The sequence below is a fragment of the Auritidibacter sp. NML120636 genome, assembly GCF_003185945.1.
Lineage (GTDB): Bacteria > Actinomycetota > Actinomycetes > Actinomycetales > Micrococcaceae > Auritidibacter > Auritidibacter ignavus.
The window spans coordinates 1-57,457 of sequence record NZ_QHLO01000009.1 but is presented as its reverse complement, the minus strand read 5'-3'; the positions used below and the strand labels follow the sequence as shown (position 1 = coordinate 57,457).

Genomic DNA, 57,457 nt, shown 5'->3' with positions numbered 1-57,457 from the left:
CTTTGGCAACCTGTTCTGCCAAAAAGTCATCCAGGGCACGGGCCGACATGAAGGTGGCATCCACGATCTCGCCCTTGAGGACTTTGAGCTCGTCTTTCAGGATGGTGACATTGCCGTCAGCGTCGGTATGCCGAATGGTGAGCACATCGTCGGAATCCATGGTCACCGATTGCTCATTGGAGACGAAGTCATGGTCGTGCATGGTGGCCACGTTGGTCTGGGAGTCCGCAGACCACTCCCCCATGGAATGCGGATGCTTCTTGGCGAAGTTTTTGACCGCCCGCGGGGCGCGACGGTCCGAATTTCCTTCGCGCAGCACCGGGTTAACCGCCGACCCTTTGACCGAGTCATAGCGGGCCCGAGCATCCTTCTGTTCCTCGGTGGCAGGCTCGTCAGGGTAGTCCGGCAACTCGTAGCCGGCTTGTTGCAGTTCTTTGATGGTGGCCACCAGCTGCGGGACGGAGGCGGAGATATTAGGAAGCTTGATGACGTTTGCTTCGGGTTCTTTGACCAATTCACCCAGTTCGCCCAACGCATCATTGGTGCGCTGTTCCTCGGGCAGGACGTCGTTGAAAGCAGCCAGCACACGTCCGGCCAGGGAGATATCGCGCGTCTCCAGCTCAACACCGGCGGTGGATGCAAAAGCTCTCACGATCGGCAACAGCGATGCTGTGGCGAGCATGGGGGCCTCATCGGTGTGAGTATAGATAATCTTGGACATGGGTGTACCAATCTCCTCGTGGATGCTCATCCGTCTCGGATTTCTCATGGGTGCGCCCTAAGGCACACCGACCAACGGTGCGAACACCGTCGACCAACACAGGTTCTTTCTTAATCTACCGGAGTCATGGGTCGATAGGTAAAGGCAGTTGCCGGCAGATCTGGCGCAGAGCTTAGAGCCCCAGAACGGACTGGGCGACCATGAAGTAGATGATCAGCCCCAGAGCGTCCACCACCGTGGAGATAAATGGGTTGGAGAACACCGCCGGGTCCACACCGATCTTGGACGCGATGAGCGGCATCATCGAGCCCACCGTAGCAGCCACCGTGCAGATCGCCAGCAGTGTCAGTCCGATCACTGTGCCAATATCCCACCCGAAGATCAGTCCGGTAATCACAAACCCGAGGACACCTAAACAGGCGCCCAGGGTGCAACCCACCAGTGCTTCCCGCCCGATGACCCGCCAGACGTCTCGGGGCGTCACTTGGCCCAGGGCGATGGCACGGGTAACGGTGGTGGCCGCCTGGTTACCGGTATTTCCACCGGTACCGGTCAGCAACGGAATGAACAAGGTCAGCACCACCATGACCGCAAGCATCTCTTCAAAGACCTGCAATACCTGCACGGTCAGTGTTGCCCCGATCGCCAGCACCAGCAGCCAGACGATGCGGGACTTGACCAATTGCATGATCGAAGTGGTCAGATACGGCTGGCCCAGGGGTTCGGCACCACCGGAACGATAGGTATCTTCGGACTCTTCTTCTTCCAGAATACGCTGGGCATCATCAACCAGCAGCATACCGATGAGCCGTTCGGCGTCGTCGACCACAGGCACCGCTTGAACTCGGTGGTGCACGGCCATCCGCGCGGCCACTTCGGCTTCTTCGGTCGCATTGACCGTATCGGTGTCGTGCATGATGTCGCGGACCAAGGTATCCGGCTCAGCCCGCACGAGGCGGGTCAGGTCGACCAAGCCCAGGACCTTGTGCGTGGAGGAGGCGACCGGCAGGGTGGCGAGCTCATTTTCATCGTCGGCGTCGACGTCAGCGGCTCGCACGGCTTGCAGGGCTTCGGTGGCAGTCATGTGGGCACTGAGCTCGACCGTGATGGGGGTCAGGCGTCGACCCACCGCGTCTTCGGGGTACCCGAGCACGCGCCCGGCTTGATTACGATCGGCAGCCGAGAGTCCGGACAGCAACCGTTGGGCGACCTCGGCGGGCACCTCATCGAGTAGCCGAGCCTGGGAGGTCGATTCCAGTTCGCCGAAAATTTCCTGCACCCGGCTGGTTTGCAACCCGTCAATGAGATCCGACTGCAACTGCGGTTCCATGGTCTCAAACACGGTCACGGCCGCGTCTTTATCCAGCAGGCGGAAGGCCACCGGCAACATCGTGCGAGAGGTCCGGTCCAGGAACCGCTCCAGATCAGAGGGGCGTAACCGTCGTAGCTCGACGGTGGCTTCAGCCAGCCGATCTTCTTTGAGGTGGTCTTGGATGGACTCTTCCAGTGCCTCCACGTCGTAGATCGTGGTCTGCTGTTTCGACATGATCCCGCCTCCAGTTCCCCAGATCAGGCCACGACCGGCCACCGTCCGGACCGGGAGTGCGGCCCAGGGTGGAGTCGTTGCAAACGCGCCGGCACCGTAGGGACACAGCAACACCTGAGCTCAACGTCGGTCAACACCGTGAAGGAGTCACGGTGACCCCGGAGACGCCGGTGGCTACGCGGGATTATCTGAAAGAGCTGAGTGATGAGGCTGTGTCGCTCAGGCGCTGGCTGAACGGTCACTAACACTAGCCGACCGCAGAGACCAACTTCAAACTTTGCCAGCCTGCGGTCAGTTGGCACCACCTGAATGATTACAGCCGTGCTTAGCCGTGGTAGAAGTGTCGGGAATGGGTCAGGTACATCGTGATCCCCGCCTGGCGCGCTGTGGCGATAACGTCCTCGTCTCGGATGGAGCCACCGGGTTGTACCACGGCACGCACCCCAGCATCGATGAGGATTTGGAGCCCGTCGGGGAAGGGAAAGAACGCATCCGAGGCTGCTACCGAACCGCGAGCGCGCACCGGGGCCTGCTCGGTCGAGGTCGGGTTGCTAGCGCCTCCGACCGATCTCACCTGATCGTTGGTGCCGGTCTGTTGAGCACCGGTGGTTGCCATACCGAGGGTGTTGGCACGTTCGATGGCTAACCGGCAGGAGTCCAGGCGGTTAACCTGGCCCATCCCGATACCCACGGCTGCCTGCTGATGGGCCAACAAAATGGCGTTGGATTTAGCCGCGCGCACGGCTTTCCAAGCAAAAGCCAGATCTGCCAGGGTGGTTTCATCGGCGGGCTCGCCCGAAACCAGTTCCCAGTCGGCAGGGTTGTCGCCCTGAGACTGGAAGGTGTCGGCGACCTGTAACAACATGCCCCCGGAGACCTGCTTATACTCCACGCAGTCGCGGTGAAAGCCTGCGGGCAATTCGAGCAGGCGCAGGTTCTTCTTCGCCGAGAGGATCTCAACCGCCTCGGCCGAGAAACTGGGGGCCACCATCACTTCGGTAAAAATGTCCTTGACCTGGGTGGCGAACGTCGCGGTGATCTCACGGTTCGCCGCGATCACTCCCCCGAAAGCAGAAACCGGGTCCGTGGCGTGAGCTTTAGCGTGAGCATCAGCGATCGGGTCGGTGGCATGTGCATCCCCGACGGCCAGACCGCAGGGGTTGGCGTGCTTAATGATGGCCACGGCCGGATCGCTGAAGTCGAACGCGGCGCGCACCGCGGCGTCGGCATCCACATAGTTGTTGTAGCTCATCGGCTTGCCATGCAGCAGCTGCGCTTGGGCGATACCGGTACTGGCCCCATCCTCGACATACAGGGCAGCGGGCTGGTGGGGATTTTCACCATAGCGCAACGATTCGGCACGGCTCAGCGATACCCCTACGTAGGGCGGAAGCTGGCTGACGGTGGATTCCTGCTCGGGAGCTTCACCGAATTGCGCGGCAGTCCAGGCCGCCACCGCGTTGTCGTAAGCGGCAGTATGCGCAAAAGCCAACGAGGCCAGTCGCTTGCGAGTGGCCAAGTCGAAACCACCCTGCTGGGCTGCGGTGACAACGTCTTGATAGGAGCGCGGGTCGACGACCACCGCGATAGAGGGGTGGTTCTTCGCTGCCGCCCGAACCATGGAGGGCCCACCGATGTCGATCTTTTCAATCACGTCGTCTTCCCCCGCGCCAGAAGCAACGGTTTCGACGAAGGGATAGAGGTTGACGATGACCAGGTCAAAAGGTTCGATGTGGTGTTCGTCCAGCTGGGCCCGGTGCGATTCCAGGCGGCGATCAGCCAGAATGCCGGCGTGAATTCGCGGGTGCAGAGTTTTCACCCGCCCGTCAAGCACTTCGGGGAACCCGGTAATATCTGCGACCTCGGTAACATCCACCCCAGTGGACGCAATGGTTTTGGCAGTCGACCCGGTCGAGACAATCTGCACACCGGCATCAGCTAGACCGCGAGCTAGATCCTGAAGACCGGTTTTGTCGTAAACCGAAATCAGTGCACGTTTGAACGGGATTTTATCTGTGGATTCTGCCACGCCAGCTACTCCTACCATCGGTTCGCGGTCACTCGAAAATACATTGGGCGTGAACGGGCCAGCGCTCCATTCACAGTTCAAGTCTAGTCTGGACTCGAGTGTTCTTTTGATGCCTCAGTAGCGTCCGCACCGGCGCGTCCCCGTCGCTTCTGGGCAAATTGTTCGGCCAGTTCCAGCGCCGTGTGCCCCGCAGCCACGGCGGCCAGGGTGTCAATCAGCATGTCTCGTTCGACGACTTTGATGCGTTCGTGCAGACTGTCCTGGTCATCATCTGCGGTGACCTCGACCTCAGTCTGAGCAATGATCGGGCCGGTGTCCACCCCGGCATCCACCAGGTGCACGGTGGCACCGGTGGTGGTGACCCCGGCCTGTAGAGCGTCCCGGACCGCGTGGGCTCCGGGAAAGCTCGGTAGTAACGCCGGATGAGTGTTGATAAATCGACCGTGGTAGGCCCGGACAAATTCTTCACCGACCACCCGCATCAGACCAGAAGAGACAACCAGGTCGGGTGCATAGCTATCCACCACAGTCAGTAGCGCCTTCGTCCACTCGGTGCGGTTGTGATAATTGGCCCAGTCCACCACGAAGGTCTCCAACTTGGCCGCATCTGCACGATGCAGACCGTAGGCCTCGGCGGTATCGGACCCCACCGCAACGATCTCGATCGCCAGGCGCCCGGCCTGAACCGCGTCGAGCACGGCTTGAAAGTTGGAACCGGAGCCAGATAGCAATACAACAACGCGCATAGTATGGGGGATCCTTCCGCCAGAGGTGAGCTAGATGCGAGCCAGACGATCATGACCGGCCTTAACTCTAACGCGAGGCCCGACGCAAAGAGTGGCTACCTCTGGCTAGGATGGTGTTCTGGACATCACCCCAACGACGGAATAGAGGACCACCACGATCGTGTCGAATAAGACCTCGGCCTCATCGACCAGTTCTCGCACCGGATCGCTGAGTCAGCTGGTGCTCTGGTTGTTGGCCGCGTTGATCGCCACCTACGCCGGGTCGGCGTTACCTCTGCCGTATAAAGTCGTCACCCCGATCTTTGGGATTGCTGGTGTCGTGGTTGCGGTCGTGTTATTCCGAGGTGCCACTCAGGTCAAAACCACCATGCTGACCTGGTTAGCAGGCACTGCCGGAGCACTGGGTTGTGTCCTGTTTACCGCCATTGCGGTTGCGCAGATGATCTTGTGGGCCCCCACCCAGGACTATGAACAATGCTTGCACTCGGCGATCACCCACACTGCGGTCAGTGAGTGCGATCAGCAATACTCCGATGTCCTCCATCAGCTCAGACTGACTGAGTAGTAGCACTCAGTCGGGGTCAGCCGATCCTGACGTGACCGTTGGCTGGGTCTGGTCCTTCGTACTGGAGTACAGCGGAGCGTCAACCAGCGGAGCCAGCACATAGCCCAGCATGGCCCCGACCCCAACTTCGCCGCCCAGGGTCAACCCGCTGAGCCATGCGGTGGGGCCGACCTCGTCAAATTTGCCGAAGCCCCAGGACCCTGAGGACAGCCACCATACCAACATCATGACCACCGCAACGATCGCAGCCAAGATGACCCCAGTCGTCAGGGTGGCCAGCGCGGGCGCGACGATGGGGTGGCCAACCCGTTGAGTGATCCAATCTTCTACGTGATTTTCCCCGTCACGGAAGAGCCACACACCGGCGACGATGCCGCAGGCCACCGGGATCAACAGCACCCACCACGTATCGGCCAAGGAAGACTCCGGTGGAATGGCAGCCAGTAACGGTATCGCCGGTTGAGGGCCCAGAATCGTTCCGGCTGGGGCGATCAGTGAGCCGGTGCCCAAGCTGAATCCAATACCGGTCATCCACGACAACACCCACAGCACCAGGTTCGGTAACAGCGCCGCCTGCAACAGGGTCAGCGCCAGGCCACCCCATATTCCGGTACCTAAACGTTGATAGACCTCGGTAATCGGCGCCCACTGCACTCCGATGAGCACGACGGTCAGTACTGCCGCGCTGGCCACTGCGGCCAGGATTCCCACGGTGGCAGCTTTGACCATCGAGGCCAGGAAGCTCAACATCCAGCGCACCTGCTGGGAACGGGCACTCATCCAGGTGCCGATCGCCTCGGTACCCAGAAAACGCCAGCTACCGTAGCGTCGGCGCAACCCGAGCACAATACCGAGTCCAAAGATCCCAAGGGGTGCCAGCACGCCCGCCGGGGGAACGTGGATGCGCTCAACAGAAATCAGTGAGGAAAGCCCAAAAGCGAACAGCCCGTAGGCCAGTACCGCGGGGATCAGTGCCTGCCAGAGTTTGCGAGCCTCGCTGGCTCGAGCCAGTCGGTGCCCGACGCGCGTGGTGAGATACAGCAGGATCGCGGTCAGGCCCAGGGGGAGGAACCACAGAGTTCCCGACATGATCTCTTCGGTCCCAGGTTGGGGAACCGTCAGTGCTACCGGGGTTCCTTGACCGGCCAGCCACAACACGCCGGCAAGCTGTCCCACCGCCAGTAGATCCATATTGGCCCAGGCTCCAAAGAGCCACATCCCAATCAGGAGCACGGCAAGCCCGGCAATACCCATCAGAGCTGCAGCACAGGATTCGATCACGCCTTGAAGCCACAACGGCATCGGCAGGGGACGAACCCCACGGGAAGGCTGGGGGGAAGTTTTGTCTGGCACATTCCCTATGGTGCCATTATCGACGCTCGATCTGGGGATTTACTGTCTCGGAGCGAAAGACTTCCGAACCCGCTGAAGGTAAATGTTGCGAGATAATGGCAACTGGTATTTTCCTTTGTCGCCTCAAGGTGTTATGGTGATACGTGGTAGACAACGGCTGTCTCCCCGAGAGGGTGCAGCCGTACCCTACTTTCGGAGGCAGCCTCACCGAATGATCTATGACTCCAAAGATAAAAGAGGTTGCCTGATATGGATGCAGCATTAGAGAAAGTCCACGAAGAAGTTCTCCGTCGCAATCCCGGCGAATCGGAATTCCACCAGGCGGTCACCGAGATCTTCGAGACGCTGTCCCCGGTAATGAAGCGCCATCCCGAATACGCCGAACAATCCATTTTGCAGCGGATGTGTGAGCCTGAGCGCCAGATTATTTTCCGGGTACCGTGGCTCGACGATGAAGGCAACGTCCACATCAACCGTGGCTTTCGGGTGGAATTCAACTCCGCACTCGGCCCTTATAAAGGCGGTCTGCGTTTCCACCCCTCGCTGTATCTAGGAATCGTGAAATTCCTCGGCTTTGAGCAAATCTTCAAGAACGCATTGACCGGTATGCCGATCGGCGGCGGTAAGGGCGGATCTGACTTCAATCCGGCCGGACGTAGCGAGGATGAAATCATGCGCTTCTGCCAATCGTTCATGACCGAGCTGTACCGACACATCGGTGAGTACACCGACGTTCCTGCCGGAGACATCGGTGTCGGTGGCCGTGAGATCGGCTATCTGTTCGGCCAATACAAGCGCATCACCAATAAGTGGGAGGCCGGCACGTTGACCGGTAAGGGCATCTCCTGGGGTGGTTCTTTGGCCCGTACCGAGGCTACCGGGTACGGCGCGGTGATGTTCACCGATTCGATGTTGCACACCAAGAACCAGTCCATGGATGGCCAAACCGTTGCGGTTTCCGGTTCGGGCAACGTGGCCATTTACGCCATCCAGAAGGCCACCCAGTTGGGAGCCACCGTGGTGACTGCCTCGGATTCTTCCGGCTACGTTCATGACCCTGACGGCATTGACCTGGATCTGTTGCGCCAGATCAAGGAAGTTGAGCGTGGCCGGATTTCAGACTACGCCGACCGCCGCGGTGGCAAGGCCACCTATCAATCCTCTGGCTCGGTGTGGGATGTTCCGGTCACCGTCGCTCTACCGTGCGCTACCCAGAATGAGCTAACCGAAGAGAATGCCAAGACCCTGATTAAAAACGGCGTGGTGGCTCTGGCTGAGGGGGCGAATATGCCATGTACTCACGACGCCGCCGCAGCTTTCAAAGAAGCTGGAGTATTGTTCGGGCCGGGAAAGGCTGCCAATGCCGGCGGTGTGGCTACTTCGGCTTTGGAAATGCAACAGAACGCGGTGCGCGACAGCTGGAGCTTCAGCTACACTCACGACCGTCTCGAGCAGATCATGACAGATATTCACGATCGTTGCGTGGCTACTGCCGAGGATTTCGGCGTCCCCGGTGACTATGTGATGGGCGCTAATATCGCTGGCTTCACCAAGGTCGCCGACGCGATGCTGGCCCAAGGTGTTGTTTAAACTCGGCGAGCCCGTCCCATCCGGTCATGACCGGTACCACCGTCTCGGCGTCCCAGAGGCACCGGCGCGCTAACCGTGCAACCGCGCTTTCTGTTCATCATTGAGCCGCACTGGTCGTCCTGACTCGGCATCAACGAAGACCATGGTGGAGCTGGCGGTCACTGCCACCTCGGCAGTCACCGGGTCGATGAATTCATAGCCAACCTCGATCGCGGCGGCCTTCACCTTCGTGATTTGCAGACGGACCGGGACCGGTTGGCGCCGGTAGGGCAGTTGTCGCCGATATCTTACGGTGTGCTCGGAAATCAGGGTCAGCACGCCTTCGGGGACGGAACTAATCAAGTCAATCGGGGCCGCCACCTCCGGCTGGTCTTCGGATTCGGGAGCTCCAGTGCCCGAGGGAGTCCCGAAAGCCAGCACGCGGGCTTCTTCCATCAGACGCACGATTTGGACGTTATTGACGTGCCCATAGGCGTCCATATCGCCCCAGCGCAGGTGGATCTGCACGGTGGTGTTGACACCGTGGGAGCTGTTGGTTGATACCGGACTCATGGTGGTGGCCTCCTCGAATGTGTCTGCTGACCTAGCCCGCCCCTGGCTCATTAGTCTTCCCGTGGAATATCTTGGGTAAATCGCGGATAGTCTTGTTGTAGCTCAGCGACAGCCTTGGACTCATTTTGCTGAATGGATGCCGGCCAGGCCAACGGCGAGGCAGTTTCGGACTGGGGATCCAGGATACCTAAACGCTCTAGTTGCAATTCCAATGTGGCCCCATCAGGGCCGTATACCCACGGGATGCCCGGCGTCGAGTAACGGGTTTCTTCAGCCCGACCGCCAGCCAAGAGCGCTTCCGAAGGCGTCAGCTGACGGATCGCAATCGCGCGTACCTGGTGCGGATAGTCTCGGGCGAAATCGGCATAGATTTCGGGGTCGTGCTGCCCATCGTCACCGATCAAAATCCACGTAATATGCGGGAAGTCCTCGGCCAGTCGGCGCAACGCCGTAACCTTATGTTCCACACCGGAGCGGAACCAGCGGTGTTCGGTGGGCCCCCAGCTAGTCAGTAACAGTGGGCCGAACGGGTAGAGGTTACGCGCTAAGAACCGCGTGAGAGTTTGGGCGACGTTCCATGCCCCGGTAGAGACATAGAACACCGGGGACTTCGCTTCGGCTTCGACGATCCGGTTGAGTAGCACCGACATCCCCGGAGTGGGCGTTCTAGCGTGCTCGTCGAGAACGAAGGAGTTCCAGGCTGCCAACAACGGACGTGGTAGGGCGGTGACCACCACGGTGTCGTCGACGTCGCACATCACTCCGGAGCGGGCCTGATCGGAGATCACGAAAATATCGGCATTAGCGGAGTCACCGTCAGCTACATGAAGGGTGATCGACTGCCATCCCTCGCCGAGCGAGGCCGGTAACACTGTGTCCACCACGCCACTACGATCAGCACGCACCGTGTGGGTGACACCGTCGATATCGACGTGGACTTCTGCATACGGCAGCGGTGGGGAGACGAAGTTACGCCACCCGCGGACTCCATCTTGAACGACTTTAGTCAACCGGTGCCCAGCTTCGAAGGCGTCCTCACGGGCGAGCAGCACTCGTGCAAAGACTCGGACCCAGCTGGTGGAACCGTAACCGATGAACGGTAGCAGAGTCGGCACATCTCCGCGGTCGAGAGCTTGTTTCTTGCGCATGCCTTGGTACCGGTAATAAGCCCAGGTCACCAAGCGTTCTGGCACCGGGTCCTGACGATCGTGTTGCGCGGCAGCACGGATAGAGTTTCGCCCCTGAACCAACTTCCGCTGAGCATGCGCCGAGGTGTCCCGCCGTGATGATGTGGTCGATGTGGCCCTCTGACGTCCGGCGCGGCGAAAGATTTTTCCCATGCTCTCTAGTATCCCCCATTATTAATGCTGCTGTGACCACACGGGCGTGGCCGTTGCCTGAACCGTTGGATGGTGTAAAACTGGCTAGGATACACACCGTGGCCACTGCATCCCGTCATAGCACAACGATCTCTGGACCATCAGCCTTGCGCCAACTGGCGCTCGCGGCTGCACGCTCTGCCACGAGAGTTTTAGACCTACCAAACAAACATCAGGTTAACGATGAGACAGTTCGGTGGGGAACTACCCATAAAACCAACCACCACGATGTGGTCACCGACCTCGATCGTGCTGTGGAGATCCACCTCAGGGAGTTTTTGCACGGGCGGTTACCGACCTCACAAATCTTTGGCGAAGAATTCGGTCAGCACTCCCCAACTGGATCCCCGGCGCTGGAACCCCGACCAGATCATGCCGTGGTGTGGCTCATCGATCCGATTGACGGGACCTCAAACCTGGCCCACGGTCTCGACACCTATTCCATCTCCATCGCCGCGGTGATCGACGACCAGGTGCTCGCCGGAGTAGTCGTTGCCCCGGCGATGGGCCTCGAGTTCTCTGCCGATACCGAGTCAGGCACCGCCTGGGTGAACGACTCCAAACTCCGCGTCCGACGTCCGTGCCCGCAACGGCTCCAGGACTATAATCTGGTGACTTCGTTTCCGGCAGCCGAAATCTTGCAGGCTCGCCCACCGACTCCTCAGACCGCGTTGGAGATTTTTGGACAGGCGGTCTGCCAGTTTTCCACCGTACGCCGAATGGTCTCTGGAGCACTCGAGTTGTGTTTAGCCGCCCAAGGGGTTTTCGACCTTGTCATCGGGGTGGACACCAAACCCTGGGATATCGCGGCCGCACAGCTGATTCTGCAGTGTGCCGGTGGCCATTACCGCCCCGGTTGGTTCTCCCCTGCCGATTCCGGTCCGGCGCACAGGGCGCCGTGCTACCTCGGGCTCTCACCGGGCAGAGACCCGGCTGCGGCCAGCGAGGTCTTCGAGCGGATTCTGCGCCTACCTCGATGATCAGCAGGGCATCACCGGATCCTCGGCGCGTCATCGATTCCCCTCACGACCTAAATGGGAGACAATAGTGAGATGAACCACCTGATGTTTGAGCACCCCGAAAACAAACCGGTCCTGACCCTGACCGAGGAACAGTGCCGGAAGTTGCTGGACAACACTCGCCACGGTCGTTTCGCCTTTGCCGATGGTCCCAAGATCGAGATCTTCCCCATCAATTATGTCCGCGACGGTGACTTGCTCTATTTCCGCACCGCACCCGGGAGTAAATTAGCAGCCGCCGAACACGGACTCGATGTGGCCTTTGAAACCGACGGGATTCTCCCCGAGCAGGCCTGGTCGGTGGTGGTTCGTGGCGTCGCGCGGATGGTCACCGATACAGCGGAGCTTGACCACGTGCGCCAACTCGGTATTGCTCCCTGGGTTCCGACACTGAAAGACTTCTTCGCCTCAATCTCAATCGAGGAATTATCCGGTCGCCATTTCATTTTTGGCCGGCAACCAGAGCGCGACGAGGACGGTGGGTTCCGCTACGATCCGGACCTGAAAACCTCCGAGCCACCCCGCCACCCCGATACCTCTCGGTTGTCTCGCCACGACGGTTCAGCCAATTAGAGCCACAACGCCATCAGCCCCAAGCCGGCCACCGCGACCACCAAAGCGGTCATCAGTCCCACCGCGATGAGGTTGGCTTCAACCTGGCCACGGACGATTCCGCGCGACTGGAGCGCGTAACGGTGGCGTTGGGTTAGCTGGATGACCAACCCCGCCACCACGCATCCCACCGCAGGGGCCAGAGAGATCAGCCCGACGTCGGGATACCAGCGGAGAAACAGGCTCGAGACCACACACAATACCAGTATGGTGCGGGACCAGGACAGGATGGTGCGTTCCGGTTGTAACGCAGGATCTTCGTGGAGACGGTAAGTGGTGGCCATCACACTACCCCGTCACCACAGCGAGCATCACCAGCACCGCCGTCACTGCGCAGACCACAGCCACCAGTGGCCCCCACAGTGGCAACGGTAGCGGACGTCCGGTGCGCATGGACCGCTCGACGCGCACCCACCGAATCGCCGCTGAAATGGCCATGAAGGCTCCCAATACCAGCAGGATCGAGGCCAGGATCTGACGAATTGGCGTCTCAAACACGTGCGTGGTAAAGGCTTCAATCCCGATCCCCGCTGCGAGCAGTGCCAACGCGGTTCTGATCCAGGCTAAGAAGGTGCGTTCGTTGGCCAATGAAAAGCGGGCATCTGGTTCCTCCCCCTCGGCGAGGAGTTTCGTACGCAACGATGACGCTTTCGATGAATCGTGTGGATCAGTGCCCATACCTCTCACAGTACTCTGGGCGTGCCCGCTTTCAGTAGACTTGACCAGGTTACAAGCCGAAGCTGCACACTCGTACACGAATCGGGGCTTGCAGTACTAAGGGAGTCGTGAGACACGAATGAGTGCACCCACTAAAGCGCAGATACGCCGGTGGCGACGCTACTTAGCAGACGAGATCGCCGAGGGGGCCATTTACGAACAGCTCGCCGAGCGAAAAACCGGCGAAGAACGCGAAATCTTGTTGGATCTGGCCACAGCGGAAAAACGTCACGAAGAGCACTGGCGCGATCTGTTGGGAGAACACGCCAACAATCCGCCCCGACCATCACTGAGACGCTCGCTATTACGTTTCTTGGCTCGCATCTTTGGTTCGGTGTTTGTCTTGGCACTGATGCAACGTGCCGAGACGGATAACCCGTATGCCCGTGACGCCGATGCCACCCCGAGCATGGCCGCCGATGAGGCCATCCACAGTGAAGTCGTCCGTGGACTGGCGGCCCGAGGCCGTCAAAAACTAGCCGGGAACTTCCGTGCGGCTGTCTTTGGCGCCAACGACGGCCTGGTGTCGAATTTGGCCCTGGTGATGGGTGTCGCAGCCACCTCAGCGACCAATGAATTCATCCTCGTAGCCGGCATCGCCGGACTGCTGGCCGGGGCGATGTCCATGGGCGCCGGTGAATTCATTTCAGTGCGGTCCCAACGCGAGCTGATCGAGGCCTCCTCACCAACCCAAGTAACCCTGGAAGCTGCCCCGCATCTGGATTTGAATTCCAATGAGCTCGAGCTCGTCTATCGGGCCCGTGGCATGTCTCAAGAGGACGCCCGACATCGCGCCATGGAGCGCATGGGCTATTTCAACTGCGACTGTAACCCCAGCCTGTCGGCCCGCCCTGATGGCTCCCAGGGGCCGGTGGAGCGCTCTCCGAAGCACGAAGAACTCGGTAGCGCGTGGGGCGCTGCCTTTTCGTCGTTCGGTTTCTTCTCCTCCGGAGCGATCATTCCCGTCCTCCCGTTCCTTTTCGGAGTGACCGGTACTGCCGGAATCCTCTGGTCGGCAGGGTTGGTCTCGGTAGCCCTGTTGTTTACCGGTGGTGTCACCGGTCTGCTGTCAGGAACCTCCCCGGTCACGCGAGGACTGCGCCAACTGGCGATTGGTTTAGGTGCCGCGATGATCACCTACCTGGTGGGATTGATCTTCGGGGTTTAGGCGCCTTCGTAGTAGCTATCAGCAACGTCGAGGGCTGAATCCAGGATCTCCAGGCCACGACGGGCATCCGCGTCGCTGATGTTCAATGGCGGGGCCAGGTGAATGCGGTTGGCGTTGGAGAACGGCAACAGGCCGAGCTTCTTGCACTCTGCTACCACGGCGTTCATGGCCGGCGACGAGCCACCATAGGGTGCCAAGGGTTCTTTGGTCTCCCGGTTCGTCACCAATTCCAGAGCCCAGAAGGCCCCGAGGCCACGGGCGTCTCCCACAGAGGGGTGCTTTTCGGCCAACTCGACGACTCCCGGTCCCAGGATCTCCCGACCCAGCCGATCGGCGTTGGTCACCATACCTTCTTCGTCCATCGCCCGAATACAGGCCACCGCGGCAGCACAGGCCAACGGGTGACCGGAGTAGGTCAGCCCCCCGGGGTAGGCCCGGTCAGCAAAGCTGGTGTAGATTTCATCGGAGATGATCACACCGCCTAACGGCACGTACCCGGAATTCACACCCTTGGCAAAGGTCACCAAATCCGGTGTCAGGTCCCAGTGCTGGAAACCAAACCACGCACCGGTTCGACCGAAACCAACCATGACCTCATCGGTGATGAACATGATCCCGTAGCGACGAGCCAGGTGTTGTACCCCCGCCATGTAGCCGGGAGGTGGCACGTAAATCCCGGCGGTTCCCGGAACAGTCTCGAGGATAATGCAGGCGATGGTGTCGGGACCTTCAAAAATGATGGTTTGTTCCAGATGGTCCAGAGCTCGCTGGGTTTCCTCTTCCAGGGTGGTGGACCCGAACAAGGAGCGGTAGAAGTAAGCGGGCATGAAGTGCACCACCGACTGACTGGCGGTATCGACCGGGAACCGACGGGTGTCGCCGGTGATGTTGATGGCTCGTTCGGTGCCTCCGTGGTAGGAACGGTAGGCCGAAAGGATCTTGGGCCGTCCGGTATGCAAACGCGCCATGCGGGTGGCGTGCTCGACCGCTTCAGCACCAGCGTTGGTAAAGAACACGTGGTTCAAATGGTCCGGAACGAGGTCACTGATCAACCGAGCAGCCTCCGAGCGAGCGTCATTGACGTGTGCCGGAGCGATGGTGGCAATCCGCGCTGCCTGCTGCTGGATAGCGGCCACCACGGCGGGGTGACTGTGCCCGATATTGGTGTTGACCATCTGGGAGGAGAAGTCCAGCAGTTTATGTCCTTGACCGTCCCAGACGTAACTGCCCTCAGCTTTGATGACGGTCATCGGGTCTAGTTGCGCCTGCGCCGCCCAGGAGTGGAAGACATGTTCACGATCGAGACGATAGGCCTGCTGACCTTGTTCGATCTGCTCCGGGGTGATTGTCGGGTCAGCTTCTACGTACTCGGTGCTCACCGTGACGATCCTCCTGTGGGGTGTCTGAACAACGTTCTGGCGTTGGGCTTTCTCTGTGAGTCTAAACGTTATCTAAATCATAATCAGCATCACAGGCACGGTGAACAGAGAAGCCACCGTCGTGATGGACAAGATGGAAGCGGCCAAGGGCCCTTGTCTGTCGTATTGGGTGCCCAGAATAAACACGGTCGTCGATGAGGGTGTGGCTGCCATCAGCACCAGGACGCCGAGCCAGTCTTCGGGCACCCAGAACGACAACACCACCGCCACCAGGAAGGTCATCGCCGGCACCACAAAAGCCTTCGTCGCCACACCAATCAGCACCAGCACGTAGTTCAACGAACCGGATGTGAAAGCCTGCAGGGCCGGGTGGATGGCCAGCCCCACCGCGCAGAGGGACAAAGGCACCGCAGTTGCACCCAACAGCGCCACGGACTCGCTGATGACCTGTGGTAGCTCAAAGGGCGTGAGCATCACGGTCAACCCCAGGGCGGCGGCGATGAATAAGGGGTTGAAAAAGAGCCCATCGACCACCACACGAATGAGCACAGAAGTCAGCGAACCGTGGGTTTTTCGTTGCTGTGCTGGGACGGGATCAGCTGATCCACCAGCCTGAGCCAGGGTTCGGTAGTTCTGTCGCATATTCACGGTGGTGCGCACCAAGGGGAATCCCAGCAGGAAGACCATATTGTGCACCATGCCGATCACCACGGCAGGAATGATGGACTCCTCGCCGAAGAATGCGATCGATAACGGGATGCCCAGATATCCCACGTTGCCGAAGACCGCTGAGACCGACAGCGTGGAAGCTTGTGTCTCCTGTGAGCCTAACAGCCAGCGGGCCCCGAAGTAGAGCACAATGGCTAACACGATGGGCACCAGTCCTGCGATCGCCAGTGTTCCCCAGGGAACGACGTCGGGTATGGGCGCGGTCACCATGGAGGAGAACACGAAAGTCGGCAACGAGATGTGGAAGACAAACCCGTTCAGGGCTGGTTGCCATCCCAGAATCTTATCCGAGAATCCGATGGCAAAGCCCAGCCCCAAAATCAGAAAGAGCGGGACCATGGTCGCCAGCATCTCTGCCATGTGCTTTCCTTCCCCGGTGGTCTGTGTTGGCCACGGTCAAACGCTATCTAGGGTACCGCCGTTGTCACTCACCGGGTGGGGTGCATGCCGTATTAAGACACCAGTCGTTAAACCCCGGTGCCCCGAACCAGAACGGTTCGGGGCACCGGTCACTACATAGTTCACACTGCGCGCACTTAGCCGTTGTTAAGAATCTCGCGCATCAGCTCCGCGGTTTCGGTCGGAGTCTTACCGACCTTGACGCCGGCTGCTTCGAGAGCGTCCTTCTTCGCTGTCGCGGTTCCGGAGGAGCCGGAGACAATCGCGCCGGCATGGCCCATGGTCTTACCCTCGGGCGCGGTGAAACCGGCCACATAGCCGACAACGGGCTTGGTGACGTTTGCCTTGATGTACTCGGCGGCACGTTCCTCGGCGTCACCACCAATTTCACCGATCATCACGATGGCCTTGGTGTCGGGGTCATTTTCGAAGGCCTCCAGCGCATCGATGTGGGTGGTGCCGATCACCGGGTCACCACCGATACCGATACCGGTGGAGATACCGAAGTCCGAGAGTTCGAACATCATCTGGTAGGTCAAGGTTCCGGACTTGGAGACCAGACCGATCGGACCGGAACCAGTGACCGAGTTCGGGGTAATACCCGCCAGGGATTCGCCGGGGGTAATAATACCCGGGCAGTTCGGGCCGATGATGCGTGTCTTGGCCTGACCCTGCTCGTCAGTTATCGACTGAGACAGTGCGAAGAACTCGGCGGTGTCCTGAACCGGGATGCCCTCCGTGATGACCACCAGCAACGGAATTTCAGCCTTGATGGCCTCGATCGCGGCGTCCTTCGCGAACTTCGGAGGCACGAACATCACCGACGCATTGGCACCGGTTTCGGTCATGGCTTCTTCGACGGAACCAAAGACCGGTAGTTCAACGGTGTTACCGTCTTTGTCCTCATGAGTCACGGTGGTGCCAGCCTTGCGAGCGTTGACACCGCCGACAATATTAGTACCGGCCTTGAGCATTAGCGCGGTGTGCTTGGTACCTTCACCACCGGTAATACCCTGGACGATGACCTTGGAGTCTTTATTGAGATAAATCGACATTGTTGTTCAATCCGTCCTTAACTTACTTGGCGGCGTGGGCCAGCTCAGCGGCCTGGTCAGCACCGGCGTCCATGGTCTTGGCAATGTGCACCAGCGGGTGGTTGGCATCGGCCAGGATCTGGCGGCCGGCTTCCACGTTGTTGCCGTCCAGACGCACGACCAGCGGCTTAGTGGCTTTGTCACCCAGGATGTCTAGGGCCTGAACAATACCGTTGGCCACGGCATCGCAGGAGGTAATACCACCGAAGACGTTGACGAACACGGACTTGACCTGATCGTCGTTGAGGATCACATCCAGACCATCGGCCATCACCTGCGCCGAGGCGCCGCCACCGATGTCCAGGAAGTTGGCGGGCTTGACGTTGCCGTGGTTCTCACCGGCGTAAGCAACCACGTCGAGGGTGGACATCACCAAACCGGCCCCGTTGCCGATAATGCCCACATCACCGTCAAGCTTGACGTAGTTCAGTCCCTTAGCCTTGGCCTTGGCCTCCAACGGATTCTCGGTGCGCTCATCGACCAGCTTGGTGTGGTCTTCGTGGCGGAAATCCGCGTTGTCGTCCAGAGTGACCTTGCCGTCCAGGGCCAAGATGGTGCCGTCACCGGTCTTGACCAGCGGATTGACCTCAACCAGGGTGGCGTCTTCTTCGTCGAAAACCTCCCAGAGCTTGACCAGTACCTCGGCCACAGCATCAACCTGCTCAGCGGGGAATTTCGCCTGAGTGGCGATGTCCTTGGCCACCTCGAAGGTGATTCCCTCCAGAGCGGAGACCGGAACGCGTGCCAGATCGTCGGGACGTTCAGCGGCCAGTTGCTCAATTTCCACGCCACCTTCGACGGAGCACATGGCCAAGTAGGTGCGGTTTGCGCGGTCCAGCAACACCGAGAAGTAGTATTCTTCAGCGATATCTGCACCGGCAGCGATCATCACGCGGTGGACAGTGTGGCCCTTGATGTCCATGCCCAGAATCTGCTGGGCGTATTCGTAGGCCTCGTCCGGGGTCTTGGCGACTTTGACGCCACCGGCCTTACCACGCCCACCGACTTTGACCTGGGCTTTGACGGCGGTCACGCCACCGAGTTTTTCAGCGGCTGCTTTGGCATCTTGTGGGGTTTCGGCCACGATTCCGGCGAGCACGGGAACACCGTGTGCTTCGAAGAGATCGCGCGCCTGGTATTCGTACAGGTCCACGGGTTGGAGTCCTTTAACGTCGACAATAGTTCGATTTTTCGAGTCTCACCGGCGATGTTTGCGCGGTAGCACTCGACGACCCGCCACTGCGGGCTCCAGTAAATAACCTTAGTGCACTGCCTGGGGTTTTGTAGACAGTTGAAAATTAGCCACTGACCCAGAAATGACGGGCTTTTGTGCCCACCAGGACCGTCAGCACATCCCCGGGCCGGTACAGGTCAAAGGCGTGCATTAGAAGGAGATTTTTTCGACTGGGGCGTAGCGTAGCAACAGCCGTTTCTCCGAACCGGAGAACGCCACCGTGGCAACGGTCTTGTCTCCACTGCCAGAGATGGCTGTGACCACCCCAGTACCGAAGCTTTTGTGTTTGACGTGGTCGCCGGGGCTGAGGCTGATGACCTCGTGGTCGGGCACCACTCGGGTCGGTTTTTCGCCTCGAACCACCTCGGCGCGTTCTTGCGCCTCGGTGATCCCGGTAGCCCCAGCTCGGGACCCAGAACTCTGGCCGGGCTTGCCGTAGTGGCTGCGTGAGGTTGAAGCGCCCCAATGGGAGCCAGTGAACCGTTTTGGATACCGAGATCCGGGGGCGCCAAATCCTAGCCCCGCACCGATATCGTTCCAGGACCCACGCGTGTCGACGCCGTTCAAGCGCCCTTCTCGTTCCCATTCGATGAGGGCGTCGGGAATCTCGGTGAGGAATTGGCTGGGCGGGTTGAACTGATGCTGACCCCATAGCGAACGGGATTCGGACCGGGACAGGTACAGTCGCTTTTCGGCCCGGGTCAGCCCCACATAGGCCAGTCGGCGCTCTTCGGCCAGCTCTTGAGTGTCCCCCATCGACCGGGCGTGTGGGAAGACGCCGTGTTCCATTCCGGTCAAAAATACCACCGGGAACTCCAAACCTTTAGCGGTATGCAAGGTCATCAAGGTTACTTGGCCCCACTGCTCAGCCAAGTCCTGACCCTCAGTGTCGGTTTCGACAGGGGTGGGCAGTTGATCGGTATCGGCCACCAGGGCGACTTGTTCCAAGAACTGGCTCAGATCTCCGTCGGGGTGAGTTTTCTCGAAGTCCCGCACCACCGCCACCAACTCTCCGAGGTTATCGGCCCGGGATTCGTCCTGCAGGTCTTCTGAGGAGCGTAGCGCGTGTAACATCCCAGTTTGTTCCAATACAGCTTCGAGCACCCTGGCCGGGGATTCGGTCGTGGCCAGCTGTTGCAGGTCGTCCAATAACTGGGCAAACTCCTGGACTTTCTTCACGGCTCGAGACCCAATCCCGGGTGCTTGATCGGCGCGGTGGAGTGCGTCAAAGAAACTGATGCGTTCTCGGTCTTGTAGTACCGCCAAGGCCGCTTCGGAGCGGTCACCAATACCGCGTTTGGGCTCGTTGAGAATCCGGCGAAGGTTCACGTCGTCATCGGGATTATCGATCACGCGCAAATACGCCAGGGCATCTTTGATTTCTTTGCGATCATAGAATCGGGTTCCTCCGATCACCCGGTAAGGGATCCCCGCGGAGATGAGGCGTTCTTCCAGCGCACGGGACTGGGCGTTCGTGCGGTAGAAGACCGCTATGTCTTCGGGGATCGCCTCATCATTGTCGATCAGCTCATCGATCTTATCGGCCACCCAGCCGGCTTCATCCGATTCGTTCTCGCCCGCGTAACCGATCAGTGCTGCCCCGGTCCCAGCATCGGTCCACAACCGTTTGGCCTCTCGGGAGGGATTATGCGAGATCACCGCGTTAGCGGCGTCGAGAATGTTCTGGGTGGAACGGTAGTTCTGCTCCAGATTGATCACGGTGGCATCAGGGTAATCCCGCTCAAACTCGATAATGTTGCTGATATCGGCACCGCGGAAGGCATAAATCGACTGGTCGGAGTCCCCGACGACAGTCAGTTGTCCCCCACTGGTCTCACACCCGGAGGGGTCTCCGGGTTCCCCGGTGAGCAATCGGACCAGCTGATACTGGGCATGGTTGGTGTCTTGGTACTCATCGACCAGCACGTAACGGAACCGGCGACGGTAGTTATCGAGCACAGCGGGGAAAGCGCGGAACATATTGACAGTGGTAGAGATCAGGTCGTCGAAATCCATCGCATTCGCCTGACGCAAGCGCGCGGTGTATTCGGTGTAGACCTCGGCCACCGCTTGCTGGAAAGGGTCCCCGCTGTTGTTCGAGGCGAACTCGTCGGCATCCACCAAATCATTCTTCAGCGAGGAAATCTTGTGCTGAATCGATTTAGGTTTCACCCGTTTGGGATCCAGGTCCGCCACCTTGACAAGCTGGCTTATCAACCGCAAGGAATCAGCAGCATCATAGATGGAGAAATTGGATTTCAATCCCACGGTGCTAGCTTCAGCTCTTAGGATGCGTAGCGCTGAGGAGTGAAAGGTCGAGATCCGCATTTTGTGGGCATCAGGACCGATCAGCCCTTCGATGCGTTCGCGCATTTCTCGGGCGGCCTTATTGGTGAAGGTAATGGCCAAGAACTCCCAGGGACGAGCTTCCCCGGTGGCCAGTAAATGAGCAATGCGGTGGGTGAGCACCTTGGTTTTACCCGAGCCTGCTCCGGCGACGATCAGCAATGGTCCCCCGCGGTGAGTGACTGCGGCCCGCTGTTGGTCGTTCAGGTCAGCGATCAGCGTGTCAGGATCCGAAGACGAGGGGGTGATCATCGATGCCATAGTCCCCCAGTCTAGTCAGCTCCACTGACACAGCAGACTAGGATGGGTGGGCGTGGGGATAACACTTATCACCGCGCATCCCCACCGCACTGCAATGCACCCCGTGACGGTGAGTCACTGTACGAGGAGGAAAACGTTTCGTGGGCAACACCCAGAACCGACCCACTGCCACCGCGCAACAGGTTGCTGAGCAACCGCAGTCCTCCCCGGGGATGTTGGTGCTGGCCCTGGCGGGCACGGTGATCTTCATGGGCTTTTATTATCACGTCTTGGCGCTGAACCAGATGCGCCAGCTCGCCGGTGGGATGCCGATGTTGGACCACCGCCCTTTTGGCTACCGTCTCGACGAGGTTGACGCCGTCGCGACGGCAATGGATGATCCGGCACTGGGGCAACTAAACTGGACCCACAAGACCGCCGGGGTGATTTTCCCGGTCTTGGTGGCTCTGTTGGCCGTGGTGGTTGCTTTCTGGGCCCTGCGGTCGTGGGTGCCACGGTCGATGATGATCGCCACCGGTGTGGTCTTTGCTGTGGTCGATATGTGGGAAAATATCGCCATCGAACAGGCTCTGCGCGAGGTCACGCAACAGACAGTCTCATTGGCCTCCGCGTTGACCATCGGCCGGTGGGTGCTGTTGGTATTGCTCGCGGTGGGTGTGATCATGGCAATTTTCCGCAAAATCGTGACCTCCACCCGCGCTTCAGAGCCGGTAGCGGTACATTAGAGTAGTACCGCATCCCCCCCCGTAGCTCAGCAGGATAGAGCAACCCTCTCCTAAAGGGTAGGTCGCTGGTTCGACTCCAGTCGGGGGGACTTGTCGTTTTATTCGGCCCGTTGCAGGGCCTTCTCGATCTGTTCTAGGGCCCGTTGCAGAATCGGGTGTGGCATGGCCATCACCAAGCGAGTGTGGTCGATGCCGACCTCACCGCAGTGAGCACCGTCGGTGAGCTGTACCCCGGCGGTTTTCACCAGCTGTCGGGCCACCGAGGTGGGCTGGCCGGCCAGCACGGTCTGGCTAAAGTCCAACCAGGCGATATAGGTCCCGGAAATCTCGGTAACCCGCACACCATGACGTGCCAGTCGTTCGTCCACGAATCGAATCAACTCATCTCGATTGCGCTGTAAGTAGGCCACAATATCGTCGAGCCAGGCGGCAGCCGCCGGGTCGGTCAGTGCGGTAACGGTTGCCGCCGCACCGAGATTGGCTGCCCCGTGCCGGTCAAAGTAACCGGTGGCGTTGAAGTGGTTGCGGTCGGTGAGATTCGCGGTGATCAACTGACCGCATTTCAGGCCGGGGAGATTGAAGGCTTTGGAGGCAGCAGAACCGGTGATGGTGTGTTGGGCAGCAGCCGGTGACACCGAGGCATAAGGGATGTGTGGTGACTGATCGTAGATCAACGGAGCCCAGATTTCATCGGCAAAAACCCGCCCATTCGCTGCGGTGACTACCGCTGCGAGATCGGTGAGCTCCTCGTGGGTCAAGATCCGACCGGTGGGGTTATGAGGGTTGCACACCACGAGGATCTCGCCACCGGCACCAAAGGCCTGGCGGATGCCGTCCAGATCGTGGGTATAGACCAGATGGCCTTGTTCGTTCACCTCGGTCAGCATCGGTACTTCAATGATGGGCCGGTCCAAGCTCCGCGCCATGCGGAGGAAAGGCATATAAGCCGGTGTCGGGATAATCACTGGGGAACCCGGGGTGGTGAAGCGTTCGATAGCGGCCCGGAAGGCGGTAATCACATCGGCGACCGGGTGGACATCGGCCGGATCGACCTGCCAGCCATAACGCTTAGCTTGCCACTGAGCCACGGCCTCCCCTAACGACTCGGCAAGGTCCTGTGGCAGGTATCCGAAGCGACCGCGTTGTACCTCGCGAACCAACGAAGCGGTAATTTCGGGGGCGGTGCCGAAGTCCATTTCTGCCATAAAGGCACCAATGGCGCGATCAGGGTGCACCCATTTGGTGGCGCCGGTAGCGCGTAGTTGTTCTTCGGTAATGGCATCGAGATCGGCGAAACGTGGCATCTATCTCACCGCTTTCTGTGACTAGTCGTCGGTGGCAAATTGAGTTCGATATAACTCAGCGTATCGTCCGTGGGCTGACACTAGCTGGGAATGGGTTCCGCGCTCAATAATGTGGCCATCTTCGACCACCAGAATGTGGTGAGCCGAAACCACGGTGGACAGCCGGTGGGCGATCACCACCGCGCTCCGACCGGTCAGCACTTCATCCAAGGCAGCGTGGACAGCTTGTTCGGACGTGGAATCCAGCGAGGCGGTGGCTTCATCCAACACCACCAGATCGGGTTGGGCCAGTAGTACCCGTGCGATGGCCAGGCGTTGCCGTTGGCCACCGGAGAGTCGGTACCCTCGGTCGCCCACCACAGTGTCGAGCCCATGGGGTAGCTGGGACATCAGCTGGCCTAGTTGGGCCCGTTCGAGCACGTCGAGTAGTTGCTCGTCGGGGGACTCGTGCACATCGAGGGTGAGATTCCTGCGGATGGTGTCGTGGAGTAAGTGTGCATCCTGAGTCACCATTCCCATCCGGGAATGGACCTGGGCCTGTGAAGTATCCCGCAGGTCGATGCCGTTGAAGGTGATGGACCCGGCAACCGGGTCGTAAAGCCGGCCCAGCAGGGAAGCGATAGTGGTTTTGCCGGCTCCGGACGAGCCCACCAACGCCACGGTCTCTCCCGGTTTGAGCTCGAAACTAATCTGGTGCAACACCTGGTGCGGGGTTTCATCATGGAGCTGGGCAACATCTTCCAGAGAAGCCAAAGACACATCCGAGGCCCGCGGGTACCAAAAGTCCACGTCTTTTACGACGACCTGTATTGGACCGGCCGGGATTGTTCTGGGGTGTTCCGGATCGAGCACGTAGGGGGTGAGGTCGAGAATCTCAAAGATCCGGTCAAAGCTCACCAGCGCGCTCATAAGCTCCACCCGGGCAGTGGCCAGGCCGGTCAGCGGCGTGTAGAGCCGAGTCAGTAGCAACGCCATGGTGACGACCTCGCCGGCATTGAGATCACCGACGATAGCCTGCCACCCACCGATGCCATAGACAGCGGCCAACGCCAGTGCGGAAACCAGAGTGAGCAGTGTGGTAAACACCGACTGCCAGATCGAGATCTCCACCCCTGAGCCACGGACTCGATCAGCGCGGCTACGAAAGCGCGCCGATTGCTTCTCGGCGTCGCCGAAGAGCTTAATCAAGGTGGAGCCTGCCGCGGAGAAGTCCTCGGTCATGTGTGATCCCATGGCAGCTTGGTGATCGGCTCGCGCCCGGGTCAGTGCTGCCAGTCGGTTCCCCAGTGCGCGTGCCGGCAGTAAGAAGATGGGCAAAAGAACCAGAGCCAGTACTGTGATCTGCCACGAGGTGGTCAGCATAACGATTAAGGTCAGCATCAGGGTGACGACATTCATCACCACGGTTGGAAAGGTTCGGGCAATACCGGTTTGCGCGCCTAAGACATCGTTATTGACCCGCGAAACCAGTGAACCGGTCCGAGCCCGGGTGAAAAAGGCGACCGACATGGTCTGGATGTGATCAAAAACCTGGGTACGTAAGTCGAAAATGACCCGTTCGCCCAACGAGGCAGATTGCCAGCGGGAGAGTACGGCAAGTATGGCCTCGGCGACCGCTACCGCGGCGATGAGTAGCGCCAGGCGGATCACGATTCCTACGTCCTCGCTGCTGTGACCTTCGACGATAGCGTCTACCACACGTCCGGCCAAGATGGGAGAGACGATCGTCAATGCCGCCCCCAAGATGGACACCGCCACGTAGCCAAGCACTCGTCGTTTATAGCGACCCAGGAATCTGAAGCATCGAGCGATCGTGCCGGGGCGCAACCCCGGGTGCGATTGTCCGGCGTGGCGTTGCAACCGGAACATGGTCAAATGCGCAGCGCGGTCCATGCTCATGAGCGCGTCCCGCCCTCGTTGTGAGAGCCAGTAGCCAGAATCTCGGGTAGCACCCTGGCAATATAGCGCAAGCTGGCACGGTGAGCTTGGGGAAACTCAGCTTGTCGGCTACCTTCAGCCAATCCGGCAGCATAGCCGGCAATGAAACCCAAGGTGAGATGCTCCGGTGCGGTCTGTAAGTGTTGTTCACAGCTGATCTGATGTAGTTGCGCGGAATTGATCTCGATGCGGGGGTCAATTTCTAACGCCTGCAGCAGAGCGTGGGCCCATTGCGGAGAGAACTGGTGGGCTACGGGTGGGATGTGTGACACCGTGACTCCTTTGTCAGTACGCCCGGGATAGAAATACATCAGGGCCTCCTCCGAGTGGAGGAAGCCCTGATGTTGCAGTCGTCAAAGGCTCGGAGTTTATCCGAGACGCAGAATGTTGGTCTTAGCCAACGTAGGTGTAGTAGCCCATCAACGGATTACGGTCCACACTGTGGAGCAGAGTGCCCACGGAAGGATTCTGGGCGCCGATCATCTGGCCGTTGCCAACGTAGATGCCCACGTGGCCACCACCGTTCTGGAAAACCAGGTCGCCAGGCTGCGGGCTGGAGGTGCGGACGAACTTGCCGGAGCCCAGGATGGCAGAGGTCGAGGAGGGAATGCTGATACCAGCCTGAGCGTATGCCCAGGACGTGAAGCCCGAGCAGTCCCAGCCGGCCGGGGTCTTACCGCCCCAGACGTAGGGGGTCCCGATGCCGGAGTAAGCAGCCGAGACAACCTGGCCCATAGCACCAGAAGCTGCGTTCTCCGGTGCTTCAGGAGTTTCTGCGCTAGCAGTCTCGACATCGTTATCTTCGGATTCAGAAGAAGAGGAGGTCTCGGACGAGGGGGTGTCCTGTTCGTCGTCGCTGTAGCTGTCAAACTGCTCAGCGGACGTCACAGCAGAGAAGTCAGTGTCGTCTTCGGTGTCGTTTTCTTCTTCTACTTCAGGTTCTGGAGCCGGTGTGGAGGTGACTTGGACGCGACCAAGATCAATTTCAGCGTCAGAGTCAACAGTAACGGTCTCGTTCTGAGAAGCACGTTCCAGGTCAGCGCCGGTGGCTGGCAGGACCGAGGTTTCGCGGGCGGTGGAAGCCTGCGCGGCCTCTGCCTGCGGAACGAAAGTCAAAGCCAGGCCGGATGCGGTAGCAACAATAGCGGCTTGACGACCAAAGCTACCAGCATTCTGCGTCACAGACTGAGACAAAGCGGCTAAGGTAGCTCCCTTTGCAGGGGTGGCGCGGTGGCGGGCGGTGGAACGCTTCGACACTTGAGAACCTCTCTCACGTAGTATCCGGAGCTTTTAAGCTCTGCCCCGTCATGATGAATAGTTACGACTGCATTGTCCCCAAAGGCCACGGGGCTCAAGGTGCTAGACCTTCGAGGGACACCGGTTGTCTCCGGTACCTCGTACAGCGTATATCAATCCTTTATAAAAGTCACGCTGAGATAACGATAAACTGTGGACAGGCCTAGAATCTGGGCCAAGATCCGCATGATCATGCGGATCTATGGTCGTTATTTTCTGTGACTTTTTATCGTCAAGCGATCGGGATACCTGTGCAAAACCTCTGAATCATCGGCGATATAACGCCCAAGAGCGCGATTTCAGCGCGCGATTTCCTGGGCTGAGCTCCCTAACGCGCTGACTGACATCTGACTATCGAGATCTTTGTCACTGTGCGCGTATCAACGCTACATAAACTCAAAACCCGCTCGAGATCCTAATGATCATCGAGCGGGTGGAACTGCGAAGTTGCCTGAGGGCAACTGGGGTTTAGGAAACAGAATCCACGGGCTCGACTCTGAGGTGCTGCCCAAGTTCTTCGACGATTTCCAAACCTTCGCGACTGTACCCTGTCGCACCGGTGACAGCTTGGCCCGGAGTAATCACCTGGATGTCGATATACCCGTCATCAAGTTCAGCGGTGAATACTGAGCCCACGACGATGCCGGCCGCCATAAAGTGGTTGAGCAAACCGTGATCGGTTTGAATGGCTTCGGTGATGACCAAGAGGCGAAATGTCCGGTGCGAACGAAGCAGATCCGTCAGTCGCTGCCCCGGATAGTTTTCTGGGCCTTCATGACCCGAACCTCCCTCAAGCTCCGAGACATAGGGGATCCGGATTCCAAAAGGAGAGGTCGAGACCTCAGGCAGCAAGTTGAGGAGTTTAGCTTCCACCTCATCACTCATCACGTGCTCCCACCGACACGCTTCGTTATGGACCTGGGGCCATTCAAGTCCAATCACATCAGAGAGCAACCGTTCAGCCAGGCGATGCTTACGCATCACCTTTGCGGCAATAGCCAATCCCTTGTCAGTCAGCCGGATTCTACGGTCCGCACCAAGATCCACCAGTCCATCCCGTTCCATCCGATTAATGGTCTGAGACACGGTCGGGCCAGAGTGCTCAAGGCGTTCAGCAATGCGTGCTCGCAGTGGCGCGATTTCTTCTTCCTGCAATTCGTAGATGGTCCGAAGATACATCTCCGTGGTGTCGATGAGCTCCGACATTTTTCTCTTAACCCCTCATCCTGACGCGTTCTCGCCCCGAGCCCCTCTCTGGGAGGTCACGCAATGTCGCCTTCCATACTAGCTATCAGAACGAGTGACCAAAGTGTGTTCCCTTTATATGTAGTAACTCACAATAATCTGAACATTTCGTGGTGTTGAGGTGCATGAAGCGCAGAAGAATGAAAAGATAATGTTGCCCAGCTGTGTACGCCTGCCAATCTTTTATAGGAGTCTGCGTGTCAACTCAGGACAACATCACTATCCCTGCAGAACTACTACCCCGAGATGGTCGATTCGGCGCAGGACCTTCTAAAGTCCGCCCTGAACAAATTCAAGCGATTGTTGATGCTTCCCAGTCAGTTATGGGAACATCTCACCGCCAGGCACCAGTGAAGAACCTCGTGGCAGAACTCCAGGCCGGTTTGAAAGAGCTGTTCCAAGCGCCGGATGACTACGAGGTCATCTTGGGTCTCGGTGGCGCAACAGCTTTCTGGGATATGGCCACCTTTGGCCTCATCCGTTCCAAAGCACAGCACCTCGAGTTCGGAGAATTCGGTGGCAAGTTCGCCAAAGCAACCACGAAGGCACCCTTCCTAGAGGACTCCACCGTCATCTCAGCACAGCCGGGTTCTCGCCCCGTTCCTCAGGCTGAGCCCGGAGTCGATGTTTACGCCTGGCCCCACAACGAAACATCAACCGGGGTTTGCGTACCGGTAGAACGCGTCCAAGGCGCCGACGATGACGCTCTGATTCTCATCGATGCAACCTCGGGCGCCGGTGGGTTGCCGGTAGACATCACCAACGTCGATGTCTACTACTTCTCCCCGCAAAAGAACTTCGCCTCCGATGGAGGCCTGTGGTGCGCACTGTTCTCGCCGGCCGCATTGGCACGTGTCGATGAAATCGCACACTCCGGGCGGTGGATTCCTGACTTCCTAAATCTCAAAACCGCCGTGGATAACTCTCGCAAGCACCAGACCTACAACACCCCCGCGTTGGCCACCTTGATCACCATGAATGAGCAAGTCAAGTGGATGAATGCCAACGGTGGCCTCGAATTTACCACAGCCAGGACCCGTGAGTCTGCGGAGCAGATTTATCACTGGGCCGAAGCCAGTGACGTAGCCACCCCCTTTGTGGCCGAACCGGAGGACCGTTCTCAGGTGATTGCCACCATCGATTTCATCGATGAGATCGATGCGGGTCACATCGCCTCCATACTGCGAGCCAATGGTGTCGTCGATGTTGAGCCGTATCGTAAACTCGGGCGCAACCAGTTGCGCATCGCTACCTTCGTAGCCATCGAGCCAACCGACGTAGCCCAGATACTACAGTGCATTGACTACGTGATCGACCAAATCCGATAACGCTACTATTACCAGAGTGGGCGGTGGTTGCTGCATTGGATGCAGCAACCACCGCCCACTCTGGTGTAAAAAGACCGTGTGAGAAGAAGAAGTTATGCGTTGTTCTTTTTCTTCTTTTTCTCCTTGGCCTCGGATTGCTTCTGAGAGGCCTCTATGTCCTGCGCGATGTCCTGACGAGGCTTGTCCGCAGAATCTGAGTGCTCGGCGTCGGTGCCCCCAGCCTCAGGCTCGAATCCGGCTGCTTTCAGGGCCTGTTGCGGGTCTTCCCCGTCGGCAATGGCCTTGAGCCGAATACGTTCTTCTTCGGAGGCACGTTGCTCCCAGGGAACCCACTCTGGAGCCAATAGGGCATCTTCACCGGGTAGTAGTCCCAGCTCGCACACCGTGATTGTCTTCGACCGCGGCGCGCGAGCCACGGTAACGAACCAGTTCCACCCGCGATAACCCGGCAGCTGAGCAACGAACCGGTGGGTAGCTAGTCGTTCGTCGTCCATCTCCGCGCTGAGATGATCCCCCAGCTCGGCCGGGTGCGTGATCTCCAGCAGAGCGCTACGGGCAACCTCCACGGCCTCTATGAGCAACTCATCGTGGCGGGGACGACGAATTCGGCGCCGCGGTGGACCGAAAACCGGGAACGCTGTACCGTCTTCAGGATTAACGGTCTCGTCAGTAGCAACCTTAGGCGTCGAAATCATCGGCGACTCTCCGCATCACCTGCGCGATGCGTTGGGCTTGGTGTGAGGAGGGGTACTTGCCTTTACGCAATTCAGTTGAGGCATGATCCAACAGACGGATCAGATCGTCGACCACCGAGGCCATGTCGTGAGCATGCGGACGGGTATTTTTGACCACCGACGGGGTCTTTTCTAAAAACTGCACGCTCAGTGCCTGCGGGCCCCGTCGCGATTCGGCCAGGCCAAATTCGACGCGGGTCCCTGCTCGGACCTTATTAACCTCTGCAGGCAGAGCTGAGGAGGGCAGATGGATATCTTGACCATCATCGGTTCGAATGAACCCGAACCCCTTCTCGGCATCATAAAACTTCACTTTGCCAGTTGGCATAGGTCTTCTCTCTTCATCCTTGCTCGCGGAAGAAACTCAAATCTTGACCTCTAGGATAACCGCTTCAGCAATATTCCGCTGAAAAGAGCCCCGTCATTCGGGCCTTCATCGCCCCCGGCGTAGAATGACGACATGCCCTCCTCGTCTGAGAGTCCCCACACCGTTCAGCATGCCTCCGTGCAGCGCGCCAAGCCCGTGCGAGCACCGCTATGGCTTCCGATCGTTCTCTGCATCGGGGTCGTGCTCGTCGTGGCCTCCTTTATCTCGTTGGTGGCGATCGTGGTGGTGTATTTCACCGATATCCACGAGCCGCCCTTCCTGTTCTTTATGGGCCTGTATGGGTTCCCGATTGGGTTTATTCTTGTCTTGGTATATCTGGTCGGCATGATTGTTCTCCGCCGGAACCGGACCTCTCGAAGAGCCCATAAGCAATCCGAGCAATCTGAGTACACCAGGTAGCCTGCGCGGATGCCTTCTGAGCACACCTTCTCACGCAGGCTAACCACTACCCCGGTCCGCCGAATTGAGGGCTGGTTACACCGGTGCGACAAAAACCAGCTTGTCGAGCTCGTCACGTCCCGCCCCGATCTCGCCACGACAGGGAGTCTCCCACCACCTGAGAATTTGGAAGAGCTAGCTCGACGGTGCCTGAGCATTTCGTCGCTAACCCGTTGCCTTGCAGGACTCAACCGTAGCCAACGCGATGTTCTCGAAGCCCTGGCGGTGGCTACCGATCTCTCGGGTGCCTCTGCCTTATCCTCATCTGCTGGCACCGTTGACTCCGCAACTATACGACACTTACTCGCAGTACCCGACTCAGCCAGTCCGGACGTGGACCAGGTCCTCGACGAGTTGTCCTGGGTCTTGTTGATCTTCGCGCAATCCCCTTCGTACGACTCTGCCCAGCAGCACTGGATGTTGCCGGCGGAAGTGCGCCAAGCCATCGGGCCCCACCCAGCGGGCCTTGCTACCGAGGTCTCGGCCCCTGAACTGAACGAGCTACCCGCCACCGCCCGCTCCTTATTAACTCAAGCCCGGACGGTTCGCGCTACGACTTTGTCCGAGCTCGATGAGCAGAGTGGGTCCGACCCAGCGGATGGCTCTGCGGATCAGGCAGAATTGGTCAGTGAGCTCTACCGGCTCCGGATCCACCCGGTTCGATCACAACGCACCGCGACAGCCTTGATCCATCGCCTACGAAACCTCGGCCTGGTCCGCACTCCTGCCGGAACACAGCAGGTCATCTTTCCAGCACGCTACGGTTTGGCGCTGACCGGTGGCACCCTGATCAATCGAGAGTTTCGTGCTACCCCGGTGACACCCCCGCTGCAACAGATCTCCCCCGACGAGCTGGCCACCGCCACCGTGACCGAGGTCAGCACGCTACTGGAGCATCTTCAGCTCGTTTTGGACGCTGATATGGTGCGTGAAGGGTTACCCGAGGTTAAAGCCGGGGGGCTCTCCGTGCGGGGCTTCCGAGCTCTCCAGACCGAGATCGCTGCCCAAGCCCGCCTCAGCGAGTCCCGCCTACACTTTCTCCTGCACCTGGCAGCAACAGCATGCCTGCTCACCCGAGACCGCGACCACTCACGGTGGACACTCACCCCGTTGGGACACGGTTTCAGGGGACTGCCCCCCGAACGACGGTGGGTGTGGCTGATTCGATGCTGGCTACAGTCCACGGGTCCAGCGCTGACCCGTCGCACAGACCGGGCGTTGTCTTCGGATGCTACTCAGGAGGATCAAGGCCGGTGGCGCCGGATCTTTTTCCGCGCCGCTGCTGAGTTGTCCAGCCCGCAGACGACGCGATCACCCCGACGCATTCTGCCGGTCCTGGCCACCCGAATGAGCTGGCTAGCCGGCGAGGATCCTTTCACTCCCCTATCCCGGCCCATCGCCGAGGTCATCGACGACGCGGTGGCTCTGGGCCTGCTCTGTGCCGGAGCGCTCACCCAACCCGGGCAACTGATCGCCCACGACCGGTTTCTACAAGCCCTGGCTACGTTGCGAGACCTCTTGCCCGAGACCGCCGATACCGTTCGGATACTCCCCGACCACACGCTGATCACCACCGCCCCACCCAGCCCTGAACTGGCGGTGATCTTGGCCCGCTGGGCGAAAGTCGAATCCTCCGGCTACGCCACGGTGTACCGCATCAAGGAACAGACCGTACGTGCCGGACTCGACACCGGGGCCAGCCACCATGAGCTCTTGCAGTTCCTCGAGCAGGTTTCCGAGGACCCTATCCCGGAAACGCTGACTCGGTTGATCGTCGAGACCACCACCGACTATCAGCGGATCCGCCTTGGATCCGCCGGGTCCTGGATCCGGTGTCGTTATCCCGAGGAACTAGATGTCTTACTGAATAGCCCGCGCGCCGACAGGCTGGCTGCCCAGCGCCTGTCCGACACCGTGGCGGTCAGCTCCCTGACCGCCCACCAACTCCACCGCGCACTCACCGAGCTAGGTCTGACGGTGCCACCACCGCAGGCATCATCCGGCTCCAGCACCGCCGAGGGACAGACCACGCACACGGTGCTGGATGACTACGCCGAACTGGCGCGGTACGTCGACGCCGAATTGGCCGAGGCCGGGCTGTGCCGCACCGCCGATGATCGTCGGCACCAGCATCAGCTCGCCGAGTACCTCACCCAGGCAGACACCGCAGACCACACCGACTCTGCTCTGACCTCCGCCACGACACCCTTGTCGCGCGATACCGAGCAGGCCGTGTCCGTGTCGGTGATTCGTCTCGCCGCCGAACGTGGGATCCCGATGCTTGTTACCTACACCGACCAGTCTGGTCACTTACAACAACACTTCCTCCGCAGTCCCCGTCTCCGACACGGCGCGGTCGTGGAGACGGCAGAACCTCAGGGCCAGTCGGATCCAACGCCACCAATCCCGTTGTTCCGTATTCTTTCGGCCGAACCACCCGAGGCTAACGACGTGGACCCAGACGATCCGATGTGACCGAAAAGGACCCAGACACCGAGGAATCAGTACCCCATCCAGCACTATGATCAGCAAGCACGGAGTGTGAGATGAATTCACCAGCGCCTGAACCCACCGGGGCGATCATCGTCCAATCCGATCGCAGTATTCTGCTCGAGCTCCAACATCCTGCCGCCGACGACGCCCGGCGGGCCCTGGCCCAATTTGCCGAGCTCGAGCGCGCGCCCGAGCATGTCCATACCTATCGCATGACCGCGCTGGGCTTGTGGAATGCGCGGGCGGCGGGAGTGGACGCTGAGCAAGTCATCGATACGCTGTTCACCCATTCGCGCTATCCCCTACCGCAGAACCTGCTGATCGATATTGCCGAGCTGATGTCGCGGTATGGACGACTCGCTCTGACCGTTGACCCCCAACACGGGCTCGTGTTGCGTAGCGATGATGCCGCGGTCCTGGAAGAAGTGCTCCGTGCTCAGACCACCCGGGACCTGGTGGGTGCACAGTTAGATGGCTACACGGTGGTAGTTCATTCCACCGCCCGCGGTGAGCTCAAACAGGCCCTGGTCCAGCTGGGCTGGCCGGCCGATGACCAGGCCGGTTACGTCGAGGGCACCGCATTCCCGATCCAGCTCACCGAGAACGAAACCTGGCAGTTGCGCGACTACCAGCGGATGGCGGTGGACAACTTCTTCGCGACCGGTTCCGGGGTGGTGGTGATACCTCCGGGCTCGGGAAAAACCTTGGTGGGGGCGGCCGCATTGGCTGCCTCCAGTACCATTGCCCTGGTGTTGGTGACCAATACTGTCTCGGCTCGACAGTGGAAAGCCGAACTGCTGGCCCGCACCACCCTGACCGAGACTGATGTGGGTGAGTATTCCGGATCGAAGAAACAGATCCGCCCGGTCACCATCGCCACCTACCAGGTGCTGACCACTCGCCGTGGTGGCATCTATCCGCACCTTGAGCTGGTCAACGATCACGACTGGGGGCTGATCATCTACGACGAGGTTCACCTCTTGCCAGCCCCGATCTTCCGGATGACCGCGGATCTGCAGGCTCGGCGCCGGTTGGGACTGACCGCCACTCTCGTGCGTGAAGACAATCGCGCCGATGAGGTTTTTTCGCTGATCGGCCCGAAACGCTATGACGCACCGTGGAAAGACCTTGAGGCACAAGGCTGGATCGCCCCGGCCAGTTGCACCGAAATTCGGGTTACTCTCTCAGCCGAGGACCGGATGGGGTACGCCATCAGTGACCGTGGCGATCAATATCGTTGGGCTGCCACCGCCGAGTCCAAGATGCCGGTCATTACTGAGCTGGTTGACTTCCACCGATACGAGCAACTACTGGTCATTGGTCAGTACGTGGATCACCTCGAAGCCATCGGGGATGCCATCGACGCTGAGGTCATCACCGGGTCGACCTCGGTGGCTCAACGGGAGAAGCTTTTTAATGCTTTCCGCGCCGGGCAAGTGCAACGGCTCGTGGTGTCTAAAATTGCAAACTTTTCCCTGGACCTGCCCGAAGCAACAGTCGCCATCCAGGTCTCGGGGGCCTTTGGCTCTCGCCAAGAAGAAGCACAGCGTTTAGGTCGACTCATGCGCCCCAAATCCGATGGACGCAATGCGTACTTCTATACGGTCGTCAGCCGCGACACCGTCGACCAACAATATGCCGCCTCCCGGCAGCGCTTCTTGAGTGAGCAAGGCTATAGCTATCGGATCCTGGATGCCGGCGATCTGCCAGACCACCTACCCTGACCGCGCCGGGGAAGTTACTCAGCAACATCTCAGACATCTTCCAGCTAAGTATTCCAGAATTAACAGCATGACCAATATGAATGCTCAGCCTGCCGAGGCGAAGTTGCTCGTCGTTGACGATGAGCAGAATATTCGTGAGTTGCTGTCAACGTCCCTGCGTTTTGCAGGGTTCGAGGTTGTCGCAGCCGCCAACGGCCGTGAAGCACTGGAGGCTGCCGAACAAGAACAACCTGACCTGGCTGTACTCGACGTCATGTTGCCCGATATGGATGGCTTTACCGTCACCCGGAAGTTGCGCTCTCACGGTATGCACTTCCCGGTCGTCTTTCTCACCGCCCGCGATGATACCGGCGACAAAATCACCGGCCTTACGGTGGGTGGCGATGACTATGTGACCAAGCCGTTCTCGCTCGACGAGGTGGTCGCTCGTATTCGTGCCGTATTGCGTCGCACCGCACCGGCCGAAGATGACGAGGCTATCCTGCGGGTCGACGATCTGGAACTCGATGATGACGCCCACGAAGTGCGACGCGCTGGACGCTCCATCGATCTGTCACCGACAGAGTTCAAGCTGTTGCGCTACTTGATGATAAACCCCAACCGCGTGCTGTCCAAGGCACAGATTCTGGACCATGTCTGGGAGTACGACTTCAACGGTGATGCCTCAATTGTCGAGTCTTATATTTCTTATCTGCGCCGCAAGATCGACACCGACGACGAAGAAAAAATGATCCACACCAAACGCGGTGTGGGCTACATTCTGCGTACCTCGGCCGGCAAACGCTAATTCTGGGCTGTCACTCACTCAGCTATGTCCGCTACCTCGTCCGCTTCGATTCCGCAACCTCCGCAGTATCCGCCCCCGCGACCGCATCACGGTCCGCGCACGCGCAATCCAGTGAAGTACGCCTCACGCTCTTGGCGTAGCTTTTCCTTGCGCACCCAGCTGACCGTGATTACCTCGTTGCTGATGCTGGCTACGGTGATGGTGACCGCGGTCCTGACCGCCTCGCTGTACCGCCACGAGCTGATTCGCAGTATGGATGAAGATCTCTTCGCGAACCGCTCCAATGTCTCGGTGTACTTGACCTCGCTGGGTCAAGCCGACCAATATCTGGGCGACTTTCAGCAATCTATTGTGCGGTTCTATGGGGAATCGTGGACCAACGATGGCCAAGTCGTAGCCTCCATCCGCTCAGAAGGCTCCGATACTCCAGCCATCGAGCCCATGACCGCCGAGGAAGCCATCGCCCAAGGCAACACGCCATTTACGGTACCCGGGCGCAATGAGGAAGGTAAGTCCTGGCGTGTCCAGGTCTATCGATTGGATTCCGGGTCCGGGTCGGTCGCGGTGGCATTGCCCATGGCGCCGATTGAGGAGTCGGTGGAACGTGTCACCACCTTGGTGGTCAGCATCGGACTGCTCGCGACCGTGGTGGCGACCGTCATTGCCTACGTGGTCGTCACCCGGTCTTTCCGGCCGTTGAATAGAGTGCAACGTACCGCGTCCAAGATTGCTGCTGGCGATTTAACCCAACGCGTGCCTCCGGGCCCGCCGGATACCGAGGTTGGCCGATTGGCCCGGTCCTTGAACGCGATGCTGGCCCACATTGAGAACGCTTTCCATGCCAAAGAGTCTTCCGAATCACGAATGCGCCGTTTCGTCCAGGACGCCTCGCACGAGTTGCGCACCCCGCTGGTGACGATCCGAGGATTCTCTGAGTTGTACCGTCACGGGGCGATCACGAATGACGATGACGTGAAAACGGCCATGAGCCGTATTGAATCCGAAGCCACCCGTATGACCCAGCTGGTGGAGGATCTTCTGACCCTAGCTCGATTGGACGAGTTGCGTGACAGTGACCAGCAACCGGTCGATCTGCTGGTTCTGGCCAGTGACGCCGTGCTGGACACCCGAGCCTCAGCTCCGGATCGCACTATCCAACTGGTGGGACTCGAAACCGATCAACCCGAGTCCGCAATGACCACTGGAGACGAAAATAAGCTCCGGCAGGTCATCTCAAACCTGATTACCAACGCGCTACGTTACACGCCCGACGGCACTCCTTTGGAGATTGCTGTGGGGTCCGTGGATGTTCTCTCAGGTCTGCCAGGAAGTTCCGGTGCGAGCAACGCTGAAGAGCGCAACTCCGTCATCGAAATCCGTGACCACGGCCCAGGCATTTCCGAAGAAGATGCCTCCCGGATCTTCGAACGCTTCTATCGGGCTGACTCCTCACGACATCGCCAAACCGGGGGCACCGGACTGGGCCTGGCTATCGTTGCCGGGATTGTCTCCCAACACGACGGGTCCGTTCGCCTGCAAGAGACACCAGGCGGTGGCGCGACGATGTCGGTTCGCTTGCCATGGCGTCCCAGTGACGAGGCAGTCGAGGATGATAGTGACGACGATGACGCTACCGACGACGAGCCCACGGATCAGGACGAGATGGACGAGACGAACGCAGGTGCAGATCAGCATCACCGGTCTGAGGACCCCCGCGGGGCCTGACAGTTCGGGCTCATCCACACCTTCTTAGGTCACAACGCCACGTGAGATCTGTTATCCACAAAATCGTGCGGTGCCACGGTGTCCTCGGGAGAACTTCTTAGGCTGAAATCACCGGCCCACTCCGGCGCCGGAGATTCCCGATCCTTATGAAATGACCAGGAGACGACATGGCTATTGTTCAGATCGACACCGACGACCTATTGGCCAAATCCCGCCAGGTAGAAACCTCAGTGGGACGGTTGCAAACCGAAGTCAACACCATGGAAAGCCACCTGCGCCAGCTCGAGGGCACCTGGAAAGGGCAGGCCTCAGAAAACTTCCAGACGCTACTGAGCGAATGGCGCGCGGTACAAGCCCGAGTGGAAGAATCCTTGTCCTCCATTCGTGAAGCGATGTCACAGGCAGCCACCCAGTACCTGAATACCGAAACCTCAAATGCTTCAATGTTCCGTGGTTAACACCCGGTTCTTCATGTTCTGATCTTAGTCCAGTACCAGAGAGTAGCGGTCATGGATCCAGCTGACAATGGGTAAGCTGGGACCATGACCGTTCTCATTGACCCGGCGCGGTGGCCGGCTTACGGCACCGTGTTTTCTCATCTGGTCTCAGATGAGTCTCTCGAGGAACTACACGAGTTTGCGCGGGTGAATAACCTCGATCCGAGGGCTTTTGACGGTGATCATTACGACGTTCCGGTCGAGCTCTACGACAATCTGGTCGCAGCCGGTGCCGAAGAAGTCTCCGGTCATGAGCTGGTGCGTCGTTTGGTGAAATCTGGGCTACGCATCACTGCCGCTGAGCGGAGTTCCAAACTCGAAAAAATCCTCCACCGTCGCTTCGACCGACTGTTCCCAGAAACATCCGAACTGGATCGAGACCCGGTGTTCACCGATCTGTATCAACGGTGGTCGCAGCCGCACCGGCACTACCATGACCCCTCACACCTACTGTCGGTTTTAAAAGGGATAGATCTTCTCGAGCGGGCCGGAGAACCTCTGGGCGAGTTTCCTCGCGCGGCAAAATTAGCGGCCTGGTTCCACGACGCGGTCTATCGGGCCGACCCCCATCTTCCGCCCGGACAAGATGAAGAGGATTCAGCCCGACTGGCCGAACGTGTCTTGCCGACCCTCGGCGTCCCCGGCCCCGAGATCCTTGAAGTCTCCCGTCTGGTCCGCCTGACTTTCACCCACGACCCGCATAACGACGACGCAGCTGGTCGCATCCTTTGCGATGCCGACCTGGAAGTTTTAGGTCGCAGCCCCGGCCCGTATCAGCGCTACCAACAAGCGGTTCGTCGGGATTTCGCCAAGGTTTCGGATGACGACTTCACCACCGGGCGGGAGAAAGTGCTACGCGGAATTCTGGCGAGAAACCCGATTTTCAATACCCCGACCGCGATCAAGCGATGGGAGCGTCAGGCCCGCAAGAATTTGATTGCCGAGATCTATCCACGACCGAAAGGCATCGAGAAGGATCCCGCCTCAGAGACGAAAACAGCCCGCCAGCTCGACGACGTCAAGCGTATTGAGCGTGCCCGCAAGCAGGCGATCAAGAAGATAGAACAAGCCAAAAAGTCCGCTCGTTAGAGCGGACTTCGACTCAGATCACAGCGGGGCGCGAACCATCCGGTTCGCGCCCCGCTGTGATCTCAAGAGGTCCATCACCCCCGGGGGGGAGGGTGGGGTGGTTACATCATGCCGCCCATACCGCCCATGCCGTCCATGCCGGCATCGCCACCGGCAGGTGCCGGCTCCGGCTGGTCGGCGATAACAGCCTCGGTGGTCAGGAACAGACCAGCAATCGAAGCAGCGTTCTGCAGAGCCGAGCGGGTAACCTTCACCGGGTCGTTCACGCCAGCTTCCAGCAGGTTCTCGTATTCACCGGTGGCAGCGTTCAGGCCCTCACCAGCAGGCAGGGACTTGACTTTAGCCACCACGACGCCGGGCTCATGGCCAGCGTTTTCGGCGATGTGCTTCACTGGCGCCTCCACAGCGATCTGAACGATCCGAGCACCGGTGGCTTCATCGCCCTCCAGCTTCAGCTCGGCGAACGCTTCAGCAGCAGCCTGAATGAGTGCCACGCCACCACCGGCAACGATGCCCTCATCAACAGCAGCCTTAGCGTTGCGCACAGCGTCTTCAATACGGTGCTTGCGTTCCTTGAGCTCAACTTCGGTAGCAGCACCGGCCTTGATCACGGCCACACCGCCGGCCAGCTTAGCCAAACGTTCCTGAAGCTTTTCGCGGTCGTAGTCCGAGTCAGAGTTCTCAATCTCAGCCCGGATCTGCGCCACACGACCGGAGATCGCATCGGCCTCGCCAGCACCTTCAACAATGGTGGTCTCGTCCTTGGTGATGGTCACCTTCCGAGCGGTACCCAGCATGTCAACGGTGGCGTTCTCCAGGGTCAGGCCGACTTCTTCAGAGATGACCTGCCCGCCAGTGAGGACAGCGATGTCGTTGAGCATCGCCTTACGACGGTCACCGAAGCCCGGAGCCTTGACCGCCACAGATTTGAAGGTGCCACGAATCTTGTTGACCACCAGGGTAGCCAGGGCTTCGCCTTCAACGTCTTCAGCGATAATCAGCAACGGCTTGCCGGACTGCATGACCTTTTCCAGCAGACCGACCATGTCGCGAGCGTTGGAAATCTTGGAGTTGACGATCAGAATGTAGGGATCTTCCAGAACCGCTTCCTGACGGTCAGTATCAGTGACGAAGTAACCGGAAAGGAAGCCCTTATCGAAGCGCATGCCTTCGGTCAATTCCAGGTCCAGGCCAAAGGTGTTGGACTCTTCAACGGTCACCACACCTTCCTTGCCGACCTTATCTAGGGCTTCCGCAATCAGTTCGCCGATCTGTGGGTCAGCAGCAGAAATAGAGGCGGTCGCTGCGATCTGCTCCTTGGTCTCGACCTCGTGGGAGCGAGCAACCAGCTTCTCAGTCACAGCCTGTACGGCCTTGTCGATACCGCGACGAATCGCGATGGGATCAGCCCCGGCAGCGACGTTGCGCAGTCCCTCTTTCACCAGGGACTGAGCCAGCACGGTCGCAGTGGTAGTACCGTCACCGGCAACATCGTCAGTCTTCTTCGCGACCTCTTTGACCAGTTCGGCCCCGATCTTCTCATAGGGGTCATCGAGATCAATTTCTTTAGCGATAGACACACCGTCGTTGGTAATGGTCGGAGCGCCCCAGGATTTCTCCAGGACGACGTTACGACCACGCGGGCCGAGCGTCACTTTGACGGCGTCAGCCAGCGTGTTCAAACCCTTTTCGAGGCCACGGCGTGCTTCTTCATCGAATGCAATGGTCTTAGCCATGAAATGCACAAGTCCTTTCTGGACGAATCTCTCGGTGAAGTCCCACACTCAAGTGCCCGCGACGGACGGTGAGGAGCAACCACCGGGTGGCGGTTTACTCCCGACCTCACTGGAGTGAAGGGCGTCTACTTCTTAGGGCAACTTTGGCAGTCACAACCTAAGAGTGCTAACTCCATTATTAGCACTCCCCCCGGGCGAGTGCAAGTAGAGTTCCGGGGCTGTTCATCGCAAGACGAGCCCTACTGAACGACCACTACGGTCAGACCGCTGACCGTGTCATTCTGCTGGGCTTGGCCACCCACCTGAGAGGCAACTTCTTCGGCGGTGGCTTGCAGTGCTGGATCATCAAAGTAGACGATGTTGGAGGTCACCGGGCCCCCATTCCAATCTCCGACGGTCACAACATTGAACCCAGCTTGGGTCAACTCAGCTTCGGTTTGGGCAGCGAGACCGTTAATGGTGGTCGAGTTATATACCGAGACGGGAGCTTGATAGTCAACCTCCGCGGATTCCTGAGTCTCTTCCGTGGCAGAGGGCTCAGCACCGGTTGCGTCCTCGTCGACAGCCGTCTCAGCGTCGTCCGGGACGGCGGAATCAGCGGGATCCGGCGAGCCAACATCGTTGCTAGCATCCGAGGCGTCTGTGGGTGATTCCAAGACAGCGTCCGGATCCTCCTCGGGCGAGGGGCCTGCCACCACAGGAGCATCAGCGAAAATTTGCGACCGTAGTTGAGGGAGCAAAATGAAACTGAAAGCACCAATGGCCAACGCCAACCCTGCGGCCAGAATGATCCAGATCAGGTGGGCGCTGGATTCGGGGCCACGGAAATCTGCCCGGTGGGCCCCGTGCTCGGTGGTGTATTCCGGAACGTGAGAGAACCGGTCTGGCTCATACTCTGTCTTGGACATCTTGTTCATCTAGTGGTGCTCTGTGGGTGGCGGTCGGCGCGGTCGGCGGTGCGACGACGTTGGCGAATGCGGTTGATCAACATCGGGTCGGCGGCGATGGCGCGTTCGTCGTCAACGAGCCGTGTCAGCAACTGGTAGTAGCCGGTGGGCGTCATGCCCAAGTCATCTTGAATGGCCCGGTCCTTCGCTCCGGAGTACCGGAAAGAACGGCGCTCCAAGTCCAGCACCTTTTTTTCACGGTCGTTCAGCGGTTCCAACTTCGTCATCGTGGCCCAGTCTAGTAGAGCAGGCTGGTTCTCACCGGTTAGGCTCGCACTATGGTTGCACCTTCGGCAGACTCCTCCAGACCCTCCAGCGCCTCCGGCTCGGCCCGTGACTCAGCCGCTACCGCCTCACAGTTACCGCCGATGCGTCATCCATTGGATCCTGGCTGGGCCCAGGCGTTGGCACCGTGTGCGACACAGTTTCAGCTCATTGCTGACCGGCTGGGTGACCTGAACGCACGGAATGTGGAAGTCTTGCCGGAACCCGACAACATTCTCCGGGTGTTTCGCCAGCCTTTTGATCGCGTACGGGTCTTAGTGCTGGGACAGGACCCCTATCCCACTCCAGGGCATCCGATGGGGATGAGTTTTTCTCTTCATCGTAACGTCCGGCCCCTGGCACGGTCGCTGACCAATATTTTTCAGGAATTACACGATGACCTGGGCATCACCCCGTCGCAGCATGGCGATCTCACTCATTGGGCCGATCAAGGCGTGCTGATGCTCAACCGTGTGCTGACCGTCACCGCTGGATCGCCGGGGTCACACCGCGGACTGGGGTGGGAGGAGATCACTCAGCAGGCAATTGAAGCATTGGTCGCTCGAGGAACGCCGCTGGTAGCTCTGCTGTGGGGCGCTGATGCCCGCAAAACCAAGCCCCTGATTCTCGGCGGCACCAACACTGCGGTCATTGAGTCACCGCACCCCTCACCCCTCTCGGCCCGACGGGGCTTTTTTGGGTCCAGACCGTTCTCCCGCACCAATGAGTTCTTGGTCGCCCACGGGCTCCAACCGATTGACTGGGAACTTCCGCAGTAGGTGAACCCCTGTCGTCTTTGCGACTAACGACGACCAATCCGGCGACGCTCGTTATCGGAGAGTCGACCGGTCAGCGGCCGAGCCAGAGTATCACCGAGCACCGACCCGAAGGCCATAGCCAGAATGATCACCATCGCGTTAAACATTCCAATCAAGCCCGAGGGGACGGTTTCAGCTGAGATGGTGATCCGGTACATCGAGCGGAAGATCATCAGCCCGGGTAGCAAGAACATGATCGCCGGCACGGCAACCACCAGCTGGGGTGCGCCCAATCGGAGCGCGACAATACGTGCTAGGAAACCGACAGCCACTGCTGCGAACGCGGGCGTGACCGTGGGCCCCAGGCCGAGATTTTCTCCGGCCACATACGCCAAGTAACCGATGCCGGAGACCAAGCCGGTGGGCAACAGCAGTCGCACCGAAGACTGATCACTCATGGCCGCAAACAGAGCGGCCATCAGGATGAATAAGGCCAGCAGCCATACCGGGTATTCATAGTCCGGAACCCGGGTCAGGTCGATTTGTGGCACTCCGATCAGGTCCGAGATCGCCACAGCGACCACAATGCCCGCCACCAGACCGATATAACTGAGCAGGGATGAAACCATACGTCCGGCAGCCGTCATCGGGAAGCCGTTAATACCGTCCTGCACAGCCGAGACGATGCGAAGCGCAGGTAGGAGCATCATCAGCGACCCGGCGATGACCGCCGAGGGGTCTTGGAAAACATCGAAGGCGTACAAAGCCAGCGCCACCCCGGTAGCCACCGCGCCACCGGTCATGGTGGCAAAGACTTCAGGCATGCGGATCCGTCCCATCAGATCCACGGCCGTCATGGTCATGATCATCGAGAAAAACGTCATCAAGCCGGCCATTGGACTACCGCCGATGAACATCACGAACGACGTGCCGAATAGTCCAGTGGCCAGCAGTGCAACCCAGCCCGGGAAGGTCTTGGACTGGTGACGGATCTCGGCCAGTTTTGCTTCGGCCTCGTCTCGGGTGGCGTCGCCGTTGGCAATCCGGGTGACCAGCTGGTGGAGGAAGGACAGCCCCGCGTAGTTCGAGGACCAGGAACGCACCACGCGCTGATAGGTGAAGGGGGTTTCCCCGGCGGGAACGTAGTTCAGAGAGATCGCTTGGTTGGTGATGTCGATTTCCGCGTCGGGGACGCCGAATGCTTGGGTGACCACAATAATGGAGGTTTCGACCTCCAGCGCACCAGCTCCGAAACGGAACATGGTCTCACCCAAACGCAACGCAAATTGCAACGTATTGCCAACATCAGCATTTTCAGCGACTTGACGATAGTCGCGTCCAGCGTTGGCAACTCGTCGGGCTTGATAGGGCGACTGGAAAAGACGGTTATTGAGCTGGAGCGCTTGGGTAGGGATCGAGTCAACGAAGGAGTGACGATCCTCTGCGGCGTTACTGGGAGCAGTATCAGTGGCGCTTTTCCGAAACACGCCCCCGCGGGTGCGCCCGCCGAGATTGGGTTTCCAGGTCGGTAGCCCGGGAAAACGACGACGGGAAGGCTCGGCTTCCGTCTCGGTCTCCGAGGCATAGCCAGCTGGAACTATCGGCTGAGGGTCGGTCGCGGGACGCCGCCATTCATCAAACTCATGACGTTGGTCCTCACTAGTCTTCTCGGGCGAGGAGCCACCGCGCTCGGACTGGTCCTCCGAGTCTCGGGGAGTAACCGAGGGAAGGTCCGTGGTGGTAGACGACAGCACCGAGGTAGGCACCGGGTCATGATCAGCCACCGGTTCCGGTTCTTCGTACACCGGTGCGGTCTGTGGCGCTGACGCATCCGGGTTGGGTGCCACCACAGCCGGGCGAATGACGGGAATGACGTCCGAATCTGTGCTGGGCTGTTCTGTCGGGGCCTCAGAATGATCCGTTGAGGTGGTTTCTGTGACGTCTTCGTCGCGTTCGGTACGCACATTTTTAGACATACTGCCTCCTCAAAAAGTTCATTCTGATGCCGAGATTCTCAGCCTTAACCCACCCTAAATTTTAGGCCGTGTTGAGCTGGTCCGTGACAGTTGTCGTGAGAGTGACTCATCACGTTCTACTCTCCAGTAAGGCGCTTTATGCGACGTGAATTGGCGAAGCACACGAACAGTGATGCACGTTGCTGTTCCGTCGTGAGCTGCGCGTTAGCCCGGGATTAAAAAAACTCAGTGGGGCTACCCAATTCGGGCATCCCCACTGAGCTAACATCCAGAGCCAAAACTCAGCGCTTAGTGCTCATCGTAGTGATCCTCGTGTAGCGCGTGACGGTGGCCATCGTGAATATAGTCCACGTGATCACCGTGCTGAACTGCTTCGTGGCCGCAGTCCTCGCCGTGCTCGTGCTCTTCAATGGTGTGCTCAGCGTGTACATCTTGCTCGGTCATGACGACTCCTTTTCATCGGTGCCTGTGGGTTCTATTGGCGCGTCAACGCTTGTCTCAGGTTCTTGAACGTGGGCCAGCGCATCATCGATCACGTGACTGACGTGAAGGTCAGCCAAGTGATAGATCACTTCTTTGCCCGATCGGACCGCGGTCACCAAACTGGCCTGCCGAAGGGTCCGCAGATGCTGGGAGACCAGCGGTTGCGACAGTCCTGTCGCTTCCGCAAGCGCCCCAACAGTGCGAGGCTCATGTCCAATCTCGTGCAACAGTTCCAATCGGGGAACGCTACCGAGAACTTTGAACAATTTCGCCGCCTCGGCAACGCCTGATTCGCTGTCCATATTTCTATTCCACCAGACATATAAAGATATTGCAATATGTACACATGACAATAATCGGAGTGCAACACAGATCACTCTCCGCGTTGTCTATCATCTACATCTTAGACATGAAAAAATCCCCGCTTGCTCGGAGCAAACAGGGACTCGCCGTGGATCCTACTGGATTCGAACCAGCGACCTCTCGCGTGTGAAGCGAACGCTCTAACCAGCTGAGCTAAGGATCCGTACAGAGGTCATACTTTAGCAGGAAGATGAGTCAACGCGAAATCGGACGTCGCGGTGACCACACTGCATCGTTAGCCCCGACCATGCCTGAGGACTGTCTGGGAATCGATCCCAGGATGCCAGCCACAGGCGGAAGGTGACCGGCGTGCAGGTTATTCCTCGAATTCAACGCCGAGGGCCCAGTACCCACTAGTGGATACAGGGCCCTCGGCGTCAGAGCCCCCTGCCGGATTCGAACCGGCGACCCTCTGTTTACAAGACAGATGCTCTGGCCAACTGAGCTAAGGAGGCAAAGCCCTCAGGCAACTTCTCTAGCATACCGGATCGGCAGACTTGTCGGCGATTTCATCTTGCAGACGCGAGCGGCCCGAACGGTGGCAGATGCCAACCGGTTCGGGCCGCCCAGCTGCATTCATGCCTCGAGTGCCTAGTCCTCGATGGCGTTATTCACATCGTCCTGGAAGGAATCCTGAGTGGTAAACGTGCCGTTGACCCAAATGGATGGAGTTCCCGCAATACCACCTTCACGAGCCTTCGCCGCGGTGTAGTCCACGAACGGACGGTAGGTGTTATTCGACATACAGTCTGAAACGTCAGCACCGTTATCGCTGGCCAGCTGTTTCAGCTCATCGTTGGACAGGCCTTGGCCCTGATGGGTGCTATAGGTTTCGAATAATGCGGTGAGCACATCATTGAACTTTTCGGGATGCTCTGCAGCGGTGCACAGCGCGGTGTTGGCAGCCCGAGACGAGAAGTTATTCGTTCCGGGGTTATCCAGGTAGTTAACCAAGCGGTACTCGACCGTGATCTCTTCGGCGTCTAGCTTCTCATTAATGAACTCGGAATTGGCCATTTCGAAGTCAGCACAGTGCACGCAGTCCGGGTCGGCATAGATAATGACCTGGGCGGGCTCATCCTGGTCACGTTCTTCCCCGCCGGGCACCTCTTCGGGGGGTTCATCGGTGATATTGGATTCGCCGACCTCGTTGGCGCTGACTTCGCCGAGAGACTCGCCCTCAGCGAATTCTGTCGTGGACACCAAGGTAATACCACCGTGTTCATTGGCGATGGTCGGGGCTTCACCAGATTCAGGAATGGAACGGTTTTGGTTCCATATAAGCAACCCGGCGATCACCGCAATGACTAGAACCACCACACCAACAATGCTCCAGGTGGTGATCTGGGCGTTGCGTTTTTCTTTTTTCAGTTGTTTTTCGTGCATCTGGCGCGCTCTGGTTCGCGCATCCCCTGCGGACTTGGAGTTTTTGGCCATATCTTTGATCCTCGACAACGTGGTGGTCACGGGCTCCTGGGATAGCATAACCGGTGATCGTGCCAAGGATCTGAATATCTTAAAGTTTGTGTCTCAGCTACACAGGACTCGACAGCAACCGGAGTTCGGGGCACACTCATGTACTAATGAATTCCGCTCCACATCCCATCAATGACCAGGTCCGCATTTCCTCGACACACTCCTCTCCCACGCTCAGCGCCGAGCTCTTGGACCTACCCCTGCACCAGAACCTCGAGGATTGGCCCGAGCAGGTGATCACCGCACTGCCCCGTGGTATTTCGCGACACGTCGTGCGATTCGTCCGGTTGCCCTCGGCAGTGGTAGCGCTGAAAGAAACCACACCGGCACAGGCCCAAGCTGAGTACGGATTATTACGCCAGCTCGGCCGGCGCGATATCCCCTGTGTGGTGCCCCTGGCGGTGATTACCGGCCGCCGGGATCCCGCAGACGAACCACTCCCCGCTATGTTGGTCACCCAACATCTACCTTTTTCTCTGCCGTATCGGGCCGTGTTGAGTCAGCAACTCTCCCGCGACACCCTCACCAGGGTGATCGACGCGCTAGCAGTACTGATCGTCCAACTACACCTCGAAGGATTTTATTGGGGCGATATTTCACTGTCGAACGTGCTGTTTCGTCGCGATGCCGGCGGGTTCGCCGCCTATCTGGTCGACGCCGAGACCGGGGAGCTACGCACGAACGTCTCGGCCGGGCAACGCGCCCACGATATGGAGATTGCTCGGACCAATATTGCCGGCGAGCTCATGGATCTGATCGCCGGTGGCTTGTTGGCCGAAACCGTTGACCCGGTGGCCACCGCGGAGCAGGTCTCTGCCAGTTACCGCAACCTGTGGCATGAATTGACCACCGACTTTGCGGTGCCCACCGATCAGCGTATGCACCTACAAGACCGCATCCGTCGGCTCAACGAGCTAGGTTTTGATGTTGAAGAATACGATGTCACGCCCGCCCGCGGTGGTCGTGAACTGGTGCTGAACCCCAAAGTCGTCGATCCCGGCCACCATCGCCGTCGGCTACTGCAATTGACCGGGCTGAGCGTGGAAGAAAATCAAGCTCGCCGACTGTTGCAGGCCATTGACGACTACCGAAGAGAACAACACTGGCAGACCGATGAACACTTGTCTGCTCAGCTGTGGCTACAGCAAGTCTTCGACCCGATCATTCAGCACCTACCGGCAGAACTGGCTGGCAAGATGGAGCCGGCGGAAATCATGCACGAGATTTTGGAGCACCGCTGGTATCTCTCCGAACGGGCCGGACAGCAGGTCAGCCTTGAAGAGACCGTGACGTCTTATCTCCAGGAGATTCTGACACCGCGTGCTCCCGATGATCCCCTCACCGCAGATACGGTCTCCCGCTCACAGGCTTCTCGTCCCAACACCGAGTACCATCACCGCCCCGGGACGTATCAGGGCCCGTCTGGGAACGACTAGCGCCTCCAGGTCGTTGGTGACCACCTCGTGCACCGGATCAAATCCGGTCAGTAGGTGCACATCCTGTGGGCGTTGCTCACGACGTAAGATCCGAGCCTCGACGGGGTCGGGCCCCCAGGCGAGGAGCAGATGCAATCGTGGCACTGCGGGGCTTGGTGCGGTAGGAACAGTCCGGATCAGGTGGATCAGTCCGGTCTCCGGGTCCACCGTGGTGTGCACCGAGTCAAACGAGTCGAGCGCCTCGGGCGATTCGGACTCACCGGTCCGCAGCAGGGCAGGGAGCTGTCGTCGAAGCTGAATCAGCCGGCGGTAGAAGGCCAGAGCTTGCCGGTGCCCCACGCGGTTTGGCTCGTCCCAGTCCAAGACCGCCAGGTCTCGGGTGGCGGTTGCCGTGGGCTCGTGCACGGTGTCGGGGTCCCAACCGGTGGCGGCAAACTCGAGACGTCGCCCGGTTGAGACCCCGGTGATCAGCTCGGGTTCGGCGAAGTCGACAAAAAAGGGGAACGGGGTGCGGGTGGCAAATTCTTCGCCCATGAACAGCATTGGGGTCCCCGGGGCGAGTAGCATCAGGGCCGCTTGCCCCATGGCCCGGGATAACTCGATGCTGGCGGTCGGACGATCGCCAGCGGCCCGGTTGCCGACCTGATCGTGGTTTTGGATGGAAACGATTAGCTGGCTGGGCCGGTGCCGGTGATGGTTCAGGGCTCGGCCGTGGTGGCGACCGCGGAAACTGGAATAGGTCCCGTCGTGGAAAAACCCTTGATCAATGGCTTTGGGTAGCGCGTTCGGGTCGGCGAAATCAGCGTAGTAGCCCTGGGTCTCCCCGGTGGCGGCCACGTGGACGGCGTGGTGGAAGTCATCGGACCACTGCCCATGCGGTCCCAGGCCGTTGGTCTCGAGCCCATCGATCATGCGCGGGTCGTTCAGGTCGGATTCGGCGATCAGCACCCGGTTCACCCCGGTCTGGGCGCCAATCTCATCGGTCAGCGCGCGCAACTGTTGTAGGATGTGGACTGCTTGGGTGTCGGACAGCGCATGCACCGCGTCCAACCGGAACCCGTCGACCTCGTAGTCCAGCAAGAGCATGCGGGCCTGATCGAGAATATAGGTCCGGACCTCGTCGGAATCGGGACCGTCCAGATTGGGGCCGGCGCCCCACCGGGTCTCGTCGGCGCGTTGATAGGGGCCGAATTGATTGAGGTAATGTCCTTCGGGGCCCCAGTGGTTATAAACCACATCCTGAATGATTCCGAGCCCACGGGCGTGAGCCGCCTGGACCAGCCGGGCGTATTCGGCCGGTCCGCCGTAACTGGCCTGAATAGCGAACCAGTTCACGCCGTCATAGCTCCACCCGAAACGACCGGGGAATCCTGCCACCGGCATGAGTTCCACGTGGGTAACCCCTAGCTCGACGAGATAGTCCAGCCGTTCTATGATCCCGGCAAAATCCCCGGTGGGGCTGAACGTGCCGGGATGTAGCTCGTAAATCACCATCTCGGCGAGTTCATTGGACCGTGCTGGGTGGCTGGGTGCCGTCTGCGACGATGCGCACGGTAACGGTGGTACCGGCCGGGAGGGGCCGTGCACGCCGTCGGGTTGATACCGCGAGCGCGGGTCCGGGAAGGGCCCGGACCCGTCCAGCACGTAGCCGTACCCTGCCCCGTTGGGGATCTCGCCCCGGTGTTTCTCATTCAACCACCACCAGCCCCCGGCCTGATCATCGGTGGTCAACCGGTAGCGGGCAGTCACCGGCCAGGTGTCTGCGGTGGCCAGCCCGTCAGTGCGTTGAGCGAGCTCACCGGCAGGTTCGGTGACGATTACCAGCTCGATTTCTTCAGCTTCGGGGGCCCAGACCGCATACCGGCGACGGCTGGCCGGGGGAGAGTGGAAGTGAAAGGCCGAGTCGTTGTTCATCACGGGACTAGCCTGCCTGTTCTGTGTCACCGGCTGTGTCCGGATCGTCTTGGTGCACCAGGTCCTGTGGGGCAAGCAGGGCCACCGGAAGAATGTGGAGTACATCAGCCACCTCGATGCGGCGGTTAGCATCCGAGCGGTAGCTGGTACCGGTCAGCAGGTCTAGGTAGACGCATTCTGCCTTCGGCACCACAATGCTGGTCGTGGTGTCCCATCCGCCCTGGCGTTCCAGGCCCAGCGGCCACCGGGTTGCCACCGCAATGGCTTGGCCACGGATGCAGCCGATCACGTGGTCGTCCCCAGCCTGGTCACTATGTACCTCAAGCGGGATGTATTCGGTGAACCAGTCAGGACAATCCGAACGCAGGTGCAAGACCTGGGTGGTGATCCACAACTTCGTCAGATCGGCGAACTCGCCCCAGGCCGCTCGATCGATGCCGGCACCGGGCGCTGGGTCGGGCGGCGGGGTCAGACCGGGCGAACCCAGCGCCTCGACCCGTCGGTCCAACTCATCGAGCAGATCGGCGCGGTAGGCGAAATCCACCGCGCACCGATTATCCGGGTCTACCATAGTCGGGAACACGATTTCGGTGCCCTGATAAATATCGGGCACACCCACCGAGACCAGGTGCAAGAGCTTCAGGCTGAGCTGATTCGACACCGCGGCCGGCACCAGCTCGCTGGTGAACTGCTCCCACAGCGCCCCGACGGGGTGGGCATCATCGAGTAACAATTCCAGGGCCTCGCCCAGCTGGTGTTCATACTCCTGATCTTGCTCGGTCCAGGAGGTGATCGCCCCAGACTCCCGGGCTGCTTTGACCGCGTAGTCGTCCCACCGCTGATATTCCAGCCCAGCGTTGGACAGTGGCTGAGCGCCGAATCCAGTTTCTACCACGATTTTCCATAGCGCCAGATCGTCCCCCACCCGTGGGAGCTGGTCGGTGATCATCCGCGTCAGTTGCGCGAAGGTCTCGGCCCACTGCTGGGCACACTCGCTGAGCACGTGGATGCGAGCGCGCACGTCTTCCGAGCGTTTGGTGTCGTGGGTCGAGATGGTCGTCATCGTTTCTGGCCACCGGGTCAGCCGGTTGCGTTGCTGGTCGTGAAATTCTTGGACACTGATGCCGATTTGGGCTGGGTCTGCGCCGACTTCATTGGCTGAGCTGAGCAGACTGAACCGATAGAAGGCGGTGTCTTCGACTCCCTTGGCCATCGCCATCGAGGTGGTTTGCTGGAATCGGATGGCGCCGGGATGTTGCGGGTCGGCCAGGACCGGCATCAGCTGTCCAACGACCTCGGCGACGCTGGGATCGCGCTCGACCGCCACCGCGGCGGCCTGATGCAGGTACTCCTCGCCGAGTGGCACATAGCTACGGTACACCGGGAAGGCACACATCAGCGTGGTCAATCCGACCAATAACTGCTGGTCATCGGACTCGCGTCCCAGGTCCGGGGCCACCAGCCGGGCCACCGCGTGCAGGTCCGGAGTCAGCATCTGTGTCACCGCCCGGTGTTTGAGCTGGTAGACCAGGTCCCGGTACCGCTCGACCGGATCGTGCTGCCGGGGTGTTTCCGCTGCCTCGCTGGCGGTCATACCCGCTAAAACCTGGGTTCCGCGCGGGTCGATGAGTACCCGGTCGAGTGCCTGCAACGTGTCATAGCCACAGGTGCCCTGCACGGGGAAGCTCTCAGGTAGTGCTTCTCCGGGTTCCAGAATCTTTTCGGCCACCACCCAGGCGTTGTCGCCAATGTGGTCCCGGAGCTGACGCAGAAACTGCCCCGGATCGGCCAGTCCGTCGATGTGGTCCAGGCGTAGCCCGTCTGCCACCCCGTCGGCGAACCAGCGACGGATTTCTGTCGTGGCTTCTTGGAAGACTATCGGATCTTCTATCCGCAGCGCGGCCAACTCGTTGATCGCAAAAAACCGTCGATAGTTGACCTCGTACTCGCCATCTCGCCACGGCTCGAGCCGGTAATGCTGCTGGTCGTGGATACCCCGCACCCAAGCGGCATAAGCAACTGGGTCGTCCTGCGGGGGTTGGCCCGACAGGTCGGTGTCTTCGGCCAATGGGTACTCATTGTCGTCGTAGCACAACCGCAGATCTGTTATGCCTTGGTCTGCCCCGGCCCCGGCCTCCGCAGTGCTTTCGCGCACGCACAGCCGGTCGCGTTCGGCGCCCGGGTCTTGTGCGGTGCCCTCCCCGAGCACCGGAATAACCAGCCGGTCGTCGCCGGCCGCCCAGTCAATGTCGAAAAATCGCGCGTAGCGCGAGGTCGGGCCATGGGCGAGCACATCCCACCACCACGGGTTTTCGGCTGGCACCCCCACCCCGACGTGGTTGGGCACTACATCGATGATCAGCTGTCCCCCGTCGGCATGCACCTGCTCGGCCAGCGCCTGCAGGGACTGGGCACCACCGCGGGAAGCATCCACGCAGGTGGGGTCCACCACGTCGTAGCCGTGGTCTGACCCTGAGTTGGCCTGCAATATCGGAGACAGGTATAGTCCGGTCACTCCTAACCGACGCAAATATCCCCACAGCTGGCCAGCATCGGCCAAGGTGAAATGGTCGCTCAGCTGCACGCGGTAGGTAGCGGTAGGTGCTGTCATCGAGGTGTCCTCACTGTTGATTCTCGTCCGTCTCGCCACTGATATGGGGTTCACCGGTGTGCTCATCGAAGATGATCCGAACTCCAGATTCTTCACGACCGTCCTCATAGACCAGCGTGGCGTCCAGGGCATAACCGATCCAGCGATTGGGTTCGACTTCCACGACCTCGGGATATTTGGTCGTGACGTTGTTGGTGATGACCCGGTTGGTATTCGCGTTGGTCACCAGCCCCCAGATCAGTAGCCCGGCGCCGATCACCACCAACCCGAGTCCCGCCCAGGTTTCAAAGCGGGCATCGATCCGGCCCTCGGGACCTTCCACCCGGGCGTCGGCGCCTTCAAAGGCCATGGTCTTACCGGTGTCGATAGCCCGGTAACGGCGTTTCCGCCAGGCGGCATGAGCCGATACGGCGAGCCCCGCAATCGCCAGGATGACTCCCAGCCCGATCAGAAGGTTCCCGCTCTGTAAATCAAGTGTTTCGTACATATGTCCATTCTCGCCTATGGCAACCTCGCCGTTCACAGCTATTGATGAGTTCATCGCTGAGGCCACACTCCCGGCGGCCATCAGCCATCCGGTTGCCACCGCTCCTATTCGTGCGGAGAGCTCCTCGGCGATACGGGCCCCACCGGCCCGCTGAAAGACCGCGCCACCCGACAAGGGCGAGTAGGCCTGAATCTCAATGCCCAGCGTGTCGCGGTGTTCGATCACTCCCATCCAGCCGGGGTACCGGTTGGGGTCCACCACTGCCCCCAGCACGTCGGGGACGGTCAGACTGGCTTGCACCTGGTGAGCGCTAATCGTTAACGTCCCCTGGGAAGCCTCGGCCAACACCTGGTTGAAGGCCTCCAACCGGGGCGCGGAAAAATTGGAAACGCCCACCTGCCGGGTGATCTTCTGTCGGTGTGCACCGACCAGGGCCAGAGCAGTATCCCGCAACGAAGTCCGTGGATCGGGACGGTGAATCAGCACCCGGTCAATGGTGTCCACACCGAGGTGTTGCAGGCAACGTTCCAGCCCGGCGCGGATGTGGTCGCCGGAGTTGTTATAGCAGGTTGGGGTTTCGTCGGTGCCGGCAACGACGCCAATTTTTGTTTGCACCTGTAACTGCTCGCGCCATTCGGGTTGTTCGACCAACAACCAACCCAGCGCTGTCTCTGCACGACCCCGACGATAAATATCCGCGGTGTCCACCCAGAGCTGATGGTCGAACACCGCAGAGCCCGGTTGCTGGTGTGCTTGCACCCAGCGGGAAAGGATCTCACGCGCTCTCACCGGGTCGTCCCATTCCATGGTGCCCAGCATGATTGAGGCCTGCTTACTCATACCCACCACCCTAGGCTCTGACCTGGCAGAAGACGAGAGGAAGCCTATTGTGGTGGTCACAGAATCTGTGGTGGTATGAGGATATGAAGTTTGCGACCTTCCGTGTCCCCGATGAGCCCACCGATAAGCTCGGTGCGAGTTTCGTCGCTTTGATTACCGAAACCGAAACTGACGCACAGGGAACCGAGCACGCCACTCTGGGAGTCCAGATCCCCGAGTTCACAGATGTGGGGCAGCTAGTCACTCAGCCGCCCGAGGTCCGCCAGCAGCTGGCGGAACGCGCCTTAGAGACCACGACAAAGGATCCACGCCAGTTGCTCGATGTCAGTCAGGCTACTTATGACACGCTGATCCCCTACCCCGCAAAGGTGTTCTGCATTGGGCTGAACTACCGCAACCACATCAAGGAAACAGGACTGGAACTTCCGGATTATCCCACGGTGTTTACGAAATTTTCCCAGACACTGACCTCAGCAGAAGCATCCATTGCGATCCCCGCAGTGGACCACCGGCTTGACTACGAAGGGGAACTGTGCGTGGTGATCGGGACACCGGGTCGGAACATCCCCGAAGACCAGGCCCTAGATCACGTGGCCGGCTACACCATTTCCAATGATTTCTCATTGCGTGGCTATCAGGGACGCACCTCGGAGTGGACACAGGGCAAGATTTTTGAAGCTACCACCCCGATCGGCCCCTGGCTGGTCACCCCCGATGAGTTTGACCCCAACGCCCGGATTACCACGCTGGTCAACGGTGAGGTGCGCCAAGACGATTCCGTGGGCGATCTGGTCTTCACCCCGGCACAGTTGATCAGCTACCTCTCCGAGATTATTACGCTGTCACCCGGTGATTTGATCCTGACCGGGACTCCGGGTGGCGTCGCACTGGCGATGAAGAACGACAAAGGTCGCCGACCGTGGCTGGTGCCCGGTGATGAGGTGGAAACTCGCATTCAGGGACTCGGTGTCCAGCATAATGACATTGTCTCGTCCTGACTCGGTCACTCGCTTCGGGATCCTTGGGGCAGGTCGAGCCGGAACCGCGCTGGCCCGGGTCGCCCACCAGGCCGGTTTTGAGGTCGATATTGCTGCTTCCCGGCCACCGCGAGCTCTGAAGTACCATCTAGCACAGTACGCTCCCCATGCTCATGCCGTTGAGGCTGATGAGATTGCAGCCGAAGTTGACCTCGTGGTGTTGATGGTGCCCCAAGAAGATCTGGACGACGTCGATCCTGAGACCCTATCTGGAGTGGTGCTGGTTGATGCCACCAATCGGTGGGAGGAGGAGCCATTGCCGGCCTGGCTGCAGGCACTGCGATCTGAGGGGCTCTCCTCCTCCGAGGCTGTTGCCGCGCACTTCTCCAGCACGCTGGCTGTGGTTAAGGCATTAAATCATATTTCGCATTGGGACCTGGATGCCGCCGATCGGTTCACTGCCACTCCACGACGTGCCTCAGCACTTGCCACCGATGTCCCGCAGGTAGCCACGCTGGTTGCCGGTATGCTCGACCAACTCGGGTTCGCCCCGGTCACGTTACCAAACCTCGCGTCTGGCTGGGTCCTCGAGCCGGGCGAAAAACTCTTCAACCGGCCGATGGACGCTGAGGTGATGATCGATGAGCTCCGCTATCTGTTGCCAGGGTCCCGCCAGGACTAAAATAGCGTATCGGAGAAATAACTAAGCCCTCCGTGCCATGCACGAAGGGCTCAAAGGTGGTCGGGGTGACAGGATTTGAACCTGCGACCTCGTCGTCCCGAACGACGCGCGCTACCAAACTGCGCCACACCCCGGTGGGTTGAGTCCGTGGCCTTTCAGCCACGAGTACCTATCATAAACCCACAACCGGAAATATCCAAAAGACGTCTCGTAGCTCACACATGGACACGTTGTGTTGATTCAGCCACGTCGCATCATCACGTGCGGAATCTCTGCTTCAATGAAAACTTCGCCCTCTCTGCGGAAACCCAACGACGTGTACCAGTTTTCTAAATGCGCCTGCGCGTGCAACTCAATCTGATCTTCCGGATAAGCAGCCACGGCTGCTTGCACCAGAGCTCCAGCCAGTCCTTGACCGCGATAATCACGATGGGTAGCAACCCGACCAATGGCAATACGTTGTGGCCCTTCACGGAGCACACGTAGCGTGCTGATCGGGACGTCACCGTCCTGCAACCACCACATCTCCGCGCCGGGCTCGAGATCTCGACCGTCTAATTCTTCGACGCTGATCACGCCTTGCTCCATGACAAAAACCTGGAATCGCAAACGCGCTATACCGTAGCAGAGTAAGGGGTCCAGGTCTTTCCACTGCCCGCAGTGGGGCAGCCTCTTTCTGCTGGTCACGTAGCTAGTTTAGCGTTGTACTTTGTTCCGGCCCGACACGGCTCCATAGATCGCCAGAACGATCACCGCGCCTCCAACGGCCAGCACCCACGAGGACAGCGACCAGAATTCGTTCACCCCGACACCAAAGATGAGGTTACCGAGCCAGCCACCGACCATGGCCCCAAGTGCACCCACAATCAGAGTGGCGAACCAGCCATGTTGTCGTCCCAGAATCATCCTGGCGATGATGCCGGCCAAGAGTCCAAGTACGAGAAAAGCAAAGAAATTCATGGTGGTTCCTTCCTTCAGTCAACCTACCCAAGACAGTGTCCGTGGTACGCACGGATACTCAGCCAGAAAAGCGTCAACACCCCGAGCTCTACCTCGTGAACGGTCACACAACAATCAAGACCTACCCAGCGAAACAAATAATAGCAAATCAGATTGAAAACCGCGTGCCCGAGCACAAGTCCCGTCCCAAGTACCACCGGAAACATTTCGACGAAGCGAATGCGCAGCAGATCTGTCGCAACCGATCGACAGTCCGCGGAAGAGCTGGGTGGTGTTTGGTGGGTTAAATGGTGGTCGGGGACGAACAGAGCCTGGGGGGTGGTGGCGTCGTTGTCACCAGGGTGGTCTGTTCGTCCCCGACCGTGTAATGATTGTCCGGCGGTGTCCTACTCTCCCA

At 59.5% G+C, this 57,457-nt stretch carries 51 protein-coding genes and 4 tRNA genes (1 of these 55 cut by a window edge); 19 read left to right on the top strand and 36 right to left on the bottom strand.

Going from position 1 to position 57,457, the window contains the following annotated elements:
- The 4 genes from DCC25_RS08665 to purN all read right to left on the bottom strand — a co-directional run.
- Window positions 1-721: the start of an NADP-dependent isocitrate dehydrogenase gene (locus tag DCC25_RS08665; RefSeq protein WP_110101404.1), read on the bottom strand. It extends 1,505 nt beyond the left edge of the window; only the first 721 of its 2,226 coding nucleotides appear in the window; the start codon lies at window positions 719-721; its stop codon lies beyond the left edge, outside the window.
- 172 nt (window positions 722-893) lie between these two features.
- Window positions 894-2,267 (bottom strand): magnesium transporter, encoded by a 1,374-nt coding sequence (mgtE, locus tag DCC25_RS08660; RefSeq protein WP_110099447.1) that lies wholly within the window; start codon window positions 2,265-2,267, stop codon window positions 894-896.
- A gap of 325 nt (window positions 2,268-2,592) precedes the next feature.
- Window positions 2,593-4,314 (bottom strand): bifunctional phosphoribosylaminoimidazolecarboxamide formyltransferase/IMP cyclohydrolase, encoded by a 1,722-nt coding sequence (gene purH, locus DCC25_RS08655; protein WP_110099398.1) that lies wholly within the window; start codon window positions 4,312-4,314, stop codon window positions 2,593-2,595.
- A gap of 65 nt (window positions 4,315-4,379) precedes the next feature.
- Window positions 4,380-5,042, bottom strand: coding sequence for a phosphoribosylglycinamide formyltransferase (gene purN, locus DCC25_RS08650; RefSeq protein ID WP_110099399.1), 663 nt, complete (start codon window positions 5,040-5,042; stop codon window positions 4,380-4,382).
- A 160-nt stretch (window positions 5,043-5,202) separates the two neighbouring features.
- Here purN and DCC25_RS08645 point away from each other — a divergent pair, with 160 nt between their 5' ends.
- Window positions 5,203-5,607 (top strand): hypothetical protein, encoded by a 405-nt coding sequence (locus DCC25_RS08645; RefSeq protein WP_110099400.1) that lies wholly within the window; start codon window positions 5,203-5,205, stop codon window positions 5,605-5,607.
- A gap of 6 nt (window positions 5,608-5,613) precedes the next feature.
- Here DCC25_RS08645 and DCC25_RS08640 read toward each other — a convergent pair whose 3' ends face one another.
- On the bottom strand, window positions 5,614-6,909 hold the full coding sequence (locus DCC25_RS08640; protein ID WP_110101374.1) for a DUF6350 family protein: 1,296 nt from the start codon (window positions 6,907-6,909) through the stop codon (window positions 5,614-5,616).
- 300 nt (window positions 6,910-7,209) lie between these two features.
- Between DCC25_RS08640 and gdhA the strand changes: the two genes are divergently transcribed.
- The gene (gene gdhA / locus DCC25_RS08635; protein WP_110099402.1) at window positions 7,210-8,550 is read left to right on the top strand and encodes an NADP-specific glutamate dehydrogenase; all 1,341 of its coding nucleotides are present in this window, start codon (window positions 7,210-7,212) and stop codon (window positions 8,548-8,550) included.
- Between the two features lie 69 nt (window positions 8,551-8,619).
- On the opposite strand, the gene DCC25_RS08630 is transcribed toward gdhA, so the two are convergent.
- Both DCC25_RS08630 and DCC25_RS08625 read right to left on the bottom strand, forming a co-directional pair.
- A complete protein-coding gene (locus DCC25_RS08630; protein WP_110101373.1) occupies window positions 8,620-9,102 on the bottom strand; it encodes a thioesterase family protein in 483 nt (160 codons plus the stop codon).
- A gap of 50 nt (window positions 9,103-9,152) precedes the next feature.
- Entirely contained in the window at window positions 9,153-10,442 is a 1,290-nt protein-coding gene (locus DCC25_RS08625; protein WP_233487998.1) for an App1 family protein, read from the bottom strand.
- Window positions 10,443-10,540: 98 nt separating this feature from the next.
- Between DCC25_RS08625 and DCC25_RS08620 the strand changes: the two genes are divergently transcribed.
- Complete coding sequence (locus DCC25_RS08620; RefSeq protein WP_158524765.1) at window positions 10,541-11,461, top strand: inositol monophosphatase family protein; 921 nt, start codon at window positions 10,541-10,543, stop codon at window positions 11,459-11,461.
- Window positions 11,462-11,533: 72 nt separating this feature from the next.
- Complete coding sequence (locus tag DCC25_RS08615) at window positions 11,534-12,073, top strand: pyridoxamine 5'-phosphate oxidase family protein (protein ID WP_233242735.1); 540 nt, start codon at window positions 11,534-11,536, stop codon at window positions 12,071-12,073.
- Here DCC25_RS08615 and DCC25_RS08610 read toward each other — a convergent pair.
- On the bottom strand, window positions 12,070-12,396 hold the full coding sequence (locus tag DCC25_RS08610) for a DUF202 domain-containing protein (RefSeq protein ID WP_110099450.1): 327 nt from the start codon (window positions 12,394-12,396) through the stop codon (window positions 12,070-12,072). The genes DCC25_RS08615 and DCC25_RS08610 overlap by 4 nt on opposite strands.
- A 4-nt stretch (window positions 12,397-12,400) precedes the next feature.
- The gene (locus tag DCC25_RS08605; RefSeq protein ID WP_110099405.1) at window positions 12,401-12,790 is read right to left on the bottom strand and encodes a YidH family protein; all 390 of its coding nucleotides are present in this window, start codon (window positions 12,788-12,790) and stop codon (window positions 12,401-12,403) included.
- Between the two features lie 118 nt (window positions 12,791-12,908).
- On the opposite strand from DCC25_RS08605, the gene DCC25_RS08600 reads away from it, so the two are divergent.
- Window positions 12,909-13,997 carry a VIT1/CCC1 family protein gene (locus DCC25_RS08600; protein ID WP_110101371.1) on the top strand — a complete coding sequence of 363 codons (1,089 nt, stop codon included), beginning with the start codon at window positions 12,909-12,911 and terminating at the stop codon, window positions 13,995-13,997.
- On the opposite strand, the gene DCC25_RS08595 is transcribed toward DCC25_RS08600, so the two are convergent.
- From DCC25_RS08595 to pcrA, 5 genes are all read right to left on the bottom strand, one after another.
- On the bottom strand, window positions 13,994-15,376 hold the full coding sequence (locus DCC25_RS08595) for an aspartate aminotransferase family protein (RefSeq protein WP_110101370.1): 1,383 nt from the start codon (window positions 15,374-15,376) through the stop codon (window positions 13,994-13,996). The genes DCC25_RS08600 and DCC25_RS08595 overlap by 4 nt on opposite strands.
- Window positions 15,377-15,448: 72 nt before the next feature.
- Complete coding sequence (locus DCC25_RS08590) at window positions 15,449-16,465, bottom strand: AEC family transporter (RefSeq protein ID WP_110101369.1); 1,017 nt, start codon at window positions 16,463-16,465, stop codon at window positions 15,449-15,451.
- Between the two features lie 176 nt (window positions 16,466-16,641).
- On the bottom strand, window positions 16,642-17,559 hold the full coding sequence (sucD, locus tag DCC25_RS08585; protein WP_110101368.1) for a succinate--CoA ligase subunit alpha: 918 nt from the start codon (window positions 17,557-17,559) through the stop codon (window positions 16,642-16,644).
- A 22-nt stretch (window positions 17,560-17,581) separates the two neighbouring features.
- Window positions 17,582-18,751 (bottom strand): ADP-forming succinate--CoA ligase subunit beta, encoded by a 1,170-nt coding sequence (sucC, locus tag DCC25_RS08580; RefSeq protein WP_110101367.1) that lies wholly within the window; start codon window positions 18,749-18,751, stop codon window positions 17,582-17,584.
- Window positions 18,752-18,982: 231 nt separating this feature from the next.
- The gene (gene pcrA, locus DCC25_RS08575; RefSeq protein WP_110101366.1) at window positions 18,983-21,439 is read right to left on the bottom strand and encodes a DNA helicase PcrA; all 2,457 of its coding nucleotides are present in this window, start codon (window positions 21,437-21,439) and stop codon (window positions 18,983-18,985) included.
- 140 nt (window positions 21,440-21,579) lie between these two features.
- Between pcrA and DCC25_RS08570 the strand changes: the two genes are divergently transcribed.
- Both DCC25_RS08570 and DCC25_RS08565 read left to right on the top strand, forming a co-directional pair.
- Window positions 21,580-22,164: a hypothetical protein gene (locus DCC25_RS08570; RefSeq protein WP_110101365.1), complete on the top strand. Its 585-nt coding sequence runs from the start codon at window positions 21,580-21,582 to the stop codon at window positions 22,162-22,164.
- Between the two features lie 15 nt (window positions 22,165-22,179).
- A tRNA-Arg gene (locus DCC25_RS08565) sits at window positions 22,180-22,253 on the top strand.
- 9 nt (window positions 22,254-22,262) lie between these two features.
- Here DCC25_RS08565 and DCC25_RS08560 read toward each other — a convergent pair.
- From DCC25_RS08560 to DCC25_RS11835, 5 genes are all read right to left on the bottom strand, one after another.
- Window positions 22,263-23,468 carry a MalY/PatB family protein gene (locus DCC25_RS08560; RefSeq protein ID WP_110101364.1) on the bottom strand — a complete coding sequence of 402 codons (1,206 nt, stop codon included), beginning with the start codon at window positions 23,466-23,468 and terminating at the stop codon, window positions 22,263-22,265.
- A 21-nt stretch (window positions 23,469-23,489) separates the two neighbouring features.
- Window positions 23,490-25,367, bottom strand: a complete 1,878-nt coding sequence (locus DCC25_RS08555; RefSeq protein ID WP_110101363.1) for an ABC transporter ATP-binding protein — start codon at window positions 25,365-25,367, stop codon at window positions 23,490-23,492.
- A complete protein-coding gene (locus DCC25_RS08550; RefSeq protein ID WP_146206440.1) occupies window positions 25,364-25,678 on the bottom strand; it encodes a hypothetical protein in 315 nt (104 codons plus the stop codon). Before DCC25_RS08550 ends, DCC25_RS08555 begins: the two co-directional genes overlap by 4 nt.
- Window positions 25,679-25,799: 121 nt before the next feature.
- Window positions 25,800-26,663, bottom strand: a complete 864-nt coding sequence (locus DCC25_RS08545) for a C40 family peptidase (protein WP_233242736.1) — start codon at window positions 26,661-26,663, stop codon at window positions 25,800-25,802.
- A 507-nt stretch (window positions 26,664-27,170) separates the two neighbouring features.
- Window positions 27,171-27,908, bottom strand: a complete 738-nt coding sequence (locus tag DCC25_RS11835; protein WP_110099416.1) for a metal-dependent transcriptional regulator — start codon at window positions 27,906-27,908, stop codon at window positions 27,171-27,173.
- Window positions 27,909-28,144: 236 nt separating this feature from the next.
- Here DCC25_RS11835 and serC point away from each other — a divergent pair, with 236 nt between their 5' ends.
- Window positions 28,145-29,275, top strand: a complete 1,131-nt coding sequence (gene serC, locus DCC25_RS08535; RefSeq protein ID WP_110099417.1) for a phosphoserine transaminase — start codon at window positions 28,145-28,147, stop codon at window positions 29,273-29,275.
- A gap of 92 nt (window positions 29,276-29,367) precedes the next feature.
- Here serC and DCC25_RS08530 read toward each other — a convergent pair whose 3' ends face one another.
- Entirely contained in the window at window positions 29,368-29,970 is a 603-nt protein-coding gene (locus tag DCC25_RS08530) for a DUF3027 domain-containing protein (protein ID WP_110101361.1), read from the bottom strand.
- A complete protein-coding gene (locus DCC25_RS08525) occupies window positions 29,954-30,337 on the bottom strand; it encodes a cold-shock protein (RefSeq protein WP_110099418.1) in 384 nt (127 codons plus the stop codon). Before DCC25_RS08525 ends, DCC25_RS08530 begins: the two co-directional genes overlap by 17 nt.
- Before the next feature lie 132 nt (window positions 30,338-30,469).
- Here DCC25_RS08525 and DCC25_RS08520 point away from each other — a divergent pair, with 132 nt between their 5' ends.
- From DCC25_RS08520 to DCC25_RS08490, 7 genes are all read left to right on the top strand, one after another.
- Window positions 30,470-30,796 (top strand): hypothetical protein, encoded by a 327-nt coding sequence (locus DCC25_RS08520; RefSeq protein WP_110101360.1) that lies wholly within the window; start codon window positions 30,470-30,472, stop codon window positions 30,794-30,796.
- 9 nt (window positions 30,797-30,805) lie between these two features.
- The gene (locus tag DCC25_RS08515; protein ID WP_110101359.1) at window positions 30,806-33,310 is read left to right on the top strand and encodes a helicase-associated domain-containing protein; all 2,505 of its coding nucleotides are present in this window, start codon (window positions 30,806-30,808) and stop codon (window positions 33,308-33,310) included.
- Window positions 33,311-33,381: 71 nt separating this feature from the next.
- Complete coding sequence (locus DCC25_RS08510) at window positions 33,382-35,052, top strand: DNA repair helicase XPB (RefSeq protein ID WP_110101358.1); 1,671 nt, start codon at window positions 33,382-33,384, stop codon at window positions 35,050-35,052.
- 76 nt (window positions 35,053-35,128) lie between these two features.
- Window positions 35,129-35,839, top strand: coding sequence for a response regulator transcription factor (locus tag DCC25_RS08505; protein ID WP_110099453.1), 711 nt, complete (start codon window positions 35,129-35,131; stop codon window positions 35,837-35,839).
- Between the two features lie 24 nt (window positions 35,840-35,863).
- The gene (locus DCC25_RS08500; protein ID WP_110101357.1) at window positions 35,864-37,564 is read left to right on the top strand and encodes a HAMP domain-containing sensor histidine kinase; all 1,701 of its coding nucleotides are present in this window, start codon (window positions 35,864-35,866) and stop codon (window positions 37,562-37,564) included.
- Window positions 37,565-37,731: 167 nt separating this feature from the next.
- Window positions 37,732-38,022 (top strand): WXG100 family type VII secretion target, encoded by a 291-nt coding sequence (locus DCC25_RS08495; RefSeq protein WP_110099423.1) that lies wholly within the window; start codon window positions 37,732-37,734, stop codon window positions 38,020-38,022.
- 84 nt (window positions 38,023-38,106) lie between these two features.
- A complete protein-coding gene (locus tag DCC25_RS08490) occupies window positions 38,107-39,150 on the top strand; it encodes a DUF4031 domain-containing protein (protein WP_110101356.1) in 1,044 nt (347 codons plus the stop codon).
- Window positions 39,151-39,251: 101 nt separating this feature from the next.
- Here DCC25_RS08490 and groL read toward each other — a convergent pair whose 3' ends face one another.
- From groL to DCC25_RS08475, 3 genes are all read right to left on the bottom strand, one after another.
- Entirely contained in the window at window positions 39,252-40,886 is a 1,635-nt protein-coding gene (gene groL, locus DCC25_RS08485; protein ID WP_110099425.1) for a chaperonin GroEL, read from the bottom strand.
- A 239-nt stretch (window positions 40,887-41,125) separates the two neighbouring features.
- Window positions 41,126-41,794: a LytR C-terminal domain-containing protein gene (locus DCC25_RS08480; protein ID WP_158524764.1), complete on the bottom strand. Its 669-nt coding sequence runs from the start codon at window positions 41,792-41,794 to the stop codon at window positions 41,126-41,128.
- Between the two features lie 5 nt (window positions 41,795-41,799).
- Complete coding sequence (locus DCC25_RS08475) at window positions 41,800-42,060, bottom strand: DUF3263 domain-containing protein (RefSeq protein ID WP_110099427.1); 261 nt, start codon at window positions 42,058-42,060, stop codon at window positions 41,800-41,802.
- Between the two features lie 141 nt (window positions 42,061-42,201).
- On the opposite strand from DCC25_RS08475, the gene DCC25_RS08470 reads away from it, so the two are divergent.
- Window positions 42,202-42,876 (top strand): uracil-DNA glycosylase, encoded by a 675-nt coding sequence (locus DCC25_RS08470; protein WP_110101401.1) that lies wholly within the window; start codon window positions 42,202-42,204, stop codon window positions 42,874-42,876.
- A 23-nt stretch (window positions 42,877-42,899) separates the two neighbouring features.
- On the opposite strand, the gene DCC25_RS08465 is transcribed toward DCC25_RS08470, so the two are convergent.
- The 6 genes from DCC25_RS08465 to DCC25_RS08440 form a co-directional block, all read right to left on the bottom strand.
- Complete coding sequence (locus tag DCC25_RS08465) at window positions 42,900-44,831, bottom strand: threonine/serine exporter ThrE family protein (protein WP_110101354.1); 1,932 nt, start codon at window positions 44,829-44,831, stop codon at window positions 42,900-42,902.
- 288 nt (window positions 44,832-45,119) lie between these two features.
- Window positions 45,120-45,275 carry a zinc transporter permease gene (locus tag DCC25_RS08460; RefSeq protein ID WP_110101353.1) on the bottom strand — a complete coding sequence of 52 codons (156 nt, stop codon included), beginning with the start codon at window positions 45,273-45,275 and terminating at the stop codon, window positions 45,120-45,122.
- Complete coding sequence (locus DCC25_RS08455; RefSeq protein ID WP_110099430.1) at window positions 45,272-45,616, bottom strand: helix-turn-helix transcriptional regulator; 345 nt, start codon at window positions 45,614-45,616, stop codon at window positions 45,272-45,274. The genes DCC25_RS08460 and DCC25_RS08455 overlap by 4 nt, the downstream gene beginning before the upstream one ends.
- 150 nt (window positions 45,617-45,766) lie before the next feature.
- A tRNA-Val gene (locus DCC25_RS08450) sits at window positions 45,767-45,840 on the bottom strand.
- A gap of 218 nt (window positions 45,841-46,058) precedes the next feature.
- Window positions 46,059-46,132, bottom strand: a tRNA-Thr gene (locus DCC25_RS08445).
- A gap of 136 nt (window positions 46,133-46,268) precedes the next feature.
- The gene (locus DCC25_RS08440; protein ID WP_158524763.1) at window positions 46,269-47,063 is read right to left on the bottom strand and encodes a thioredoxin domain-containing protein; all 795 of its coding nucleotides are present in this window, start codon (window positions 47,061-47,063) and stop codon (window positions 46,269-46,271) included.
- 197 nt (window positions 47,064-47,260) lie between these two features.
- Between DCC25_RS08440 and DCC25_RS08435 the strand changes: the two genes are divergently transcribed.
- Window positions 47,261-48,589, top strand: a complete 1,329-nt coding sequence (locus tag DCC25_RS08435) for a DUF4032 domain-containing protein (RefSeq protein ID WP_110099432.1) — start codon at window positions 47,261-47,263, stop codon at window positions 48,587-48,589.
- Here the strand turns inward: DCC25_RS08435 and treZ are convergent.
- Genes treZ through DCC25_RS08420 form a run of 3 tightly spaced genes read right to left on the bottom strand, consistent with a single transcriptional unit; the run spans window position 48,515 to window position 54,441 of the window.
- A complete protein-coding gene (gene treZ / locus DCC25_RS08430; protein ID WP_233488017.1) occupies window positions 48,515-50,503 on the bottom strand; it encodes a malto-oligosyltrehalose trehalohydrolase in 1,989 nt (662 codons plus the stop codon). The two genes, DCC25_RS08435 and treZ, sit on opposite strands and share 75 nt — an antisense overlap.
- Before the next feature lie 7 nt (window positions 50,504-50,510).
- Window positions 50,511-53,114, bottom strand: coding sequence for a malto-oligosyltrehalose synthase (gene treY / locus DCC25_RS08425; RefSeq protein ID WP_158524762.1), 2,604 nt, complete (start codon window positions 53,112-53,114; stop codon window positions 50,511-50,513).
- Window positions 53,115-53,124: 10 nt separating this feature from the next.
- Window positions 53,125-54,441: an aldo/keto reductase gene (locus DCC25_RS08420; RefSeq protein WP_110099435.1), complete on the bottom strand. Its 1,317-nt coding sequence runs from the start codon at window positions 54,439-54,441 to the stop codon at window positions 53,125-53,127.
- Between the two features lie 83 nt (window positions 54,442-54,524).
- Between DCC25_RS08420 and DCC25_RS08415 the strand changes: the two genes are divergently transcribed.
- Both DCC25_RS08415 and DCC25_RS08410 read left to right on the top strand, forming a co-directional pair.
- Window positions 54,525-55,439 (top strand): fumarylacetoacetate hydrolase family protein, encoded by a 915-nt coding sequence (locus DCC25_RS08415; RefSeq protein ID WP_110099436.1) that lies wholly within the window; start codon window positions 54,525-54,527, stop codon window positions 55,437-55,439.
- Complete coding sequence (locus DCC25_RS08410; RefSeq protein ID WP_110101351.1) at window positions 55,420-56,100, top strand: NADPH-dependent F420 reductase; 681 nt, start codon at window positions 55,420-55,422, stop codon at window positions 56,098-56,100. The genes DCC25_RS08415 and DCC25_RS08410 overlap by 20 nt, the downstream gene beginning before the upstream one ends.
- Window positions 56,101-56,157: 57 nt before the next feature.
- On the opposite strand, the gene DCC25_RS08405 is transcribed toward DCC25_RS08410, so the two are convergent.
- The 3 genes from DCC25_RS08405 to DCC25_RS08395 form a co-directional block, all read right to left on the bottom strand.
- Window positions 56,158-56,234 (bottom strand) — tRNA-Pro (locus DCC25_RS08405).
- 106 nt (window positions 56,235-56,340) lie between these two features.
- The gene (locus tag DCC25_RS08400) at window positions 56,341-56,787 is read right to left on the bottom strand and encodes a GNAT family N-acetyltransferase (RefSeq protein WP_199445905.1); all 447 of its coding nucleotides are present in this window, start codon (window positions 56,785-56,787) and stop codon (window positions 56,341-56,343) included.
- Between the two features lie 9 nt (window positions 56,788-56,796).
- The gene (locus DCC25_RS08395; RefSeq protein WP_110099439.1) at window positions 56,797-57,060 is read right to left on the bottom strand and encodes a GlsB/YeaQ/YmgE family stress response membrane protein; all 264 of its coding nucleotides are present in this window, start codon (window positions 57,058-57,060) and stop codon (window positions 56,797-56,799) included.
- Window positions 57,061-57,457: the final 397 nt, after the last annotated feature.

What these genes read in the sequence shown, in the direction of transcription:
- groL (WP_110099425.1), bottom strand. Translation starts at nt 40,886, where the DNA reads ATGGCTAAGACCATTGCATTCGATGAAGAAGCACGCCGTGGCCTCGAA.
- DCC25_RS08555 (WP_110101363.1), bottom strand. Translation starts at nt 25,367, where the DNA reads ATGAGCATGGACCGCGCTGCGCATTTGACCATGTTCCGGTTGCAACGC.
- DCC25_RS08495 (WP_110099423.1), top strand. Translation starts at nt 37,732, where the DNA reads ATGGCTATTGTTCAGATCGACACCGACGACCTATTGGCCAAATCCCGC.
- DCC25_RS08415 (WP_110099436.1), top strand. Translation starts at nt 54,525, where the DNA reads ATGAAGTTTGCGACCTTCCGTGTCCCCGATGAGCCCACCGATAAGCTC.
- DCC25_RS08440 (WP_158524763.1), bottom strand. Translation starts at nt 47,063, where the DNA reads ATGCACGAAAAACAACTGAAAAAAGAAAAACGCAACGCCCAGATCACC.
- DCC25_RS08640 (WP_110101374.1), bottom strand. Translation starts at nt 6,909, where the DNA reads ATGCCGTTGTGGCTTCAAGGCGTGATCGAATCCTGTGCTGCAGCTCTG.
- DCC25_RS08505 (WP_110099453.1), top strand. Translation starts at nt 35,129, where the DNA reads ATGAATGCTCAGCCTGCCGAGGCGAAGTTGCTCGTCGTTGACGATGAG.
- DCC25_RS08395 (WP_110099439.1), bottom strand. Translation starts at nt 57,060, where the DNA reads ATGAATTTCTTTGCTTTTCTCGTACTTGGACTCTTGGCCGGCATCATC.
- DCC25_RS08435 (WP_110099432.1), top strand. Translation starts at nt 47,261, where the DNA reads ATGAATTCCGCTCCACATCCCATCAATGACCAGGTCCGCATTTCCTCG.
- DCC25_RS08530 (WP_110101361.1), bottom strand. Translation starts at nt 29,970, where the DNA reads ATGATTTCGACGCCTAAGGTTGCTACTGACGAGACCGTTAATCCTGAA.
- sucD (WP_110101368.1), bottom strand. Translation starts at nt 17,559, where the DNA reads ATGTCGATTTATCTCAATAAAGACTCCAAGGTCATCGTCCAGGGTATT.
- DCC25_RS08475 (WP_110099427.1), bottom strand. Translation starts at nt 42,060, where the DNA reads ATGACGAAGTTGGAACCGCTGAACGACCGTGAAAAAAAGGTGCTGGAC.
- DCC25_RS08465 (WP_110101354.1), bottom strand. Translation starts at nt 44,831, where the DNA reads ATGTCTAAAAATGTGCGTACCGAACGCGACGAAGACGTCACAGAAACC.
- DCC25_RS08510 (WP_110101358.1), top strand. Translation starts at nt 33,382, where the DNA reads ATGAATTCACCAGCGCCTGAACCCACCGGGGCGATCATCGTCCAATCC.
- DCC25_RS08520 (WP_110101360.1), top strand. Translation starts at nt 30,470, where the DNA reads ATGCCCTCCTCGTCTGAGAGTCCCCACACCGTTCAGCATGCCTCCGTG.
- pcrA (WP_110101366.1), bottom strand. Translation starts at nt 21,439, where the DNA reads ATGGCATCGATGATCACCCCCTCGTCTTCGGATCCTGACACGCTGATC.
- DCC25_RS08625 (WP_233487998.1), bottom strand. Translation starts at nt 10,442, where the DNA reads ATGGGAAAAATCTTTCGCCGCGCCGGACGTCAGAGGGCCACATCGACC.
- DCC25_RS08525 (WP_110099418.1), bottom strand. Translation starts at nt 30,337, where the DNA reads ATGCCAACTGGCAAAGTGAAGTTTTATGATGCCGAGAAGGGGTTCGGG.
- purH (WP_110099398.1), bottom strand. Translation starts at nt 4,314, where the DNA reads ATGGTAGGAGTAGCTGGCGTGGCAGAATCCACAGATAAAATCCCGTTC.
- DCC25_RS08420 (WP_110099435.1), bottom strand. Translation starts at nt 54,441, where the DNA reads ATGAGTAAGCAGGCCTCAATCATGCTGGGCACCATGGAATGGGACGAC.
- treY (WP_158524762.1), bottom strand. Translation starts at nt 53,114, where the DNA reads ATGACAGCACCTACCGCTACCTACCGCGTGCAGCTGAGCGACCATTTC.
- DCC25_RS11835 (WP_110099416.1), bottom strand. Translation starts at nt 27,908, where the DNA reads ATGTCGGAGCTCATCGACACCACGGAGATGTATCTTCGGACCATCTAC.
- DCC25_RS08515 (WP_110101359.1), top strand. Translation starts at nt 30,806, where the DNA reads ATGCCTTCTGAGCACACCTTCTCACGCAGGCTAACCACTACCCCGGTC.
- DCC25_RS08630 (WP_110101373.1), bottom strand. Translation starts at nt 9,102, where the DNA reads ATGAGTCCGGTATCAACCAACAGCTCCCACGGTGTCAACACCACCGTG.
- DCC25_RS08590 (WP_110101369.1), bottom strand. Translation starts at nt 16,465, where the DNA reads ATGGCAGAGATGCTGGCGACCATGGTCCCGCTCTTTCTGATTTTGGGG.
- DCC25_RS08610 (WP_110099450.1), bottom strand. Translation starts at nt 12,396, where the DNA reads ATGGCCACCACTTACCGTCTCCACGAAGATCCTGCGTTACAACCGGAA.
- DCC25_RS08615 (WP_233242735.1), top strand. Translation starts at nt 11,534, where the DNA reads ATGAACCACCTGATGTTTGAGCACCCCGAAAACAAACCGGTCCTGACC.
- DCC25_RS08410 (WP_110101351.1), top strand. Translation starts at nt 55,420, where the DNA reads ATGACATTGTCTCGTCCTGACTCGGTCACTCGCTTCGGGATCCTTGGG.
- DCC25_RS08500 (WP_110101357.1), top strand. Translation starts at nt 35,864, where the DNA reads ATGTCCGCTACCTCGTCCGCTTCGATTCCGCAACCTCCGCAGTATCCG.
- DCC25_RS08560 (WP_110101364.1), bottom strand. Translation starts at nt 23,468, where the DNA reads ATGCCACGTTTCGCCGATCTCGATGCCATTACCGAAGAACAACTACGC.
- DCC25_RS08490 (WP_110101356.1), top strand. Translation starts at nt 38,107, where the DNA reads ATGACCGTTCTCATTGACCCGGCGCGGTGGCCGGCTTACGGCACCGTG.
- DCC25_RS08470 (WP_110101401.1), top strand. Translation starts at nt 42,202, where the DNA reads ATGCGTCATCCATTGGATCCTGGCTGGGCCCAGGCGTTGGCACCGTGT.
- DCC25_RS08605 (WP_110099405.1), bottom strand. Translation starts at nt 12,790, where the DNA reads ATGGGCACTGATCCACACGATTCATCGAAAGCGTCATCGTTGCGTACG.
- treZ (WP_233488017.1), bottom strand. Translation starts at nt 50,503, where the DNA reads ATGAACAACGACTCGGCCTTTCACTTCCACTCTCCCCCGGCCAGCCGT.
- mgtE (WP_110099447.1), bottom strand. Translation starts at nt 2,267, where the DNA reads ATGTCGAAACAGCAGACCACGATCTACGACGTGGAGGCACTGGAAGAG.
- purN (WP_110099399.1), bottom strand. Translation starts at nt 5,042, where the DNA reads ATGCGCGTTGTTGTATTGCTATCTGGCTCCGGTTCCAACTTTCAAGCC.
- gdhA (WP_110099402.1), top strand. Translation starts at nt 7,210, where the DNA reads ATGGATGCAGCATTAGAGAAAGTCCACGAAGAAGTTCTCCGTCGCAAT.
- DCC25_RS08480 (WP_158524764.1), bottom strand. Translation starts at nt 41,794, where the DNA reads ATGTCCAAGACAGAGTATGAGCCAGACCGGTTCTCTCACGTTCCGGAA.
- DCC25_RS08460 (WP_110101353.1), bottom strand. Translation starts at nt 45,275, where the DNA reads ATGACCGAGCAAGATGTACACGCTGAGCACACCATTGAAGAGCACGAG.
- DCC25_RS08600 (WP_110101371.1), top strand. Translation starts at nt 12,909, where the DNA reads ATGAGTGCACCCACTAAAGCGCAGATACGCCGGTGGCGACGCTACTTA.
- DCC25_RS08455 (WP_110099430.1), bottom strand. Translation starts at nt 45,616, where the DNA reads ATGGACAGCGAATCAGGCGTTGCCGAGGCGGCGAAATTGTTCAAAGTT.